Origin of the sequence: Chryseobacterium sp. UNC8MFCol, from assembly GCF_000482305.1 — a bacterium.
GTDB lineage: Bacteria > Bacteroidota > Bacteroidia > Flavobacteriales > Weeksellaceae > Chryseobacterium > Chryseobacterium indologenes.
The window spans coordinates 57672-115342 of record NZ_AXUZ01000012.1 but is presented as its reverse complement, the minus strand read 5'-3'; the positions used below and the strand labels follow the sequence as shown (position 1 = coordinate 115342).

The following is a 57671-nucleotide window of genomic DNA, read 5'->3' as shown; positions in this document are numbered from 1 at the left end:
AATTGAAGACGGTAGTTTTGAAATTGATAAAGAAGCTGAGGATATCCATTCTCAGATAGAAGCGATTCTCATTGAAGAACTGGGAGATACAGGAAAGAAAATTCATACCGCAAGATCAAGAAATGACCAGGTTTTATTGGATATTAAATTGTATCTTCTGGATGAGATTCGTGAAATAACAGCATTGACAGATGAGTTTTTCCAGATTTTAATCAAATTGGCAGATCAGCATAAAAATGTTCTGCTTCCGGGATATACGCATTTGCAGATTGCCATGCCTTCGTCTTTCGGATTGTGGTTTGGAGCGTATGCAGAAGCTTTGTTAGACGATGTTGAAATGTTGTTTTCCACAAAGAATATTATCAACAAAAATCCATTAGGTTCAGCGGCAGGGTATGGTTCTTCTTTCCCGATTAACCGTGAAAGTACGACATACAACTTAGGTTTCCAGTCGATGAATTATAATTCGGTATATGCACAGATGACGCGTGGAAAATCAGAGAAATTACTTTCAATGGCAATGGCAACATTGGCAGGAACTCTGGGCAAATTTGCATATGATGTTTGTCTGTATTTAAATCAGAATTTTGACTTCATCAGTTTCCCTAAAGAATTTACCACGGGAAGCAGCATCATGCCTCATAAGAAAAATCCTGATATTTTTGAGCTGGTTCGTGCACGGTGCAACAGAATCCAGGCTCTACCGAATGAGCTTATTTTGCTGACCAATAATCTTCCTTCAGGATATCACAGAGACGTACAGTTGACCAAAGAAATTCTTTTCCCTGCCATCGACTCCTTAAAAGAATGTCTGGAAATTGTAAGCTATACTTTACCGAATATCCAGGTTAAAGACGGAATTCTTGAGGACGAAAAATATAAATATCTTTTCAGTGTAGAGAAGATTAATCAGGAAGTGAAAAATGGAAGTTCGTTCCGTGACGCTTATGTAAAAGTAGGGCAGGAGATCGAAAACAATGAATTTGAATTCGAACCCGGAAATCTTGATCACACCCACCAGGGAAGTTTAGGGAACCTTTGCCTGGATAAAATAGAATATCAGTTTAATAAACTGAAAAATAAATTATTGGGTTAGAATCTAAACCATTAAGATTATAGACATACTTGAGCCGGATCAGTAGAAGCTTAAAAAGTTTTTTTTAGCCCGCTGTCTTTTTCGTTGTGAAATAAATCCTTAATCTTAATAAATCTTAACGGCTTAAGGTATCTTAATGGTTGGATTTTATTCCGCTCTTTGACTTCAATGGTTGATTTTTAATACTGACTAAGGTTGAAAATTGAGATTAAATACTGCTAAAATTTATCGGAGATAAATCCTTTTGCACCTTCATGTATAAGAACAAATGGTCTAAAATGAAAAAATTACTCCAGATCAATTTTGAATTTAGTAGATTTTTTAACCTCATGAAGCACGATTGAACTGTGGTATTGCCCGATATTGGGAAGGTTTGAAATAACGTTCACCGCAAATTCATTGTAAGAATTAATGTCTTTGGCAATAATCTTCAACATATAATCGTACTCTCCGGAAAGACTGATGATTTCCTGTACCTCGTCATACTTTCCGATGTGCTTCTCAAAAGTCTCCAATACTTTCTTGGATTGCTCCTTAAGACGCACATTACAATAGACGACAATATTCAGACCCAGTTTTTCACGGTTTAAAAGACCTACGTATTTTTCAATGATCCCCTGCTTCTCCAGTTGTTTGATCCTTTCATACGTTGGAGTAAAGGTAAGACCTATCTTTTCTGATATTTCCTTTACTGATAAGGTAGAGTCTTCCTGAATAATGCTGAGAATCATTTTGTCTTTTAAATCCATAGAACTGATTTGAGTTGTAACAAAAATATTAATTTTAAATGAGAATAAGGAAATCCCGAAGTTTTTAATTTATTTTAAACTTAATTTTTGCAGGTTCATAAATTTGTTGTATCTTTGCACCTAATGAATAAAAAAGCATTTATATCATTAGATTTACCGGGCGAAAGCGCCCTTTACGATATTTATTGTTATTAAGCGAAGATAGTTGTCTTCGCTTTTTTTATGCCCAAAAATAAGAATTATGTTTACGATTACAGAACTAAGCACCGAGAGAATCAACAGTATACTGACAGAAGCGCTGGCTTTTGCAAATGGTAAAACTGCCAAAATTGAAGGAGAAGTTTTTTGCTCAAACCTTTTCTTCGAAGACAGCACAAGAACGAAAACAAGTTTTGATCTTGCAGAAAGAAAACTGGGACTACAGGTTGTTCCTTTTGATGCCTCTCACAGTTCGGTAAACAAAGGAGAAAGCCTTTATGACACGGTGAAAACGATTGAAAGTATCGGAGTCAACTTAGTCGTGATCCGCGATAAGAAAGACAGATACTTTGAAGAATTAAAAAATATTAATATTCCCGTAATCAACGGAGGAGATGGAACGGGAAATCACCCTTCACAATGTATGCTGGATTTGCTGACCATCTATCAGGAATTCGGAACATTTGAAGGATTAAAGGTAGGAATTGTAGGAGACGTAAAACATAGCCGCGTAGCCAACTCTAATGCTGAAGCCTTAAGAAGACTGGGCGCTAAAGTATACTTCTCAGGACCGGAACAATGGTTTGATGAAGGGGCCCTGATCAACGGAACTTATATGTCAGTAGATGAATTGATCGGTGAAGTAGATGTTCTGATGCTGTTAAGAATCCAGCATGAAAGACATGATGCTGCCATGAGCTTTACCGCTTCAGAATATCATAAAAGATATGGCCTGACTAAAGAAAGGGAACACGTAATGAAAAAAGAAGCCATCATTATGCACCCGGCACCGATCAACAGAGGAGTGGAAATAGATTCAGACCTTGTAGAATGTGAAAGATCAAGAGTATTTAAACAAATGCAAAACGGAGTCTTCGCAAGAATGGCCATTTTAAAGGAGGCGTTAGAAAGCAAAGGTTATACTTTTAAATAAGATCCAAGTTAAAAGTAAAAAAGCAAAGAGCCTCGTAGAGGCGACCTGTTAATAGCCACAGGGTAAACCCCCTGGAAGATAATAATGACAATAGTTGTGTAAGCCTTGTAAGGGCGACCTATTAATAACCATGGGTGAAACCCTTGGGAAAAAGAAAAGCCTTGTAGAATCGACCTGTTAATAAAAAAATAGAAAATCTAAATAGAAAAAATGAAGAAAAAATTAATACTGGAGTCCGGTGAAGTGTTTCATGGAGAAGGTTTCGGAGCAGATTTGGAAACTGCAGGAGAAGTAGTTTTCAATACCGGAATGACAGGGTATCAGGAATTGATTTCTGACCCGTCTTACTGTGGTCAGATAGTTTGTATGACCTATCCGCTGATCGGAAATTATGGTATTAACCGTGATGATTATGAAAGTATCGAGCCGGCAATCAAAGGGCTTATCGTAAAAGAATTGTGCGATCTTCCTTCCAATTTCCGTACTCAGATCACTTTAGATGAATTGTTTAAAAAGAAAAACCTTTCAGGAATTTCAGGAATAGACACAAGAAGACTGACGAGAGTTCTTCGTAACCATGGAGTTGTGAAAGGAAAAATCGTGAATGCTGACGCTGATGAAGCAGCAGTTGCCACAGAACTGAAAGGAACAAGCTTCCCGACCAATCAGGTGGAAGAAGTTTCTACAAAAACACCTTATGCCAACCCAAACAGAGGTTTCAAAGTAGTGTTGGTAGACTTCGGGGCAAAACTGGGAATTATCAGAGAATTATCTCAAAGAAACTGTGATATCATCGTGGTTTCTCAGGATACTACAGCTGAAGAAATCTTATTGATGAACCCGGACGGAATCATGCTGTCAAACGGTCCTGGTGACCCGGAAGATGTACCACACGCTTTAGACATGATCAGAGGATTATTAGGAAAAGTTCCCATCTTCGGAATCTGTTTAGGGCACCAGTTAATCGGTCTTGCTTGTGGAGCAAAAACATTTAAACTGAAATTCGGACACAGAGGAGGAAACCATCCTGTACTGGATTTAGAGAAAAATACAGTAGCCATCACTTCCCAAAACCACGGATATGCAGTAGATCAGGAAAGTCTGAAAGGAACAGACCTTATCGAAACGCACATCGCTTTGAACGACAGAACCAACGAAGGATTAAAACACAAAATTCACCCTTGCTTCTCTGTTCAGTATCACCCGGAAGCGAGCCCTGGTCCTGAAGATGCAAACTACCTGTTTGATGAGTTCATTCAATTGATGGAGGATTTTAAAAAGTAAGATTCAAGAGTGGAGAACCAAGAATCAAGAGTCAAGACTTAAGATAAAAATATATGCACAACTTTGAAAATCTACTTTTCTGGCAGAAATCTATTGCATTGGCAAAAAATATATACATTATTTGTCAGGAGATCAGTAGTGATGAAAAGTATGGTTTAATCTCACAGATTAAAAGGTGTACTGTTTCTATTCCGTCTAATATTGCTGAAGGTTCTGGAAGAAATAGCAGTAAAGAGTTTAATCATTTTCTTGCTATTGCTTTAGGTTCTGCATTTGAACTACAAACTCAATTGATTTTGGTTAAAGAGTTAAATCTTTTACCAGAAGAAAAAGTAAACATCTTACTAAAGGAAGTTTCCGAAATTCAAAGAATGATTTATTCATTCAAAAATAAATTAAAATAAAGTCCGATAATCTTGGCTCCTGGCTCTAGAATCTTGACTCTAATAAAAAAAGAAAAATGGCAAAACGTACAGATATAAAAACAATTTTAGTAATCGGTTCAGGACCAATCATCATCGGTCAGGCAGCTGAATTTGATTACGCAGGAACGCAGGCTTGTCTGTCTTTGAAAGAAGAAGGCTACAAGGTAATTTTGATCAACTCAAACCCTGCAACAATCATGACAGATGTGGAAATCGCTGATAAAGTATATATCGAGCCGATTTCATTACAGTTTGTAAGCCACATCATCAGAAAAGAACGTCCGGATGCATTACTTCCAACGCTTGGAGGGCAGACGGGTCTGAATATGGCAGTTGAGTTGGAAAAATCAGGAATCCTTGAAGAATGCAAAGTAGAAGTATTGGGAACCAAGCTTTCTGCCATCAACAGAGCAGAAGACAGAGATCTTTTCCGTGAGTTGATGAGAGAACTGAACGAACCGGTTCCTGAATCTGATATCGTAAACACAGTAGAAGGAGCTCTTGCGTTTGCAGATAATATCGGATATCCGGTGATTGTTCGTCCTGCCTTTACCATGGGAGGTACAGGAGGAGGTATTGCCTCTACTGAAGCTGAATTGAAAGAAATTGCAGAATTGGGTCTTAAGCATAGCCCGGTGACACAGTGTCTTATCGAAAAATCAATTGCAGGTTTCAAAGAAATTGAATACGAAGTAATGCGTGATGCAAACGACAACGCCATTGTAGTTTGTAACATGGAAAATATAGACCCGGTAGGAGTTCACACCGGAGACTCTATCGTAGTAGCACCTTCTCAGACCCTTTCAGACAGAGAGTATCAGTTGTTGAGAAATGCTTCTTTAAAAATCATCAGAGCCTTAGGTATTGAGGGAGGATGTAACGTACAGTTGGCTTTGGATCCACACTCATTCGACTATTATATCATTGAGGTAAACCCAAGAGTTTCCCGTTCATCGGCACTAGCGAGTAAAGCAACAGGATATCCGATTGCAAAGATCGCTGCAAAAATTGCGGTAGGATTAACGCTTGATGAAATCATGAACCCGGTAACAGGAAAAACATATGCATGTTTTGAGCCGGCCCTTGATTACGTGGTAACAAAATTCCCAAGATTCCCATTCGATAAATTTGAAACGGCAGACAGAAGACTTTCTACTCAGATGAAGGCGACAGGAGAAGTAATGGCGATCGGAAGAAACCTTGAAGAATCTCTACAGAAAGCGATCCGTTCATTAGAAACAGGAATCAAGCATTTAGGATTAAAAACCAAGCAAGCTCAGGCTCTTACTGCTGAAGAAATCGAAAGAAGAATCAGAGTATGTGATGATGAGAGATTATTCATCATCGGAGATGCTTTAAGAAGAGGATACGACTGGGAACAGATTGTAGAATGGAGTAAAATCGACAAATTTTTTATCTGGAAACTTAAAAAACTGGTTGATTTCGAAAAAGTAATCGCTGAAAATAAATTTGATAAAGAAACATTAATTGAAGCGAAGAGACTAGGTTTCGCAGATATCAATATCGCAGTTCTTTGGGATGTAAAAGAACGTGAGGTGTTCAATTTCAGAAAAGAAAACGGAGTAATGCCTGTTTACAAAATGGTAGACACCTGCGCCGCAGAATTTGAAAGTGAAACTCCATACTTCTACGGTACTTACGAAGAAGAAAATGAAAGTGTGGTTTCTGATAAAGAAAAGATCATCGTATTGGGTTCAGGACCTATCAGAATCGGACAAGGGGTGGAATTCGACTACGCTACTGTTCACTCTGTTTGGGCAATTAAAGAAATGGGGTACGAAGCGATCATCATCAACAACAACCCTGAAACAGTTTCTACAGACTTCTCAATCTCTGATAAACTATACTTCGAGCCTTTGACAGAAGAAGATGTAATGAACATTATCGAGCTTGAAAAACCAAAAGGAGTAGTCGTACAGTTTGGAGGACAGACTGCGATCAACCTTGCAGATAAATTAGCCTCTCACGGAGTACAGATCTTAGGAACTTCATTAGAAGACCTTGACAGAGCTGAAAACAGAGATAAATTTGAAAAAGCACTTCAGGAAATGGGAATTCCTCAACCAAAAGGAAGAACATCCACTTCAAAAGAAGAAGCCATTAAAATTGCCAACGAAATCGGATACCCGGTATTGGTACGTCCGAGTTACGTTCTGGGAGGTAGAGCAATGGAAATTGTATATGCAGAAGCAGAACTGGCTTACTATATGGAGCATGCAGTAGACGCAAGCCCTGAACACCCTGTTTTGGTTGACAAATACATGGTAGGAAAAGAAATCGAAGTAGATGCGATATGCGACGGTGAAACAGTGGTAATTCCAGGAATTATGGAACATATCGAAAGAGCGGGAGTTCACTCCGGAGACTCTATCGCGGTATATCCGCCACAGAATATCTCCCAAAGCGAAATCGACACTTTGGTAGACTATACAAAGAGATTGGCAAAAGGGCTGAATGTAATCGGATTGATGAACATCCAGTACGTTCTTTTCGAAGGAAATGTATATGTCATCGAAGTAAACCCACGTTCTTCAAGAACAGTTCCTTTCTTATCTAAAATCACTGAAGTTCCTATGGCTAACCTTGCTACAAAAGCAATTTTAGGACAAAAGCTGAAAGATCTTGGATACGAACACGGACTGGTACCCAACAAAGAAGGCGTATTTGTGAAAGTTCCTGTGTTCTCTTTCTCTAAACTAACGAAGGTTGACATCTCTTTAGGCCCAGAAATGAAATCTACAGGAGAGGTTATGGGGAAAGATACAACACTTGAAAAGGCCCTTTACAAAGGATTGGTAGCAGCAGGAAGAAAAGTTCCGATGCACGGATCGATCTTGTTCACAGTGGCAGACAAACATAAAGAAGAAGCAGCTGATCTGGCAGCAAGATTCCATGAAGTAGGATTCAGAATCTGGGCAACGGAAGGAACAGCAAAATTCTTCGAAGAAAAAGGAATTCCTTGCAAAATAGGATACAAAATCGGAGAAGAAGATGTAAATCTTATCGACCTGATCCAGAAAGGGAAAGTTCAGTACGTTGTAAATACTACCACAAAAGGTAAACAAGCTGAAAGAGACGGATTCCAGATCAGAAGAATGAGTGTGGAAAACGGTGTTCCTTGTTTAACATCAATGGATACAGTAGAAGCCATCCTGAAAGTAATCGAAAGCATGAGCTTCAAAATGGAGACGATGTAATTTCGAAAAATAAAAATTCCAAATCCCGTAAGTTTTTCTTGCGGGATTTTTTTATGTAAATAATTGAGATCTAAAGATTTTGTTTTGCTTAAAAGTTTTTAAATTAGTCAGGGAAATTCATTCAGGTTAACGAATGTTGAATTTAGTGTGTAGATTGATTTTCAGATTTAACAATACCATATCCAGGTTAAAACCTTTGAAAACAAAATATGCTTTCAGCCAAACTGAAAGTCGAGTTGATTGCTCACCTATCGAATAATTGTTGGTGTAATTCTCAATTACTTCTTTAAAGTAAAGTAATATGAACTTCAAAATGGAGACGATCTAAATGGACATTTTGGAAAATGCCGTTTCTAAATAAATTTCCAACTTAAACCTAACGGGTTTCGAAAATCTGTTAGGTTTAAGTCAATAAATACCACAAAAGGGTGATTGACCGGTAATCTTTTATCTAGTATTTTTGAACAGTTAAAGTTGCAATATATTTTAATAAACAGTGTCCTAATTACAATCGGAAGAGCCGAACACCGTATCAAAAAGTAGGCATCCAAAAAATAATTTTATGTGTAGTTGCGAAGTTGTATCTCAAAGTGGCAATTATTTTAATGTGAATTGTCAAGGCCCCAATGGAAACCGGTTTTATTCGGTTCAGGCATCTAATAAAATAGAAGCTTTACAGATTGCTCGGGATCTTTGTACCAATGAAGTTTCTGCAGAGCAGGTTACTGAAAGGATTTCTGATGTTGAGTCTGAAGGATTAAAAAAATACTCGGAAGATTTAAGTAACTTAACTGATGAATATAAACCATTATTTACCAATTGTATCATAAATAAAGAAGGTAAATGCGGGGATTATGGTTTTGGTAGTGTAGATTATCTCGTAAATTCCAGTGGAACACAAAAATATAGAGTTTTGGTACGAACAGTTGGTAACTATGGAAGTGTAGTACCCAAAGACGATGTCTATATTGTTGATCCATGGAGCCGAATTAAACTTGGTTGTGATCAAGTTCCTGGCTCAACTCCTACAATACGGCTAACCCGAATGATTGTCGGAGAAGTAGCTATATAAACTGTTGAGTAGTAAACATGCTAAGAGATTATCCAAACTAAGTTTTGATAAGAAGTCCCGTAAGTAAGATTTATGGGATTTTTTATTTGATTAAAAACAGTATTATTTTTTTGCTGAATTATTTATAAATTAGAGCGTTATAAACCAGCCCGGTAAAACTACTTAAAAACTGATAAAATTTCACCAAATTAAAAACAACCATGGCAGAATATTATGCAAAATCAAAAAACACTTTATCTTTTGAAGTCACGCGCAGCGAGCAATTAGTCGGCAAATTGTCTTACGAAAGCTGGTTTACATTCAATGCTGTTATAGAAATTGCAAATTCACAGTATCAGGTTGAGCCGAAGGGATTTTGGGGAACAACAATTGAATTAAAGGAAGGAGAAAAAGTTCTTTTAAAGTTCAGGATGAACTGGAACGGGGAAATTGTGGTCCAGACTTATTTTAACGGAATAAAGCAGGGCTATCTTTTTAAACACCGTGGTATTTTTAAAGACTCCTTTGTTCTTACCGATCAGGAAGGAATTGAATTGATGGTCATCAAGCCTCATCTTCAATGGAATATTATGAATTATGAGTATAACTTCACAACTTCCGATGCTTTTGAAACCTTTCCGGATAAAGAAATCGTATTGATCAACGCTTTGCATTGTGCCAATTATTATATGTCGATGATGATGCCTGCGGTTATTTAATCATGTTGGTCAGCAGAAACTAAAATAGACCTCAATCATATAAATTCCGGAAAAGAACTTGCTTAAGTTTGGGCTAAAGCCGATGAATGTTTACAAATTAAAAAACGGGCTAAAGCCCGTTCCAATTGATATTATTTGAGTGATGCACAAAGATGTTCTTTTAATGTACCCTTCTTTCTATCTTAGTGCCTGTTATCACAATTAACTGTGAAATCTTTCTCATTCCTATTTAAAAAACTGATGCTGGGGCAGCCGAAATAAGGAGCAATAAAACCAAAGAATACAGGTGGTTTTCCCTTAAAGAGATAACCTGTCCATTGAAGGGTATTGGCACCATCGGTATCGATTCCGTTAAGAGGAGCTAGTTCTGCATCCATGCCTGCTGTTGTAATGGTTTTTTCAAATATTTTTTCGTTACGATCATTCACAACTACCAGTTGGCGTTCACCGACCATACCATCTATCAGATAGTTTCGCAGATAATAGGTGAAATTCTCATAGGTTGCCTGGTAGCTTTGGGCTACCTTAAGTTTCGAATGGCTAAAGTATTTTTCGGAAGCAGCCGCATCTGTTTTTTTCCATTTGATGGCTTGCATCTTATTTTCGATGAAAGGGTTTTTATTCCCGAAATAAGCTATTGCATTCTCATATTTGCTTCCGATGTCCTGTGGTTTTTGAGCTTCAATCTGAAATCCGACCATGTACGAGCTCGGATCCGCTTCTTCTCCCTCCATCGAATAAAAATCTAAATAGGCAACCGCCTTCAGTTTGTTTAATGGGACCTTCTGCAATGTATTGAACTGATAATTATAAAGATATAGAGAGTCGTTCTCAGTAAGCTTGAGACCGTCTAACATTTTTTTCCTGTGCTGAGGATCAAGTTCAATATAACGCATCTCATCAGGAGAAACATTTTTTTTGTTTTTAAAGGCTTCTTCCTGTATCGGCTGTGGATCTTTGTAGATGTCTGATACGGAAACAAATACATCTAATAATACATCCTTTTGCCCCGAAGAACTGATTGTGATATTATAAATAGTAAAATCTTTATAATCAAATTTTTCTTCCGCAGCTTTTGTAGTCTTTACCGAATCATTTGAAGTGGTAACTACTGTTTCCGCCGTTTTTTTCTCATCCTTTTTGCAGCTGATAACCGCTAGTTGCGAAAATAAAAGCGCAAAACCAATCGTAATTTTCTTCTTCATAAGTTGTATTCCTAATGTTTAATTTATTTTGTAATATGGTTCTGAATAGTATCTGCTGGGTTTAATATAAGCCGTTTTTCTCTCTGCATCAAAGATCCAGACGAATCGACGAAGCATGTCGGCCCCGAAGTAGCTTACATTTTGGGTTTTGAGTTCTCCCGCAAAAAAACCGACCGATATATTTTTGAAGACAAAATCTCCCAGCTTAAAGAAGGGAAGAATGGCCTGTTTGGTAATAATACTTTGTCCGGCAGAGTTTTTCAAAGTTTTTTCCCCGATCACTTTCAGTTTTTTGTCAAGCTCTTTTTCCTCTGCAAAATCATTGCTGTAGAGTATTCCTCCTGAATATCCTGATTGCAGTGCAAAATATCCTTCCTGTTGTTGATGCCCGTCAACAACATTATCTGCCACGATATAGAACGCATCATGATCATAAAAAACAGGAACCGGCTGATATCCTTTCACATCAGGTAACGTATCATAAACCACAAATTGGTTATTATCGTAATCAATTTTAAAAGATTTTCCCTCAAAAAGGGCTGTTCCTATCTTTCCGTCTGCCCCTTGTCCTGCCAATTGATTATCAGTAAAACGAATGTTTTGTACAGATAATTTTCCAAGTTCAACCGTATTTCCATCACTGATTTCATCTTTGTTGAAAATGATGTGATCCGTTTTTCGTTGTTTTTCAGGAGAGATTGCTCCATCTTTCATGGCAATCTGAAACATCAGATCCAGTGAATCCTTTTTATTGACCAGGGTTTTTAGAATGATATTGTTACTTTTTGTGATCCTGAAGGGGATCGTCTGCTGGGCATTTATACCGAGAAATGCGGCCGAAAGTAAAACTAGGAGACTTGTTTTTTTGAGCATTATTGGGTGATTAGTGTATTAAAACCTTAAAATTACCCATTATCTTTGGAAAAGCAAATAATATAACAAAATGGTTGAAAAAAACGTTGAAAATTACTTCGGAAACTATTTTTATAAAAATCGTAGCTGATGCTTCGGATTGCTGGTCTATCATAATAAATGGTATACTGTACAGGCAAAAAAGTTATAAAAACTGTTTAAAGCGGAAAATGATTTTCAAAAATTGACTACTTTTAAACTAATGAAAATCATCCATCAAAAAACGATACAAACTCCGCTGGGAGATATGATTGCCTGTGCAGTTGATGAGGGAATATGCCTGCTTGAGTTTACGGACAGGAAGAATATTGAAAAGCAGTTAAAATCTCTTTCAAAAACTTTACAGGCCGACATTACAGAAAAAGATCACCCTCATTTTGTACAGCTGGAAGAAGAACTGAAAGAATATTTCGATGGGAAAAGGAATCGTTTTGAAGTTCCTCTACATACTACCGGAACCGAATTTCAGGAGAAAGTCTGGCAGCTGCTCCGGGAAATTCCTATGGGAGAGATAAGAACCTATAAACAGCAATCTGAGTTTTTGGGTAACCCAAAAGCAATCCGTGCTGTCGGAACGGCCAACGGAATCAATAAAATTGCTATTTTGATCCCATGTCACCGCGTGATAGGGTCTAATGGCGAGCTGATAGGATATGCAGGAGGAATCTGGAGAAAGCAAAAATTATTGGAACTAGAGAAAGCTATTTTATTTTGATTTTTGTAATTTTAAGCAAAAATTTACACGTGAAAAAGTTATTAGCAGCAATTTGCATATCAGTTTCAGCATTCAGCTTTGCACAGGATTACTCCGTACCTGCAGCAAGTCCACGCCAGAAAGTGGAACAGCAGTTTTCGATGTCTAAAATCTCTATCGACTACGGTAGACCCGGAGTGAAAGGACGTAAAATATTTGGAGACCTTGTTCCTTATGGTCAGGTTTGGAGAGCAGGAGCTAACTCTTCCACAAAAATCACATTTGGCCAGGCCGTGAATTTTGGCGGAAAGACAGTTCCGGCAGGAACTTACGGATTATTCATCGTTCCTACAGAAAAAGAATGGAAAGTGATCTTGAATAAAGATTTCCAGCAATGGGGAGCGTATACCTATGACCCTAAACAGGATGTTGTAGATGTTACCGTACCGGTGAGCAAATTAGCCGACAAACAGGAATGGTTTGAAATTACCCTGAATCCTACAGACGAAAATTCCGGAAACCTAGTGATCAAATGGGATATGGCACAGGCAGAAGTTCCATTGAAGCCAAATAAATTGGATACCGTTATTAAGATTTCTGATAAACTGAAAGAAATCAAGAAAATAGAATCAGATTCTACTAAAAAAAGCTAAATAATGAATTTTTCTATTCAGCCTGTTTTAGAGAATGATAAATTTCAATTAATCCCCTTACAGCAAGGGGATTTTGAATCATTATACGAAGTAGCTTCCGATCCGAAAGTCTGGGAACAGCATCCCAATAAAGATCGGTATAAAAGAGAGGTCTTTGAAAGTTTTTTTCAGGGAGCGATGGAAAGTAAAGGGGCTTTTAAGATTATTGATAAAGCAACCGGAGACGTATTGGGAAGCAGTCGCTACTATAACTTCGATGAAAATGACAGCCATATTTTTATAGGATATACTTTTTATGGAACAAAATCCTGGGGAAAAGGAATCAATCCGCAGGTGAAAAAACTGATGCTGGATTATATCTTTCAGTTTGTCGATAAAGTTCATTTTCACATCGGGAAAGAAAATTTCCGCTCGCAAACAGCCCTGGAAAGGTTGGGAGGAAAAAAAATTGCCGAAGAAGAAGTCGCTTATTTTGCAGAACCTACCCGGACTAATTTTGTCTACGAAATAAAAAAGGAAGATTGGAATGAAAAAATATAAAATTCAGCAATCTCCATTTATAGTTCCCACCACCGATGGAAAACTGATTGAAGAGCACTGGGGGAATTCCACCGGAAATGCTAATGTTTCTATTGCCCATATGGTAGCACCTCCCGATTGGAGCGAGCCTCACCAGACTCCTGAGTTTGATGAATTCACTTATATTATTTCAGGAAAAAAGCAATTTGAAATAGACGGAGAAATAGTTGTTCTTGAAAAAGGCCAAAGTATATGGATTGAAAAAGGAACAAGAATAAGGTACAGTAACCCGTTTGCAGAACCCTGTGAATACCTTGCCATCTGTCTTCCTGCCTTTTCTATGGAGTTGGTTAACAGGGAAGTGGAAGGAGTAGATTAACTAAAAGAATACAAAAGATCGGATCTGAAAACCGGTAAAACCCGTCTTTTATAAAAAATAGCCATCAGCAGTGAAATGATGGAATGATAAAAAGCAATCTCAAAGCTGAGGTTGCTTTTTTATTTGAATGCCGATAAATACTATGTTTTTTAGCAAAATTAGTGCATGTGGTATATAATTATTTTGTAAGTTCGCGCACTTAAAATTTAGCTTAAAAAAATTTATGAAAAACAATCTATCAATTGTGTTATTACTTGGGATTTCGCTTTCTGCAACTTCATGCGCAACCATTTTTACAGGCTCTAAAGATGCTATATCTTTTTCTTCTGCTCCCGAAGGCGCAAAAGTGATTCATAAGGGAATCGAAAAGTGTGTGACACCATGTACTGCTGATATCTCCAGATCATTGAGCAGGCAAACGGTCACCTTTGAAAAAGAAGGCTTTGTTACCAAAGAGGTAAAGCTTACAAAGACCTTTAATCCGGTAACGCTATTAAATATTCTTTTTGGTGGGGCAATAGGAGTCGGAATTGATGCAGCCACAGGCTCGCTTACCAAATATTCACCTAAAAAATATAATGTTGAGATGGAGGCTCAGCCGGCATCTATTCAGTAAAAATAAAAGAAGGCAAATTCGCTGGGTGCTGAATTTGCCTTTTTACATTTTGAGTGCGGTTATTTCAGGGTGTTTACCTTCGAGGCATCATTGCTTATTTCAGGATTTCCTTTAAAAATAATAAAGTATGATTCCATGCTCTTTTAGCCATAACTTCATTATAGTCGGGAGATTTAGGATCTGTAAAAGTATGTTTTGAATGGGCATACGTAATGATCTGCCAGTCGGCATTACCTTCATTCATTTCTTTGATGAGGTTGTCGTAATCCTGCTATGAGACACTTTTGTCATCGGCTGGATTTTCCACTAAAATTTTAGCGTTCAGTTTCTCGTTTTTCCTTGTCTGGTCTTTCCCCAGGCTACCGTGGATGGAAACAACGCCTACAACGGGAAGTCCGCCTCTGGCAGATTCCAGAGCTCCTGTACCACCAAAACAATATCCGATGACTGCTGTCTTGTCAGCTATTGCTCCGTTTTTCTTTAGCTGCTCCAATGCCAGGGAGATCCTTTTCTGGTATTCCTGATAATTTTGCTTGTAATACCCTGAAGTTTTCGCGGCAGAATCATTGTCGGCAGGGATTTTTCCTTCCCCGTAAATGTCAGCAATAAAGGCAATGTATCCTTGTTTTTCGAGCTCTACAGCTGCCGTTTTTGCTTCCTCATCAATTCCTTTCCAGGCCGGAAGAATCAACACTCCCGGAAGCTTTTTGCCTGCATTGGAAGTGATTAAACCATTTAATTTTTGTGCGCCGTCCTGATAGGAAACGGTCTTAAGTTTTTGACCGAAAACTGTTCCTGAGGCCATAAGAATTGCGGTTAATAAAATTGAACGTATCATATTTTTTATTTTGTGTTGGGTTTTGCAACTTTCTTTAGTATCTGGATCAAGTTGAGCGGTATTGTTTTTTTATTGCGGAGCTTATTAATTGACTTCACAGTAACGGAAAAAAAATATCTGATCAACAAAAAATCCTCAACTAAATTAATGAAAAATAATGTAATTGAGGATCTTACTATTTTGCGAAAAATACATTAAATTTTTATCCCAAGATCTGTCAGTTCCTTTTCCAGATCAGTATCGGGCAGAACATGAATGGTATTAAAACCTAATGACTCTGCCATCTCGATATTTTTTTGATTGTCGTCTATAAATACCGATTCTTCAGCTTTTATCTGGTATCTTTCCAATAAGACATGCCAGATTTTCGGATCAGGTTTAATGAGTTTTTCTGTTCCTGAAACCACTATCTTTCCGTCAAACAATTGAAAAAAATCATAATTTTCCAGAGCATAGGGAAACGTTTCTTCAGACCAGTTGGTTAATCCGAATAAGTGATAATCTGTTTTTCTGAGTTTCCTCAGGACTTCCACATTTTGAGGGATATCACTTTTTAGCATCACGGTCCAGTTGTCATAGAAAGCTCTGATCTCTTTTTCCCACTCAGGAAATTTCTTTACCTGGATTTCGGTTCCTTCCGCTAGGCTTCTTCCCCGGTCCTGTTCGATATTCCATTCGTCCTGGGCAATATTTTCCAGGAAATATTCCATTTTTTCATCATCATTAAAGTAGTCTTTAAAGAAATATCTGGGGTTCCAATCCATCAGAACGCCTCCGAAATCGAAAATGATGTTTTTTATATTCATAATAATTAATATTGTTGTGAGTTACTGCTATTTTTTATGAACCACCCCGTCAAAAATTTTGTAAATTTTCGCCACCCCTCCAGAGGAGGGGAATGATCACGTCTTCAGTTGTAATCGTTGTGAAAACGGAAGTGATTTTATTTTTTATTTATTCCGGTCTGTAAAACTGATACTGTCCGTCTTCATAATAAGCATTGATATGCTGAAGTCCATTGGTAAGAATAATTTCCTTTGCTCCGATGATGGAGTTGTACCGGGCGGTCTGTTCAAATGTTTTCTCTGTCAGTTTGATATGGGGAGCTTTGCATTCAATCAGAATGACAGGTTCGGCTTTCTCCGTGATCAGAAGGTCAACTCTCTTTGTCAGTCCGTTTAAAACAATTTTTTTTTCGGTGATCAGTGCCGATGCAGAGTAGGATTTTACCGTAAGATAATAGTGTATCCAGTGTTGTCTTACCCATTCTTCAGGCGTGAGCAGAAGATAAGTTTTACGAACCAAATCATAAATAAAAAACTTATCTTTGTCTTTCTTGAATTTAAAATCAAAAGTTTCCTGAAAATTCAGTTTTGGAAGTTCCATTAATAAGATGAAAGAATTAGATTTAATCCTCAAAAATATTAAAAATAAAGAAGTTTTACCGATTTATTTTTTTCACGGAGATGAACCTTACTTTATTGATATCGCTGTAAAAGCCCTTGAGCACAACTTTCTGGAAGAAGATGAAAAAGCCTTCAACCAGACCGTTACCTATGGAAAAGATACCTCATACCAGGAGGTTCTTTCACTGGCAAGGCAGTTTCCGATGATGGGGGATAAGCAGGTGATCATTGTGAAAGAAGCACAGGATCTTAAGTTCAATGAAGAGGAAAACAGGATTCTGGAATCTTATGTAGAAAACCCTGTACCTTCCACGGTACTTGTTTTTGCCCATAAACATAAAAAACTGGACAGCAGAAAAAAAGCCGCCAAATCTCTGGATAAAGCCAAAGCATTATTTCTTAGCGAATCTGTAAAGGATAATAACCTGCCGAAATGGATTGCTGATGAATGTACTAAACTTGGCATCAAAACGGCACCTAATATTTCCCATCTTTTAGCAGAATACCTTGGCAATGATCTTTCCAGAATTGCTAATGAACTGAATAAGCTGAAAATTATTCTTAAAGAAGGGGAGGTTCTTGACGGTGCCATTGTAGAAAATCATATAGGAATCAGTAAAGAATACAATGTTTTTGAACTTCAAAAAGCATTGGGAACAAAAAATGCCAATGCCGCCTTTAAAATTGCCCATTTTATGGGTAAGAACCCCAAAAACAATCCGTTTGTGATGATGTTGGCAAGCCTTTACAATTACTTTTCAAATGTTATTATTTATCAGACCATGGCCGGGCAGCCGCCACAGGTTATTGCTTCCCAAATGGGCTTGAATCCTTATTTTATAAAGGATTATGCAGAAAGTGCCAGATTATATCCTTTAAAACATGCGACAAGGGTCATTTCTATCTTACGGGAGTTTGATATGAAAGGAAAAGGACTTGGCGCAGTGAATATGAGCGAAGCAGAATTGATTAAAGAGCTGGTATATAAGATCATTAATGTGGACAAGATTAAAATGAAAGTTTAATTGAAGTGGAAAATGGAGAATTGAAAGTTGAAAATGACTAGGAGATGGGATAGAGTATAGGGCTGTGTAAACAACATTTTGATCTCTTATACTTTGAGCGCTAGGCTTTTAATTTTCGCATATAAAACTCAATTGAGAATTCGCATATCTCTTATTGACAAGTATCATTAAAATAACTTTAAAAAGCAATTAAAAATTACGAAATTAGCAGTCTTAATTTAATTAAATCTTTTTTCGAACAAGTACATTATGGAGCAAAACATTTTAGATTGTGTGATCGTTGGATCTGGGCCTTCTGGTTTCACAGCTGCCATCTATGCAGCAAGAGCAGACTTAAAACCTGAGCTATATACAGGTTTGGAGCCGGGCGGACAATTAACTACCACTACTGAAGTAGATAACTTCCCAGGATATCCGGCAGGAATTACAGGTCCAGAAATGATGATGGATCTGCAAAAACAAGCAGAAAGATTTGATACCAAAGTTCATTACGAGATGATCACTAAAGCCGAGTTTTCCAAAGAAGTCGGCGGTGTTCATAAACTATATGCAGGAAACAAAGAAATTTTAGCAAAATCTGTCATTATTTCTACGGGAGCTACAGCAAAGTATCTTGGGCTTGATGACGAAAAGAAATATGCAGGAGGAGGCGTTTCAGCCTGTGCGACATGCGACGGGTTTTTCTACAGAGGAAAAGATGTTGTCGTTGTAGGGGCAGGAGATACGGCAGCTGAAGAGGCTACTTATCTTGCAAAATTATGCAGAAAGGTAACGTTATTAGTAAGAAAAGATGTGTTCAGAGCTTCAAAAGCGATGGTACACAGGGTAGAAAATACTCCGAATATTGAAGTGAAATTCCACCACGAGTTAATTGCTATTGAAGGAGAAAACAGCTTGGTAGAAAGAGCCGTAGTGATCAACAACCAAACTCAGGAAACTTCTAAGATCGATGTTGAAGGGATTTTCATTGCTATCGGTCACAAACCGAATACAGATATCTTCGCAGGCCAGGTAGATCTTGACGAAAACGGATATATCTTGACTGAAAAAGGTTCTTCAAGAACGAATCTTCCGGGAGTTTTCGCGGCAGGAGATGTTCAGGATCATATCTACAGACAGGCTATTACCGCTGCAGGAAGCGGGTGTATGGCTGCAATGGATGCAGAAAAATATCTGGCTGAATTACACTAATATTCAGCTTCTAATCATACAAAGCGTACCATAGGGTACGCTTTTTTGTTTTCCTGTACTCACAATAAAGAAACGTGGAGACCGCTTTTTTTGCCACGAATGCACGAATAATTAAAAGGATTCGTGCATTCGTGGCCTTTTAAAATTATACCTTTAATAAGCAAAAGCAAAAACAGCTTCCATTGAAACTGTTTTTTATGTGTATCACGGCAAGATTATCCCCTTTTTATCTTTATACCTAAAGGAAAATCTCTAAATTTAGCACCCTAATCTAAAATAATATGGAAACAAAAATCATCAAAATAACACACGTTACCGGAACCTACATCATTGAAGCTCCCCAGGGGAAACTAAACGACCTGAAAACCCAACTGGACAAATGCCTGAACGATGAGCAGGGTGCTATTGTTGTAAAGGGAGATAATGGGGATCAGTTTGTGTATCCGTCTGATCTTTTAAAAAACAGCTTCATTAAAATAGTAGACCGCGAATAGGATAGGACCCTCAACAATACTTCTCTTTTCTGGACAGCAACAATTCATGGAATTTCTGATGGGTATTTTCCCACGAAATTCTTGTCCAAAATCACTCCGGCCTGTTATGAACGGTCGCCAGATACTTGCAATACCGTCTCTAATGGGTTTATGGACGGTCTACAGGCACTTCGGAGCAGGTAGTATGCCCTTGGTGAAGACGCTTTATTCCCTTGGGTAAGGGGGTATCGGGGCTTATAGTACGGCCTCCCGACCGTTGTGAAAGTGGCTGTAGAGGCTTTAGGATTCCTTAAAGGGGCTTTGGATGGGTATATAATAGAAAACGGCTTCCAACGGAAGCCGTTTCTGTATATTCTTGATATTCTTGAAAAGATTATTTCTTTTTAAGCTTAGCATTTTCTGCTTTTAAAATCTCAATTTGTTCTTTCAGAAGCTTAATATACTCTTGCTGGCTTTCCAGCAAATATTCAGGTATATTGCAATATTGATTATAATTACCAGACTGATTACTGGTGTTAGAGCTGCTATCATTGAAAGTCAGATTCTGTACAACTGTTGCTGCTCTTTCTTCTTTAATATCTTCTACAGAAACATCTAATGCATGAGCCAGTTTTTCCCACTCGTCATCGTATATTCTCACGTCACCACTTTCTTTTCTGCCGTAGTTGGAGACATCAGTTGCAATAATATCAGCAATCTGCTGCTGTGTAAGGCCTTTCTGCTTTCTTATAGTTCTTAGCTTTTCCATTGTCATAGGATACCTGTGTTTTTACAAATGTAGTGAAAAATATGTGTGTTTGTAAATACAGCCGGAAAGGTTTTGCATTACCGTAAACCTTAGTGTTTATGTAGAAATATTGTAGATATCTGTAAGTAAAACGATGGGTATTGATTTAAAATTTTAATCGATCTTGTAGGAAGTATATGGAAGTCGTGGAGTATTTTTTATCATTCATATCATTGGCAGTACTGCTTTAGCCTACGGCCAATACGGGGTTTAGCCTTTTTAAATGAAAAATAATTCCCTTGATTTCTAGTCTATTATTAAGTTTTGTTAAAATTTGTTCCGCAAAAGTTTTGCAGAAATTAAAAATCGTTCTATATTTGCACCACTGAAAACAACGATACAATCGGAGTTTAAGGAGAGTTGGCAGAGTGGTCGATTGCGGCAGTCTTGAAAACTGTTGACTGTAACAGGTCCGGGGGTTCGAATCCCTCACTCTCCGCTGAGAGGGTCTTCATCAAGAAGACCCTCTTTTTTTTCGTATATAAGAAATCCTTTTCGGATCAGATGCCAACTTGGAGGCTACGCAAAAAGCTTGGTTAATCTGGAAATAAAAAATGTTCTATCTTTTATCCTCTAAGAGGAAAAAGTTCTATCCTTTACTCCTATAAGTTACATTCTGAAGCTTCACAAAACGCAAAAGCAAGATGCGATTCCTTATTGAGAAGGGAGCTATGAAAGCGACAAAGTCGCTGATGAGGCTTTATGGATGTGCATGCGCTTGGAAAGGATCTATGAAGTTGGTTCCAATCTTTGCTTGCTCAAAATATCTATTTTAAATAATATAGTTATAAATATTCTACATTTCCCAGTTTTCGACACTGATCCATACCTGTAACACATCAAGAGTCTAAAAACGGTTCAGAATTATAAATTGGAACGCAGTTTTGTTTTTAAATGACTTGTTTTCATGTCGTTGTGGTGTTTTTGTTTAATAGGTTCACATTTATCATGTGGAACATTTCAGGCCTTCTCCAAGTATAATTTTGTATTATAAGTATTTCCATGACGAATGCAAAAAAAACTCTTGATGTATCAAAATCCATTTCGGGCCTTCGTTGTACATCGAAAGGAAAACTTATAAAGGAAGTTGTTAATTTTTTAAAAAAATAAGTTCAATGAAAACATGTATGATTTTGTTACTGACGCTGCCTGGCTATTTTCAACCCCATATTGCAACACCCACCGATAAAGAATATCTGCATTATTCTATTATAAAAGATGATAAAACCATCGGTAATATCCATGTGGAACGTTCTTTGAAAAACGGTATCACTGAATATGTTTTCGAATCGCGGGCTAAAGTAAGAATTCTCTACAATATTGAGATTTACGACAAAATGGGTGTCACTTTTAAACAAAATATTCTACAACAGGCAAAGCTTTACCGCACAATGAACGGGAGGCTAAAAGTGAACAATACCGCCACCCGGAATGGGCATTTTTATGATCTTTCGGATAAAAATGGCGCCAATGGCCTTCTAAAACAGTCTGTTTTCTGCACTACTGCAAGTCTCTATTTTAACGAGCCGGGAAATGTAAAATCTGTTTTTTCGGAAAGATTCCAGAAAATGATCCCTCTTCAGAAGATTGATTCCAGAAAATACAGAATCGATCTGCCGAACGGAAATACTACTACTTATACCTACAACAGCGGAATTTGCACTTTGGTTGAAGCTGATACGGACTTTGCAAAACTAAAATTTGTTTTAAATATGAATTCTAACAAAAACCCGTAGTATCAATCACAATCCACCTGGCTTTTTTAGTTGATTTTTTAAAATGCCCGGCAGTAATCCCTTTCAGTCTGCAAAAGAGCATTAGAATCCATCATACTGTACAAAATCTGGAAAACCAAATCAAAATATACAGCTATTTATTATTTATTTTTTTTCAGAATAATGAATTTTATGATTCCAACATGCTCCTAGGGCCAATCCTTTTTACTTCTCATTTGAAAAAATCTATTCTGTAAGGTTATTCAATAATCCTTCCTATATTTGTTCAAAATTACACAACATGAAAAAAAGGTGGTGCTCATTCAGGAGAATGAAGTGATCCTGGATATAATGGATGAAGTGCTTGAGGATGGGGGTTTTGATGTAACGCCGTCTTTGACGACTGAACCCATTGAAAATATCGAAGACATTGATCCCGATGTAGTCATCGTAGACGATCACATCAAAGGAGATAAAAAAGGATCAGAAGTCATCAGGGAGCTTAAATCTGATCCGGATACAGAAGATGTTTCTTCCGTTCTCACCTCTACGGCCCATAATATTGAGAAAACTGCAAAAGACTGTCTGGCCGACGATTTTATTCAAAAACCTTTTGATATAGACCATATGATTGATGTGGTAAAGAAAAATGCCGAATAAACACTTACAAAACAAGACCAAAGGGATTGTCTTTTGTGTACAATAGAAAAAATACTTCAGGCAGGTCTCTTATTTTTCGATGACAAAAGCTTCCAGTTCCACCATTTTATGATCCCTGAATCGCCATATATCACAATAAGAATAGTCCCTCATTTTTCCTCCAGTATCTTTCATACTTATCTGGCCTGTAGCGATTACATAATGCTTTTCAGCAACTATTTTGTTTACAAAAAACTTGGGGGGCTCCAAATAAGTCCGGGCCATATATTCTCGTACGGCTTCCTTTCCGGTGAGGGTCTGGTCTCCTACAAAAATCCATGTCACATCATCCGAACAAAAAGATAAAAAACCTTCGTAATCTCCTTTTGTAATGGCAGAATTTGCGCTTTCAAGAATTTCTTTATTTTGTGTACTCATGGCATCGGATAGTTTATGCAGGTAAGGGGTAGATGTATCGTGATCACAGATACAAAAAAGCCTTATAATCAGAGATCATAAGGCCCTAAAATTTTTAACTCAATATATCACACGGTGCTATACACAACACCCACGGACATCTTTTGATTCCCGGAGGAGGGCAACATGCTTCGGAGCAGCCTGCCGGTGCTCCACCATTGACCTTCTTCAGCTGGTCCCTGGAAATTTTCTTGTAATTTTTCATAAGGCAGCATGTAGATTAAGGCTGGTTTCCACCACCACATCCGTCGAATGGCATACATTGCCATTTGCCGCCGATCATACAAATCTGGCCACCAGGACAGTTGATTCCTCCTTTGATTGATTTTAACTCTTGTCTTTCGATTTTCTTTAAATTTTTCATAATATTTAGGTTTAGTACTTTTCGAAATTAATCAATTTTTCCTAACTAAAGTATAATTATTATAAAATATTTATTGTGAAATGATTTTATTATTTTGTATTCCTCTTTAAATACCTGAAATAAAGCAGAATGTAATAAATATGATCTCATCTTTGAATACTGTTGTAATGAAAGCTATAACACTTTCTTTTCTTTCTGTAAATCTTGTCCTGTGACAAGTTTATTTTTCTGAAAACCAGGTAATTTTGAATAAAAGTTTTAATAAACCAAATCTACACCCATTATGAAAAATATTCTGACAACAGCATTGCTGATCTTGATTGTCTTTTTTACAGGATCAGCATTCTACGCACAAAAACTGAAACCTTCTGAAAGCGGATATGCCGCTGTAAACGGAACCAAAACCTATTATGAGGTCTATGGACAAGGCCGGCCGGTTATTTTGCTGCACGGAGCCTTTATGACCATTGATATGAACTGGGGACAATTAATCCCGAAACTCTCAAAAAACAGAAAAGTCATTGCGCTGGAACTACAGGGGCACGGTCATTCACCATTTTCAGAGAGAAAACTTTCATACCCAACCCTGGCAGGTGATGTGGAAGCAGTTATGGATCAACTGAAAATTGAAACAGCTGATCTTGTAGGATATAGTTTTGGTGGTGCTATAGCTTATCAGTTTGCAGTTCAAAGTCCGAAACGGCTGAAAAATCTCGTTATCATCTCTGCCACGTATAAAAATACCGGATGGCTTCCTGAGGTGAACAATACTTTTAAATCAATGAAGCCCGAGATGTTCGATAAGAGTCCACTGCATGATGCCTATAATGCTGTTGCGCCGGATAAGACGAAATGGACAAAATTTTTGGAACAGATGATGGCTACTGTTAAAACACCATCTGATCTGGGTGATTCTAATATTGCTAAAATCTCCTCACCCGTATTAATCATATCCGGTGACAACGATGGCCTTGACAAAACCGAGCTGGCAAAAACCTATAAACTGCTGGGTGGGGATGTCTCTGCAGATCTTTCTCCTATGCCGAAATCCCAGCTGGCTATTGTTCCCGGACAAAGCCATGTAAGCCTTATGATGCAGACGGTAACCATTCTTACATACCTGAATAATTTTTTAAAATAACTCATCAAAATAATACTACCTGTCATGAGAAAGATAACAGTTTTATCAATGATTACAATGGATGGTGTCATGCAGGCACCCGGTGGTCCGGACGAGGATAGATCAGGAGGTTTTAAATACGGAGGCTGGACGTTTTCCTATAGTGATGATCTTCTGGGAAAGATCACGCGGGAAGAGCTGAAATCTTCTGATTATCTGTTGGGAAGAAAAACATTCGACATTTTTGCAGCTTACTGGCCCTCTCATGCTGATTTTTGGCCCTCCATCAATGAAGGAACAAAATATGTTTTGTCTCAAACTATAGAAATATCAGACTGGAAGCATAGTGTTTTCCTGAAAGACATAGAGGATATCAAGGCCCTCAAAGAATCAGAAGGTCCCGAGATTCAGGTCTGGGGAAGTAGTGAGCTCATTCACTTGTTGCTACTACATGATCTTGTGGATGAGATCCGGCTCAAAATTTTTCCACTCATCCTCGGTGAAGGGAAAAAATTATTCGATCAGAATGCTGTTCCCGGAGCCTTTGTTTTAAAGGAAAATCATATTACTTCCAAAGGCGTGATCATAGCGCGTTATCAGCGTGCAGGTGAAGTTGTAACCGGAGAAATTGAAATTTAAAAACAATGATATGGAGGTGAAATTTGAGGCCGGGATTAATATTGCCCTAAAAATTCCCAAAAACAAATATGAAAAGACGGTCGCTTTTTACAGAGATATTTTAAAGTTGCAGGTGGAAGAAAAACCTATTACTAATCCTACCGTTTCCAGAACTCATGAAGTGAAATTCGGACATAATATTATCTGGCTCGACTGTGTAGATAATTATACCCATTCTGAAACCTGGCTGCAGCTTACAGTACCCCATGTGGAAGAAGCTACAAAATACCTTGAATCAAATGGCGTGGAAACCTGTGACGAAATTGAAGAACTTCCCGAAAATATGCACTGGATTACCGATCCTGCGGGCACAGTGTTTAATCTACAAGAAAAAAAATAAAGAAAATACGAGGAAAAAAAAGCAGAAATCAACCGGTTTCTGCTTTTTTTATGGCTGCTGAATATGGAGCTGTTTCTTATCATGTTTTAGTCGCTTCATAAACAATATTAACAGTGCTTTTTCGAATGTCATATTGTACTTCTTAAAGTGGAGTTAAATCTCAGAAAAAGGAAATATTTATCAATTTTAATCTTACTTTTTAGAATATAATTAATTAAATGAACACGTTGAAGTAATTTTTTTTATAAAATGTCACTCAGATAAGAATTATTTTATTTAATTTTAGCCCACATCAAAAAACTGAAATCATGGATTATACCTTTCTTATTATGGGCATTTTCTTATTGATGACTGGTATCGCATTACGGTACTGGATCAACAGAAGAAGATTCAACAGACGTAATGCTGCAGGATTGGAAGGCTTTACTACCTATGAACATGCCACGGTCATTATGTTTATAGAAGGCATTGGAAAGTTGATCTCCTATACAGTAATCATGGTAGGGTTTTTATTTTTACTCATTCATTGGCAGGATAAAAAACGAATCGAAAGGGAGGCTCGGAATAAAGAATCAATATCTGCCCGTACTTTGTTTTTTAAAAAGACAGAGTAAAACTTTCCCTGGGAAAAGATAAAAGCTGATGTTGAATAAACTTCTTACGATCTTCCAATTTCCTGTACAAGAATAAAAGTAAATATAGAGTGCATTTTTTCAAGTGCTGCATTCTTTATTGTCCTTCTGTCTTTGATCATAGCTGTCTTTTCACTTACGGAATATATTGAGAATGACTGTAGCCGCTTTTTCAATAAAGCATACTTCAATATTGGTATTAAAGACCGTAGTAAACGAATCAAATCTGAAATCTCTTAAACTAATATCTAAAATGAGTACCATCCATTATCCATTACATCCCGCACAGCGAGATATTTTTATTGATCAGGTCATGAACCCGGCCAGCCTACGCTACAGCCAGGGTTGTTACGTACTATTAAAAGACACCGTGAATAAAAGTCTTTTTTTGTCATCTGTTAAGCAAATGCTGTTTGCCCATGATGTTTTCCGCTTACAGTTTGATGCTGATGAGCCGGATTTCCCGGCAGTGCTTGTATCTGAGCTTCCATCAACGATTTTTCTGGAAAAAGACTTTAGTGATAAGTCAGAGGAAGAAGCTTTGATATGGATGCATGAGCAGCTAAACACACCAATACTACTCAAGCCGGGAAATTTTCCCCACCAACATTATTTCCTGAAGTTGAGTGATGACACGTATTGTTATTTTATGCACTATCATCACATTATTTTAGATGGTTTAGGCTTATCCAATTGGTTTAAAGACGTGGCTGAATGCTATCAGGCGCTTGCCAATGATGTGTACTCACGCCAGGAAAAGCCATCCTATGTTTCGATAATGAAAACAGCAGACGAAGAGTACAATTCTTCTGTTTATGAACAGACTATGAACTACTGGAAACAAAAATTCACAAAACCCCTGCCGTCACTTCTTGAAAAGAAATATCCGATAACGGGTGAGGGTACCAGCGAATTATATACCGTAGCACTAAATAAGAAGCAGATTGATTGTTTAGCTTCTTTACAAAAGAATACCGGTGCCGGTTTATCTGCACTTTCCCTTGCTGTACTCAATATTTATTTTGGACATATAACCGGAGAATCTCAGTTTGCACTGGGAGTAACAGTTCATAAACGCAGAAGTAATTGGGAACGTTCCTCTGCAGGAATGTTTTCCGGTGTTTTACCATTTCCGGGTCAATATGATCCGGAGAAGACCGTTCGGGAATTGATGGCTGAGATCAGAGCAGCTCAGAAAGAAAGCTACCCGTATTATAAGTACTTGGTTTCCGACTTTAATGCTCTGTTTCCCGGTAAAGAAGATGGGGCACCACCTTTTGGGATTATTGTGAATCACGGCCGGCTTGATTTTAGGCTTGATTTTGGGCAAAATATATTTTCAGACCTGAAGCTGGTAAGAAATAATCATCAATCATTTCCGTTGGAAATATTCTGGCAGGAATTTGGTGAAAATCAACCGTTACAAATAGAATTTATTTATCATAAAGCCTATTTTTCTCCCGAAGAAATGCAGCTTTTTGCCGATCGTTTTTTACATATTCTGGTACAATGTTCATTGAAGCCTGAGACTCAACTGAAGAATTTCGAAATATTGCCGCCGGAGGAATTATCATTGCTGGAACAATTTTCCAATAGCAAGGAAATATATTCTTCAGATGACACCATTATTTCCATGTTTGCCAGACAGGTTAAGGAAAGCCCTGATTCAGTTGCCCTTATCTCTGATGATGAAAAAATAACCTACTCGAAACTGGCAATGCTTTCTGATGCTCTGGCTTTTCAGCTTCAGAAAAAAGGAGTGATTCAGGGTATGCCTGTACTGCTGAGTATGGAACGTACCCCTCAGCTGATGATTTCTATTCTAGGGATCCTTAAAGCAGGAGCCGCTTATGTACCTGTCGAACCGGATCTTCCTACTGACCGGTTGGCAGTATTAATGGAGGAAGTTGATGCTGAGATTGTAGTAACGACCAGTGTACATGCTTCCAGGTTTACTGATGCAGAAGTTGTATGTTTAGATACTTTAGAGCTTTTTTCGGAACAGGTAACCGATGTTTCTGTTAAAAGTACAGATTGTGCATATGTAATGTTTACATCAGGGTCTACGGGTAAGCCTAAAGGAGTAATGGTAACTCATCGTAATGTGGTAAGCCTGGTAAAAGCGGGAGATTATTTTCCGATTACATCCGATGATAAGATATTGGCTGCAGGTTCTTTTGCCTTTGATGCCAGTACTTTCGAATATTGGGGAGCTCTATTGAACGGAGGAACTTTGGTGATGGCTACCAAAGCAGAATTAATGGATACGGCAAAACTGAAATCCATTATCCGGACACAGAAAGTTACCAAAATGTTTTTTACAACAGGATGGTTTAACCTGCTGGCTGATACAGATGTTTCCGTATTTGAAACATTAAGTGCAGTAATTGTGGGAGGTGAACGTTTTTCGGCTCAGCATGGTAAAAAGGTGAGGAAGCATTATCCTGATATACACATTGTAAATGGCTACGGGCCAACTGAAAATACAACGTTCTCTTTAGCTTATTTAACTAATAATTCTTTGTCTGATGAGATTCCGGTGGGAGTGCCACTTAATTATCGAAGTGCATATATCCTCAACAAAGATCAGAAACAGGTCCCTATAGGTATTACAGGAGAATTATATGTAGGAGGAGCAGGATTGAGTGACGGCTATTATAAACAACAGGAGCTTACTGCTACTTCCTTTATTTCACATTTATTCAAAGAAAATGATATAGAAAAGCTTTACAAAACAGGTGACCTGGTCCGTTGGCTGCCTGATGGAAATATTGTTTTTGTGGGCCGTGCTGATGATCAGGTGAAAATAAGGGGTTTCCGTATAGAGCCCGCAGAAATAACGACCGTATTGCTACAGTCTCCGATGATACAACAGGCTATGGTTATCGCCCGGCCTGATCCTACCGGAGTTCTTCAGTTGATTGCGTACGTTGTCGATTCGGAAAATGCTTATGATAAAGATATTCTTCTGCAATGGCTTGAAACCAAATTACCGGGGTATATGATTCCTGCTCATATCATGTTGCTGAATGAGCTTCCTCTTAATGCCAATGGTAAAGTAGACCGAAATGCACTACCGGATCCGGAAAATACAGTGTGTGGGAAGATTGAGAATCCCCGTAACGAAATAGAAAATAAATTGGCAGAAGCATGGAAGGATCTTCTGCGGATACCTGAAGTGGGTATCAGAGATAATTTCTTTCATTTGGGAGGGCATTCCCTGATGGCAATGCGGGTAAGTGCTTTTATTAAAAATGAATGGAAACTTCGTGTAGCTCCTACCGTATTGTTTACCTGTAAAACCATTGAACGCCTTGCTGCCCGTATCATAGAATTGCAGAGACAGAATATTTCAGATCCTGAGATCATCTCTGATGACCATCATACAGGTAATCTGCCACTATCATTCGGGCAGGAAAGAATGTGGTTCCTTGATCGTCTGCATGGATCAGTGCAGTACCACATTATTTCAGCTTTCAGGCTCACCGGTGAGCTGGATGTAGTATCTCTGGAAAAAGCATTGGCTTATATTGTTGACCGCCACGAGCCGTTACATACCGTAATAAGGCAGGAAGACGGAGTTCCTTATCAACATCTACTGGAGGCGGGCACCTGGAAAATGGATACGTATGGAGAAGATTCTTTGGCACTTGATGATGAAAGTATTCAGTCGGCCATCGATGAGTTGGCCATAATGCCTTTTGATTTGTCTGCTGAGCATATGCTTCGTGCACATCTTATTCCATTATCTTCTCATGAACATATATTAGTGGTCAATATTCATCATATAGCAGCTGATGGATGGTCTTTGTCCGTTTTATCCAGAGAACTTGAAACCTGTTATGAAGCTTTTCTTAACGGTAAAGAACCGGCATTGCCGATGTTGACAATACAATATAAAGATTACTCTGTCTGGCAACGCCAAAGTGAATCACTTATTAGTAAAAAACTTGATTATTGGAAACATAAGCTGAATGGGATAGCTTCATTGAATATGCCTGCAGATTATGCCCGTTCGCCTAAACAGAGTGTACAGGGAGATTCCATGAAATTCAAAGTGAATAAGATATTGACAGAACAATTGAAGGCATTCTCTTTAAAGGAAGATGTGACACTGTATATGACTTTACTGACAGCGTTTAAAGTACTGCTGCATCGATATAGCTCTCAGGATGATATTTGCGTCGGAGGTGCTATTTCCGGACGTTTGCAGCAGGAGTTTGAACCTTTAATCGGATTTTTTGTGAATACCCTTGCTTTGCGCACGGACTTGGGAGGGCAGCCGGATTTCCGTGAAGCATTACACCGGGTCAAAGCAACACTTCTGGAAGCGTATGATCACCAGGAGGTTCCTTTTGAGAGAATTGTAGGGCAGGTGCAGGGAGATCGCGATACAAGCAAAAATCCTCTTTTCCAGATTGTATTTGTATTACAGAATGCACCGGATGTTGAGGTGAGTGTCCTTGGGGAGGTAAAGATTGAACCTATACCTCACCACTACCGCACGAGCCAGTTTGATCTGCATTTTTCAATCAACGAAACACCTGATGGTTTGCAGGCAGATGTAGTATATTGTACTGACCTTTTCAAAACGTCTACCATTGAAAGATTGGTTGGGCATTTTGAAACTCTCTTACATTCCGTAGTGTCTGCTGCAGATGTACCGATCAACAGAATGACCATGTTGAGTACAGCTGAAACAGAGGAATTATTATATTCATTCAGTGGAACCCCGGCTACTTATCCTACGGAACAAACGATTGTGGGCTTGTTTAGAGAACAGGCGATTCGTACCCCGGATAATATCGCAGTCAGTTTTGAGGGAGAACATCTATCCTACAGATCCCTTGACGAGCAATCCACAGCGTTAGCTATTCGCCTTAAAAAGGAAGGGGTTGAAAAAGGGAGTTTAGTGCCGATATGTACAGGACATTGCCTGGAAATGATGGTGGGAATTTTAGGGATTTTAAAAGCCGGCGGAGTATATATTCCTGTAGATCCGGAATATCCCGAAGACCGTATTCACTTTATCCTGACAGATATCAATGCTCCGATTGTGTTAGTCATGGAAAATACGTTTCCGGTTGTAAAGAAAATATATGAATCAAAACTAATAACCCTGGACGGTGACTGGACGATGACAGGAGAATCCGTTGAACTTCCTGCCTGTGATCCTGAGCAGCCTGCTTATATTATTTACACTTCCGGTTCTACCGGCCGCCCGAAAGGAGTAATTATTCCTCATCGTAATGTCGTCCGCTTGTTTATAACTTCCGATCCGTTATTTGATTTTAATGAAAATGATGTATGGACAATGTTCCATTCCTATTGTTTTGATTTTTCTGTTTGGGAAATGTATGGTGCTCTTTTTTACGGAGGACGTGTGGTGATCGTTCCACGTTCAATAGCACGCGATACTATTGCTTTTACAACATTATTGGTGAATGAGGGAGTCACTGTTCTGAATCAGACGCCTTCAGCATTTTATGTTTTACAGGAGTATATTTCATTAAATCCGGTTTCGCTACAGGTTCGTTATATAATTTTTGGAGGAGAGGCATTGCATCCGATGCGTCTGAAAGCATGGCATAAAATATTCCCATCCTGCAAGCTGATCAATATGTACGGAATCACAGAAACCACGGTACATGTAACTTATCAGGAAATTACAGAAAAAGAAATGAATGGCAGTGGGAGTATTATCGGTAAACCCATTCCTACGTTACGTGCTTACATTTTAGATAAAGATTTACAGCCGGTCCCGGTCGGGGTACCCGGAGAATTGTGTATTGCAGGGGAAGGGGTCGCTACCGGGTATTTAAATAGAGAAGAACTCACAGCAGAACGGTTTGTAAAAGATCCGTTCAGTAAAAACGAATACGAAAAGCTGTACAGGGCCGGTGACCTGGGTAAATGGCTGGAAGACGGAACAATTGAATATCTTGGCCGTATTGATCACCAGGTGAAAATAAGAGGGTATCGCATTGAGCTTGGTGAGATTGAACACGCAGTAAATACATTAGCCGAGGTAGCAGAAAATTGTGTGGTTGTAAAAAATTCAAAAGATCAGTCAGATAAAAAACTCGTGTGTTATTATGTTCCTGAAACAAGTTCGGTACAACATCTTGAAAAGTCTCTTTATGCTGATCAGGTGAATCACCTTAATAACCGGAATGATGAGGTTATGGTGATGATGGAAAAACAGATCCGTAAGGCGCTGGCCAATATTATTCCCGAATATATGATACCTACGGATATCATTGCTCTGGAACAAATGCCTGTGACCTCAAACGGAAAAACAGACCGTGGACTTCTTTCAAAGCTTGAAGACCAGGAAAGAAAAAGAAGCACCGGATATGAAGCACCCGTTTCTGAAATGGAAGTTGCAATTACCGGTATATGGCAGGAATTACTTGGTATAGAACGCATCGGTGTTATGGATAATTTCTTTGAAATTGGCGGGGATTCTATCCGTGTCGTAAAAGTAGCTGCCCGTATCAAGAATAGGCTAGGAGTAGAAATTGGGGTAGCTGATATTTACGGAGCTCGTACAGTGCGTGATTTAGCATCATTATTAGAAAACAGCACCCGGGATAACGGAAATGAAATACATTCTGAAATTATCAGAGAGCTCGTTGAGCTGGAACAAAAATACTTACCATTGCTGAATACCCATAATCAGCTGGAATCTGTTTATCCTATGACCAGCATTCAGAACGGGATGATCTATGCGTCATTGCGTGATCCGGATTCTGCAGTGTATCATGACCAATTCCTTTATCCGGTTAACCGAAAGATAGATAAGCTGGTTTTTGAAAAAGCTTTAAAGCTAATGGTTGATAAACATGAGACCTTCAGGACTACTTTCCATCTTGGACTACATGAAACAGGATTACAGGCTGTATCACGTCATATACCCGTGATGGTTGAAGAATTTGATTTGTCTGATCAGGATATAAATGGGGTAAAGCAATACCTAAAGGCCTATCTGGAAAAAGAGCGTATCATTTCTTTTGATATTCAGGAGGGGCCGTTGTGGCGGGCTGCTCTCCTACACTGGAATGAGGGTACTGTTTTTATTTTGCAATTTCATCATGCTATCCTGGATGGCTGGAGTGTAGCTGCTTTTAATACGGAATTATTTAACCTTTATCTTCAATTGGAAAAAAAAGCAGATTATCAGTTGCTTCCACGATTAAATAGGCACTATCGTGACTTTGTAAAAGAAGAATTGACAAGAAAAAAACAGGGATCGGATCATGCTTTCTGGAAGGCTGAAATGGAAGATCATCAGAGGCTTGATATTTTTACATCCGAAGAAATCTATGAAAATACTGTGGTAGGATATAATGTCGAGGTCCTTCATCATCTGAAAGATGTGGCTAAAGATTATGGATTGTCATTAAAGTCTGTATTTCTCGGTATTAGCCTGTATGTTACAAGTATGCTCAGCTACCGACGCAAGATTACCATCGGGCTGGTTGCTAATAACCGGCCAATTGTAGAAGACGGAGATAAGTTGCTGGGATGTTTTCTCAACACTATTCCGTTTGTATTCGATATGCCAGAGCCGGGTGAATCCTGGATCAATTATTTTAAAAAAATAGACGAAAAATTAAAGCAGCTGGAAATTCATGACCGTACACCTTTGGCGGAGATTGCCCGGATCAACGGAGAATCTTCACCTAAGGAAAATCCTTTTTTTGATGTTTTGTTTAATTTTATCAATTTCCATATTTATGACGAACTCGAAAAAGATCTTGTCAATGTACAGCTCGGAAAAGAATCGCTTACCGATACAAGCTTTGGAGTTGCCAATACTTTTCTAAACTTTTCCATCAGCCTTACCGGAGATGATATGAAAGTTGTCTTTTCTCTTTCCAGAATGCTTCAAAGTGGGAAGACAACTAAAGATCTGCAATATTATTTCGATTATATATTAAATTGTTTCCGCTATCGGGCAGAGCAAGAAGTAGATAAACAATTACTTTTACCGGCTACAGAACAAGAATACCTGATCAAAAAGCTCAATGATACTGATGCTTGCTTTTCAAAAGAAGCTACCCTTACCTCTTGTTTTGATAAAACCGCAGAAGCATATCCTGATAAAATTGCTTTGGTAGCACTGGATAAGGAGTATTCTTATTATACATTACAAAGATGGGTAGACCGGATAGCAACCTTATTAAGTAATGCCGGTGTCAGTCCGGGGATGTATGTTCCGCTGATGGCGGATCGTACGGCAAATACGGTTGCAAGTATTTTAGCGATTATGAAACTAGGGGCCGCTTACGTTCCTATTGATCCTAAGATGCCTGAAAACAGGGTTGCCATGATTTTGAATGATACTGGTGCGACGATCGTTGTTGGTCATCAATTGCCCGTGTTTGAGTTTTCTTCTGAAATTATATTTGTCAATACCACTGAAGCTTCCCATGTTACGGTAATTGAGGAATTTCCTGTGTGGTCTTCTTCTTCCTGTGCTTATGTAATCTATACTTCCGGCTCTACAGGAGTGCCAAAAGGAGTGCCTGTAAAACACAGGTCCGTTCTTAATCTTATTGAAGGGTGCAGTCAACAGCTTGGTTTCACAGCAGATGAGCGAGCATTACAGTTTACCAATTTTACTTTTGACGCGTCAGTAGAAGTCATGTTTTTATCCCTATTGAACGGATCAACTTTGGTATTGCCGGAAGATGAAGTATTGCATGATCCGGATCTTTTCTCCCGGCTTATAAAGACGGAACAGATCAGTCATCTGGTTCTCACTCCGGGCTTCCTGCAGAGTCTTGGGCATATCAGATTGTCTTCTTCCCTGAAAAGGATTGTTGTTGGTGGGGAAGAGTGTCCACCTGCTTTGGCCTCTTACTGGTCTCAGTATGTGGATTTTTATAATGAATATGGCCCTACCGAAACTACAGTTACAGCCACAAGGTATAAGTATACCCAACCTTTAAAGAAGACGCCAATAGGAAAACCAATACAGAATGTTTCTATATTTGTTTTAGATGAACTACAGCAATTACTTCCTGCAGGAGTACAGGGTGAAATTTGCATTAGTGGAGAAGGAGTGACGGATGGATATCTGCACCGCCCGGACCTGACGGCACACAGATTTATACCAAACGAATTCAATACTGTTTCAGGTTCTGTTATGTATAGAACCGGAGATATAGGAAGATGGCTTCCGGATGGTAATCTGGAATACGAACACCGAGCAGATAACCAGGTAAAAGTGCGTGGTTACCGCATAGAGCCGGGTGAAATTGAATCTGTTTTGCTTCAACATCCCGACATAAAACAGGCTGCAGTCCTGGTGCAAAAAGACAAGCATCATGATAATCGTCTGATCGCTTATGTCTCAGTAACCGACGAGTTGCCGGAAGAACAAATTATTTCTTATCTCAGAACGCAGCTGCCTTATTATATGATACCGGCTTATGTGCAGGTGTTGCCACAAATTCCCCTTACTATTTCAGGCAAAGTAGACCGAAATGCCTTGAGTATTGATTCTCCCAAAGAGTCAGAATCTCACAGGATTATTCTTCCTGTGAATGCCATGGAAAAAATGCTTAAAGATATATGGGTAGAGCTGCTCGGTACCAATGAAATAAGTACCGACGATGACTTTTTTGCGTTGGGAGGCCACTCTCTCACTACGTTACAACTGCTAAGCCGTATCCGCTCGGAAGGATATGAGGTGCAGTTGAAGGAGATCCTTTCTCATACCACAATTGCCGGACAGGCAACTTTTCTTATGAATGACCATAAAGATCTTATAAAACCTGAAAAAATAGTACATAATGAGCATATCAGGTTGCTTAACAGGAGCAGTCAATCACAAAAAATATTCTTATTGCCGGGATCTAATGGAAATTGTGATGGATATGACGAGCTGGCTGATGCTTTGTCTCCTATAGGAGCGGTATATGGCATTCAGATGATGGGGGTACTGGAGGGTGAAAGACCACTGGATAATATGAGGGAAATTGCAGAAATTCAACTGAATTGGATCAAGGAAATACAGCCCACCGGACCTTATCAGTTTATTGCTCACTCTTTTGGAGGACATGCATTGTTTGAAATGATTAAACAACTGGAGCAAGCCGGAGAAAAAGTAGAAATGGCCGCAATACTTGATATTTCGACAACTTTACCAGAATCTTTTTATGATGCGGCGTATGTCATGAATTTTGTAATCGGCTCATTGATTAAATATAGATTGTTAACCACTTCAGAGCCGGAATGGAAAGATGACTTTCAGCATGAATTGTCAACCTTGATAGCTCAAAAAAAAATCCCGAATATTTCAGAAATGATGCAGAGCCGAACACTTGAAAACCTTGAAACTAAAGGATTAATACTCCGCATTATCGATTTGAATATTGCTAATATGATGCTTCATTATACCATCGAAGGCCGTGTTGATGCTCCTTTCATCTTAATAAAAGCAATGCAGGAGCGCGTTCCTCATGAGTTTCCGGCATTGGGATGGGAAAATCACACCAGATCGTTACAGGTGGAAGAGATTGACGGAGGACATTTTACTATGCTGTACAAAAATTTCGCAACAGAAATAGCTGTATTATTGCAGCAATTTATTGTTGAATTAACCGAGTAAATATAGTATCACTTCCCAAAAGTTCCTAAAGCCTGCAGTTTTTAATTGCAGGCTTTTTTTAAATCATCAGACAATTTGGTCAATGTATCAGAGTTATAAGGAAATTTGTAATTTGGTGTTCCGAAAATGTAGAGAGATCATCCATCGGTATGTTTGAGTTGCAGGTGTTCGGAAAATATAATAGCAGAGGTAGCGCTTCAGTTTTTACATTCACATTCATACAGTGTTAGGTATTGTCAATCAGTGGTTTTTGGCCAGTGGTGCAGAGACGTTAATCAGGGTAATAGAAAAAGAATGTACAGCATTAAACTGCCTGCTAAAAATTTAAATTTAACATTCAGGGAATGGAGGACTTCAATGACTTTCAGGTTTGTGAAGTTTTAAAAGAATTATCAGAAAAATAAACGGTATGGAAAATATGAAAAAATGGTTAAGAGCAAACTGGTCTACCGCTCTTTTAATGGGAGTGTTTATTATTCTTCTGGTCAATAAAGATGCAAAAGCGTGGCTGATGAGACAGGTAGCCTCTACAGGACTTCTCAATTCTTCATTTTCAGGTTCTAAAGATAAAAATCGGAAGATTACCTCTGTCGAAAACATGAATTTATCTCTTAAAAAAGACAATGGTTCTGTGATCAATACTGCCGGTTTGAAAGGGAAGGTAGTCTTTATCAATTTCTGGGCTTCCTGGTGCCCTCCATGTCGGGCTGAATTTCCTTCGATACAGGAATTTTACGACCAATATAAATCCAATCCGGACATGGTATTTCTGACGGTAAATCTTGATGATGATCCGGAATTGGGCAAAGTGTATATGAAACAGAAGAATTTTACACTTCCTTTTGTAATTCCCGCAGGTCATATTCCAACCCCATATTTCAGTGGATCTCTTCCCACTACCGTTGTACTTGATAAAAAAGGAAGGGTTCAGCTTCATCATCAGGGGCTGGCCGATTACAGTAAAGAATCATTTTATCATGAGATTGATGCCTTATTATCGGAAACTAACTAAAGCTTAAGTTACCGGAATTTTTCTGTAAACGGCAAACCCTGCCAGAATAGGCAGGGTTTGCCGGGCATTATCTTATTTTGGTTGCTGTTGTGTTACACAATGTACCATTCCGCCGTTGGCAAATAAATTTCGGCAATCAATTCCTACGACCTTTTTATCCGGATACAGGTTTTGGATCATCTGGTTGGCCATTGCATCATTAGGATCATTGTAGTTGGGAACCAATACACGATTATTAGCAATATAATAATTGATGTATGAGGCCTTGCCTACATTTTTTCCATAGGTAGTAATAACGTCTTTTTGAGTTAAAGGAATCTTTACCAACTGATATGGAGCACCATTTTTTCTGGTGGCACTGTACAACCGGTCAATATCAGCATCCGGTACCTGCCAGTAGGCAAGGTTATCAGGATTCATCGTAATAATTGTTGATGAATTGGCAAATCTTGCAAAACCGTCAATGTGCATGTCGGTAATATCCAGTCCGGCTTTTCCGTCAAGCCAGATAAATTTGGTAACGCCCAGATTTTTGGTAAATATTGCTTCTGCCTGCTGTTGCGTCATTCCGGGGTTTCTGTTGTTGTTCAGGACAGAACTTTTACAGGCCATCAAAACTCCGTCTCCGTCAATTTCCACACTGCCACCTTCGTTGATCATTACAGAATTGAGATCGATTTTGGGCGTATTAGTAGCCGTGGCAATTTTGGAAGGTACGGCGTTACAATGATTAAAAGCTGCCTTATTTCCCCAGCCATTAAATCCCCAATCCTGAATAAACAATTTTCCACTTTGATCCTTTACATAAATAGGTCCGTTATCTCTTACCCAAAAGTCATCAGTCTCATAAAGCTTAAAATCAATATTATTCAAAGAAACACCTGCGTTGTTCAGTAGATCGGTTATACGATCTTTTTCGTAGCGGTCGTAAGCGATGATGTGAACTTTTTCACTTTGTACAAGTTCTTTGGTCATCGCCACCCATGTAGGGTCAAGCCGATTGCGGTACGTTGTGCCATACTGATATTCGTGAGGCCATTGAAGCCAGGTTCCTTCGTGCGGAGCGGATTCTTCGGGCATGGTATACACCACAGATCCCGGTGTAGGATTCGGGTTACCTGATGGATCTGATATATCTCCCTGACTACAGGAGAGCAGAATAGCTGGTAATAGTGAAAATAAGATTTTCTTTTTTTGCATAATGATCTATTTTGATAAGGGCAAAATTAGATTCATTTGTACATTGAAAGTTGTCCCAAATTGACAATCTACTTTAAGGGTAATAAAATATACGTGAGTTGTTCTTCTTCATTACCGGCAATGGCTGCATGTCTTTCATATTTTTCTATAATAGGGGAATGCGAAAATTCAAGACCGGAGTTGAAAATCCAGCGGGAATAAATTTTGGTATAGGTCTCATCAATCGTGTCATAGCTTCCCGTATGGATAAACCGGGCGTATTTGCCTCCTAAAATCGTTTTGGAAGGCAGTTTTTTATTACTTGCCTGCACACTCACACAGGCATCATACCGGCAGCTGATTTCAGTCTTGATCAGGGGTTCATCTGCAATAATTCCAAAGTAATCCGCATCAGAAGCCTCAAATTTATTTTCCAGAAAATTTTCCCATAGCAGTTCAATTTCTGCATTATTATAATGGGTATGCACGCTTTGATAAAAGACCTGGACCGGTTTCAGGTATATAATTTCGGGCTCCAGAAGGACACCTGAGGTTATCGGAACCAGCTCTGGGCCGCAAAGTAATCTTTCTTTACTGAGCTTGGCTTCCTTGGGAGAAATTCCAAAATGCTGTTTGAAAGCCTTGGAAAAAGATGCGATATTGGCAAATCCTACTTCAATACCGATGCTTGTAAGATTTTCTGTGGTATAGAGGATCCGTTTATAAGCGTTTTCCAACTTCAGCCTTTGCTGGAAAGCACCAATGGTCTCACCGCAACTGTATTTAAAAATACGCTGGATATTCCTGTATGAATAATGTGAAACGTCTTCCAGATCCTTTACTGAGATCTTTTGATCATAATTTTTCTCTATAAAATGAATGACTTTATAAATGCAGTTCAGGTTATCTTCCATAAACGGGTTACTTTCAGAGACAAACGATCCGGAGTAGACTGCAAATGTAAATAAAAAGGTCTACTTATTTTGGGTAGACCTTTTGTTTTCTGTTAAATTAGAATAGCATTTAGTTTCTTAAAAACTGTCCTATTCCTGTTGCATCAAAGGTAAATGCCGATTGATTCTCAGATTTATCGATTTTGCTGCTGATGGTTAATGCCCATAATACCAGTTCTTTGCAGAAGTTTTGATCTTCTGTGCCCAGTTCAGATGCATTTTCTTGAACGAGAGTCACTAAAGGAGAAATTTTATTCAGTTTCGCGTAAAATTCCTCATCCGTGTCATTGTAGTTGAGTTGAAGGTGGTTTTTATTAAACCATCTGATCAGATCGGTATAGGGTGTCTTAATATCTTCTTTTTCCAGTTTAGGAATGCGGGGAAACAGGCTTTCAAACTGTATCATCACAGCCTTATCAATTAAAATTTTTGCTACATAGTCGGCACCTTCCTGTTCACCTTCATATACCAGTTCAATTTTTCCTGTAATAGAAGGGATAATTGACATAAAATCTAGCAAGCGAACGGTAGTTTTTTCCGAGCCGGATTCGATAAGCCGTAATTTTGCTGCTGCAACCAGGTTTTCCATGGCGCTGATCGTTAAACGGGCACTCACCCCGCTTTTGGCATCCACGTATTCGCTGTCACGGGCCACGAAAGCCACTTCTTCCAGAAGATCTTTAGCCAGGTCAGGGATTTGAATCTGAGATCTGTCTTCCGCTGAAATCATGGCTTCCTGCTCAGTAATCTGGCGGGCCAAAGCAATGGTTTTAGGGTAGTGTGTGAAAATCTGAGATCCGATTCTGTCTTTCAAAGGAGTTACAATACTGCCACGGTTGGTATAGTCTTCAGGATTTGCAGTAAAGATAAATTGAATATCCAGCGGCATTCTCAATTGGAACCCGCGGATCTGAACGTCTCCTTCCTGTAAAATATTAAACAATGAAACCTGAATTCTGGCCTGCAGATCGGGTAATTCATTCAGTACAAATATAGAACGATTCGCGCGGGGAATCATTCCGTAATGCAGAACCCGTTCATCAGAATAGGGTAATTTAAGCGTAGCCGCTTTGATAGGGTCTATATCACCGATAAGATCGGCAACATTGACATCAGGAGTCGCCAGTTTTTCAAAGAAGCGGTTGGAACGATGTACCCAGGAGATCGGAGTTTCATCACCCAATTCGGCAATGAGATCTCTGGCATATTTTGAAATAGGATGAAATGGGCTGTCGTTGATCTCAGATCCTTTTACCACGGGCATATATTCATCAAGCAGGTCAACCATGCTTCTGGCAATTCTGGTTTTTGCCTGTCCGCGAAGACCCAATAAATTGATGTGGTGACCGGCAAGAATTGCTTTTTTCAACTGAGGAATAACAGTGTCTTCGTAGCCCCAGAGACCTTCAAATACGGGTTCTTTAGCCTTAATTCTTGAAATTAAATTGGCCTGAATTTCCTCGCTGATCGTTTTATCAGTATAGCCTGAGTCTTTTAATTCTTTATATGTAATATCGTTTTTCATTTTCTTTTAAATACTAATTATCTGGATGAGATGTTTTTAGAGAGATGCTTTAGGGCAAATCTCACTATATTCTCTTTATTCTGTTTTTTTCGTAATCTTCAAAAATCATTTGTCCTAGACCTGAAAGGCCTGTCAGAAAGGCTTTTCCTTTATTCTGTGCGGTAAATGCTTCCACAAACTGACGCAGATAAGGATCCTGTGCGATCATAAACGTAGTAATCGGAATCTTTAGCTTCCGGGCCTGTGCGGCTCTGTTGAGACATTGGTTGACAATCATCTCATCCAGACCATAGCTGTTCATGTAAAATTCACCTGTTGGCAGCTGGATGCAGCTCGGTTTTCCATCGGTAATCATAAAAATCTGCTTATTGGTATTCCTTTTTCTGCGGAGAATATCCATGGCAAGTTCCAGGCCTGCAACCGTGTTGGTATGGTAGGGCCCTACTTTCAGATAAGGAAGGTCTTTGATTTTAATGGGCCATGCCTCATTTCCGAAAACAATAATATCGATGGAATCTTTTGGATATTTTCTCTTAATTAATTCCACTAAAGCCATCGCAACTTTTTTAGCCGGAGTAATGCGGTCTTCACCATATAAAATCATGGAATGGCTGATGTCTATCATCAGTACAGTACTCATCTGGGCCTTGTGTCTGGTTTCCTCTATGATAAGGTCATCCTCTGTCAGTCGTAAATCTGAGATACCGTTGTTGACCTGAGCGTTCTTTAGACTTTCCGTCATATTGACTGTTGAGATATCATCTCCATATTGGAAAGACCGGTTTTCACCCTCACGTTCATCACCAATACCCGTTTTGGTTGTACGATGATTTCCTATACCGCTTTTTTTCAGTTTTCCGAAAATCTGTTCCAAGGCGTATTCGCGTAATGCGGCTTCCAGTTTAGGAGTCAGTATATTTTTACCTTTTCCTGCTCCGGAATTACCATCTTCAGGGTCTTCTTCCTTGATATATCCTCTTTTCTTCAGATCCTCTTCAAAGTCGTGAATGGTATATTCATCATCAAAAATATCATATTCCTTATCCAGCATGTCAAGCCATTCGAAGGCCTCTTCAAGATCTCCGGAGGTATGGGTAAGTAAATCTCTGAAAATATCAAAAACCCTGTCAAAATTTGATAATTCTTCCGGAATATGTTTACTGAATGTAAAGCCATTCTGAAAATTAAGATTTTTATTTTTCATAAAAAATGAAGCTGTTTGCTGTTATCTGATTTTGAATACCTGGTCATCCTTCCATCAGAAGTTTTCTGATCACATTCATCAAAGTATTCAGAATTTTTTACTTTTTTAAATGATACAAGTTAGGAAATAATCATATCAAGATCCCGGATGATAAATAGAAAATACTAATGACTGCGATACGAAATGAATATATAAGGGGTTATCCTGCTTTCATTAATTTCTGATTTTACTGGGAATAATATTATATTTTCTCTTGAAAGCGGTGGAAAAATGTCTCGGATTTTTATAACCCATTCTGTCAGAAATCTCATTGACATTTAATTCTCCACTGATAAGTAGTTTTTTCGCTTCTTCCATTTTGAGATCATTCCAGAAATTAAAGACGGTTGTTCCAAATAATTCTTTGAAGCCCTTTTTTAGGGTAAATTCATTGGTTCCTACCTGATGGGCAAGATCCGTGAGCGTACAATTTTTACTGAGATTAGCCATGATATAATCGCGGACTGCATGTATTTTTTCTTCATTCCGTTTGGAAACAGTTGATATTGAATCTTTAGTGCTGAAAAACTGTTCAAGCTGCAAAAGGAGCAGTTCTGTTATTTTGGCTTCGAGATAGATGCGTTTGAAAGTCCCTTTCCTGTTACAATGCATAATGTCAGTAAGGATCTGGTACATTTCTATACTTATCCGTCGGTGTTCAGGAGCAATCAGGCACGAATTCCGGTCTTCAATAGCAGTTCTGAATGCCTCAAACAAACCAGAGTTTTCAGGAAGAAATTTTTTGAAAAAACCGGGAGCCAGGTTAATTTCCAGGATTTGCATATCATGTCCGTCGAACTCCATCTTGCCACACATCTGATGAGCATAGATAATATTGTGCTGATCGTTTTCAAAACAAATGATTTTCTGGAAATTTTCCGACTGCGCTTCGCTCTTACCACTGATCGTAAAATGCATTTCAACGCTGTCAAAATCACTTTCTACATACAGCATAAGCCGGCGGGCCAGAGAAACGTTTCCAAAACCAATATGAACATTCTCAAAACAAATCTCATGATAAAAACCATTTCCGATAGGAGGTTTTATATGAATAACTGATTCCCGGATCTGCCCGTCATTTTGGAAGAACGCGTCCGGGTATTCCTTTTCAATCAATGTCTGTTCCGTCTTTGCATCGTATAATCTTAATGTCATTGTTCTGGTGTTGGGTTAAAGTTTCCGTTTCGCGGACTTTTTATTCCGTTTCACATCCTCTCATATCCGGATTTACCTGATACTTTTGCACAAAGATAATTTTATTTAGAATTATTCTTAATAATAGAATTGCTTTTTATGAAAATTCATATAACGTGAAAAGAATATTGAGATAAAAAATAAGTGTAATACCAGATACGGATGATCATTGTTTGTAACAAACGTTATCGTATCATGCTTGGAAATTAAAGTATCAATGACTATCAAAACAAATAATTAATACATAAAATACATAATATGAAATATTCACAAAAAATAAACTGGTCTTTTGCCGCTGCCATTATCGTATCTCTTTGCTGGCTGATAGGCGATATATTTGTAGCAGGATTTGATCCTGATCCTGCTGATTATCCCTTATTTTCAAAAACGTATGCCGATCAGGCGGATGTAGAATTTGCCACTTTAATGTTGGAGGGTTCGGCATCACGGCTGATGTTTGGAGCTCTGATCGGAGCGCTTACAGGTCCGTTACTGTTGCCGGCAACCTGGCTGGTATATCAGTTTTTTAAGGACACTAAAAAATGGTATGCCGTCTTTGTCTATTGGGTTTTATTGGTAGGAGCGGTTTTATCTCCTTTAGGGCATGCAGGATTCTTTTATGTGGGAGAAATCTATAAAGCAGTATACCATACCGATCCCGTGGCGCATTCTTATCTTTTGGAAACGGGAAGAAACTTTATGAAAATGCTGAACATAGCCTGGGGAGCTGCGATTGGTGTCCTTGCTATCGGCTGGATTTCATTTGCAGTGTGTATTTTACTGAATAAAACCCTGCTTCCGAGATGGATGGCATTACTGACTCCTTTTATTCTGACTTTAATGATTATTCCGTTAAAAGGACTGTTACCACTTCCTTACTCAGGATGGGTGGGAGGAGCGATTTTCAATATCGCTTACACGATTTTCTTCAGTACATTGCTGTTTCTGTTCAGAAAAAGATTGGTTCATCGGTAGAACCTTTTCAAAAAATATTTGCTGAGAATGCAGGGTTTAAACATCTGATTGTCTCATTGTTATTGTTTTTTTTTGTTATCGCATTGACTTTGATCTGATGAAAATGATACTTACAATATGGATAAAAAAGTTGTTAGTTTTGAGGAAGTAGGTCGTTGTAAAATGACGGGGATAAGCGTGCAGCAGGATAAAGTTCCTGATAAAAAATAGTGACATTGTCAAATATTTGATAAGCCCCAACTTTTGCCATCAATCTAAAAATATACCTATACACTAGGAAATTTTAAAACTTTAATTGAATTTTAATGTAAAAAAGAATTAAAATTTGTAAGTTTTATCTCATATTTACTATTATGACAAGACAAAAATTACTTTAACTTTGCTAATTAAATGATATACATTGATTAATGCAATTTAATTAATGATATTATATTATTTGGAATTAATAATAAACGAACTGAAGTAATTAAGAAATTAATTTAGCATATAAGTAAATATGGCCTACAAATTCTTAAATTTTAAATTGAGAAAGATTGTTCATTACTCATTAATTTTCTGTATTTTATTGATACAGGGGATTATTGCAATATTTTTTTATAACGAGTTTGTCAATGAAAAGAAACTGAAGTTTATTAAGACCCAGCTGGAGGAAAGCCGTGCGTTAGGCGGATTGACAGACAATTCGAGGAAAGATTTCATGGATGCGCAGGATCACCTCCAAAAATACATGATCAATCAGGATAATAAAGAGCTTGATCTGTATTTTCAATCACTCAGAAAACTTAAGAATAATTTTGACAAAATCGGGGAATATGAAAAGGCAAGTCCAAGGCTAAAAAATACTCTGGCTAAGCAGAAAATAGATACCCTGAAAGTGACCAGACTTAAAAGTCTCATGGATTCTGTGTACAAAACTTCTCTGAAGCCGCCGGTAAAGATGGATGAAAAGCCTTATGAACCTGAAAAATACAAAAATAATTTTGAAAACCTCAATATCCAGACCCGTACGTATGCAGATACGATAAAAAAGAAAGGATTCATGGGGCGTTTGAAAGATGCTATCACCGGTAAAGTAAATGTTCAGAAGGAAAGTACTGTGGTTACTTTAACGAATAATAAAACGGTTGACCTGTCTAATCTTAAATCGGAAGTGAGCAATGTGATGAAATCTATGGACAAGCATTATGCTGCCGAAGTGAAGAAAGTACAGCTATACGCGGCCAGGAACCAGAGAAATAATATTCAGTTTTATAGTAATTTCAGCAAATTGCTGGTCTACAGTAACGGGCTTATTGATGTATACGAAAATGCAATCAGGGATTTCAAATCGGAACTGGAAAAGGAATACAGCAAGCAGAGCTCTGCCAATAATAAAATAAGAACGTATCTCGTATTCGGGCTTATGGTCTTAATGTTTATCGTCTCTATTCTGATCATGTACTTCACCAGAGTTGCCTTTATCTATGAACGTAAGCTTAATGCTGCGAACGAAGAGATTAAAAATAACCTGAGTTTTAAAAACAGAATACTGGGAATGCTGAGCCATGATCTAAGGTCTCCGTTGAAAATCATCAATATCTTTATTGACAAAATTTACCGGACTACAGATGATGAGACCATAAAAGACTACCTGAAGTCGATCAAATTTACCAACAGTACGTTACTTCTGCAGTCTAATCAGATTCTGGAGTATACAAAGAACCAGGATGCAGAAAAAAAACTTATTAATACAGTTTTTAATCTTAAAGATGAAATCAGTTCTATTGTAAAGGTAATTACGCCGTATATAGAAACAAGGAATAATAAATTTGTTGTGACAGACAGAATTCCGGAAGGAACTATGGTCAATTCCGACAGTATCAGGATGAATCAGATCTTTATGAATATTCTGGGAAATGCTAATAAGTTTACAGAAAACGGACAGATTGATCTTACCATGATTACAGAAACCATTGGCGAGCACAAGATTGCTTTTACAACAACAGTGGCCGACACGGGAATCGGGATATCGGAGTCTGATCTGAAGAAAATCTTTGAACCCTATTATCAGGGAACAGTATCTGATGAGGTAGATAATCTCGGGGCAGGTCTGGGACTTAATCTTTGCAAGGAAATTGTAGAGCTTTTCGATGGTGATATATCCATCTCCAGTAAGCTGCACAAAGGAACGAAGATAACATTCAAGTTAATTTTAAATACTAATAATAATGGAGTTACCAATTGAAAATAGAGAAATAATTTTTCTTTTAGCAGATGATCATAGTATTGTGCGACAGGGAATGGAGATTGTAATCAGCGATATAGCTCCCAATGCGAAGGTGTACCATACATCATCGTTACAGCAGATCACAGAACTGGTGGAGTCTAAAGATATTGAAATGGCTGTCATTGATGCCCATTTTCCGGATGGGAACAGCCTGCATATTATTCCTGAAATCAAAAAAGTAAATCCGGCTATTAAAATTTTGATTTTTACCGGACTTGAAGAGGATCTGTATGCCTTAAAATTTATCAAAGCCGGAGCTAATGGGTATCTCAGTAAATTAAGCGAAGAAGAAGAGGTGAGGGAAGGTCTCACACAGTTTATCAAAAAAGGAGAATATTTCTCTGACACAGTCCGAAAATTGTTGGTACAATTTATCTACAATCCTGATCTGATAAGTCCGCTGAGTCCTTTAACCAAACGGGAACTGGAAATTGCAGAAATGTATGCCGATGGATACGGAAACCTTGAGATCGCCAATCAACTGAATATAAAGCAGAATACCGTAAGTACCATTAAGAAAAATATATTTGAGAAATTAAAAATAGAAAACCTGGTGGAGCTCATAGACCTCATTAAAACACATCATAAAATATAAATTTCCACGTCTTTTATCAGACTTTTTTTTTCGTCAAAATTTCAGCATCGATAAATATCTATAAGGTGTCCGACATGTATCGAGTGGTATTATAGGGGATCATATGCTCTAATGTCGTTACTTTGTATTATAAAATTTACCAAATGAGAAAAACGCAAAATTAAAAGTATATTTTACTTATTTGCAATCAGGTAAATCATTATGACTATACAAATAATAAACTATAGTAATATACGACTACAAATGATGAAAAAAAATAAATAAAAGCGTATACGGCCTTATTGACTTCTTGAAAAACACAAAAAAAACACAAAAAACATATAAAACACAAAAAGAAGTTAAAAAAACAGGCCTTATAAGTCAAGTTCCTAAAAAAGGAGGCGGGAGAGGCCTCCTTTTTTGTGTCTATATTTTTGCTCATCCGATTCTCTTTTTTATCAAATGATAAACAATATTGAAACATATCTCTTTAGCTTTGCAACAAAAAAATGGCTGGAGAAACAGATTTGGCGGTATTGCTTCAACATATGGAACCCGTATTGAATCCGGGAGAGTATGTGTTCTGCAACATGGAGAACCTGGACAGAATTCCCGGTATGGATGAGATATTATTTTTCTTTCGGGAAAAGGAGGCGGTTACAGTTGTGTTGAAAAAAGAAACTGCCGACCAATGGAATCTTCAATATAGCTATATTTCCTCATGGATAACTTTAAGTATTCATTCTTCGCTAGAAGCTGTAGGGCTAACGGCAGCTTTTGCCAACGCTCTGAAACATCAAAACATTAGTTGTAATGTTGTGGCAGCGTATTTCCATGATCATATTTTTGTTGCGAAAGCAGATGCTGAAAAGGCGATGGAGGCTTTACATAAGCTGAGCAAACCATAATGTTATTCAACGTTGCTACAGAAAATTCAAATCATAAGATTGGAAATTGTATCCACTCGGCATTTAATTTTTTCAAAATAATTTTCAGCTTTCCTAATGTCTGATTAAATCCCGGATATGTCCTGTTTAACCTGTTTGTAGATGTTTTGCCTGTTGGCAGAGACTATGTTTGCACCATCAATTAAAAATAAACAACAATGAAAGCAATCAGAAAAATCTCCGTCGCAAGCATGTTATGTTTAACTCTTTTCACGGTAGTGACAATGTCCTGCAGGGAAGAAAATGAACCTCCCACGATTCAGGAGGTACAGGGTGACAGCCATCAAACCGCCAAAACCAGATATGTAGAGGTAAAGGGAAATGCATTTGCCTACCGTATTCTGGGGAAAGATCAGGGAATTCCCATCGTTTTATTACCGGGGCTGGGAGGATCCATGGACGACTGGGATCCTGCCGTAACAGACGGCCTGGCCAAAGAGTACAAAGTCATTTTGTTTGATAATAAAGGAGTCGCGGCTTCAAAGGGAGTTACCCCGAATACAATTCAGGGAATGGCAGATGATGCTATCGATTTTATGAAAGCTCTGAATTTGGCTAAAGTAAATATCATGGGCTTTTCAATGGGGGGATTTGTGGCACAGAGAATTGTTTTAACTGAACCTTCGCTTATCAATAAGGTAATTTTAACAGGTACCGGCCCAAAAGGTGCTATAGGACTAGCCAATTTACCGAATATTATCGCCGGAACAGCAGGATTAAGTGCTGAAGAATCGTTCCTGAAATTCGGATTCACAGAATCTGCGCAGAGTATTGCAGCCGGGAAAGCTGCTTTTGCAAGGGTTCAGCGTCGTATGATTGACAGGGATCTTCCTTTAAGTGATGCCACATCCAATTCTCAGTTTGCCGCTGTTTTAAATTGGGCACAACCTGACGCCAATGCACTGAATGAAATAAAAAACATCAAGCAACCTGTATTGATTGCTCACGGTGAAAATGACCTTCCCATATCGGTGCAAAATGCTAAAAATATGAATCAGAATTTAGAACATTCGGAGCTTGTGATATTTCCGGATTCCGGACATGCTTCTTTCTTTCAGAACCATGAGGCGTTTGTAGCGAAAGTGAACACATTTTTAAGTAAATAATCGATTACAAATTATAATTACATACAAACAGCCCTCCACTAGGATAGGCTGTTTGTATGGTTTTAAGCTCCTTGTTATGATTGAGCAGAGGACTTTTCTTCCTATTTTCGAAGGTAGGTATTTTAGTTCAAATTAATAGACAAATCTTCGCAGGACCTTCTTACTCACTTTCTCCTGTTACCTTTCAAGTATTTCTTATTTATCCTCACAAAGTTGCAGCCCCTCAGTTATAAAATCAGTATAGTAAAGTTTCAGCCCGGCATGTTCAGGATCATCAAGCCATATTTCTTCAATTTTACTGATCGATGGGTCATTTTGTGAAATACCTTTTGCTGTGCCATTTAATGCATAGGTTTTTCCATTATTGGCTTTGCAGTAAACTCCTTTGTAGCCTGTGCAATACACTTCAATTTCATCAACTGCAAACGGCCAGATACCCATGTAGTCTTGTTTTTTAAATGTTAGGCTGTTTTTTTGAGTGTTACCACTGCAAGATATTATTAAAAGAATGATTGATAGGCTGTGTAATATTTTCATAGATTAGATTTCCTTTCGCAAATGTACTATTGATGATTTTATAGGTATTATGGGTTTCCGTAAAGAGCAATTATTGTATGTACTTCAAAAACATTTCATCGTTTCCGTGTTTCTACTCAATTCACCATTTGGTTATTTATACGCTAGAATTTCTTTTGGTTTCTTTGTTACTTTGGGGTATTCAAGGATTGAAAACTAAAACCCGATATCATGAAAACAATCACCATTACCTTGCCTGTATCTCCGGATTATCACAATGAATCTGCAGAGCTGCAAAAAACAGAGTATACCTTAACTTTTGACCTTCAAAACGGAACACATCGTGTGGAAACCACTCCTGTACCGGTCGGAAAACTAATATATCTTGAGAATACCAACCTCATGGCACAGCTTTCTTTTACCTATACGTATGAAGAAGAAAATAATATGATTACGATCAGCGGCCCGGACTACACCGCAGAAGATGCTGTGTGCCTCACCACTTTTCCCGAAGGTACTGCAGAATATGCTTACCAGAGAGGGTCAGAAATCAAAATCAGTACTGAAAAAGCACTGTATAATCCCAACTGGAACTACAATACGCCAATGACGCCCCAATTAGAGCAGGTTTTTACAAATACTGTGAAGGATGCAAGCCAGGTTTTGATCGATGCTTTTGTAAAGGAAGATCTGACTGTTCAGGTGAAGACACAACCGCCTCTTCTGACTTCCGAGGAACACGAAGACCTTAAAATCGTGTATCAAAATGGTGTATTTGCCGGTTTTTACAACCCACAGGAGCAGTACGGTGATGAGTTTGTTGTAAAATCTATTTATTCCGTATGGGGTGGGGAAGTAACGTTCAGTAAAAATGAAAATTTTGCCAATGTCATCGGAAGTACCAATGATCCCAAGATTGCCAGTAAATCCTGGCTTCAGCTCTGGGCAGACCAGTACGGCTATCCTTCCTGCTGCACTTCCTTAAATTACAGTCCCGTTACCTGTACAAGCAGTCTCGTTGGTGGCCATGTTATTCTTGGTAGGAAAGCGCAGAAAGTGGCGACAGGTTCCAACAGTGTATACATTATGCCGATTTGCAAAGCTCATAATAACAATGATAATGTATATATGGCGGCAATTATTTACCAGAAAGGAGTCTGGTTAAAAAATTATATGAATTAACTACTTATTTCAGAAACAACCAAAAACATCAAAATATGGTACATTTAACTTTGCAGTCCGTCGAACAATGTATTACGGCTGCGTACAACAAATTCCTGACAGGACAGGGTGGAAACATTACCTGTGCAACTACAGATAATGGAAACGTAGTCATTCAGACCGTCATCAGAGGCGATCAGTTTGATTGTGGTTTTGCCGGTTATGATATGAATAGAAATGATAAAGCAGGCCTTAGGAACTGGTGCACCACGCATCCGGGAGGAGGCTGGGTTTTCGGATTCAGAGATACAGATCCTGCCCATCCGGATAATGTGAATGTTATTCTGAGAACTCCGGCTCTTTTTTTCAATTTTCACGTTTATCTTTATTAAAAAGATCGGCGTAAGTTTTTTTACAAAAAATACTGCCTCATTGAAGCAGTATTTTTTTTGAAAATAAATATCTTACTTAAATTTTTGAATCGCTTCAACACTTACAGGTGTGAAAAAATTAATCAGATTACCATCAGGATCACGGAACAGCAATGACCTGTTTCCCCAGGGCATTGTAGTCGGTTCCTGAACAACATGGTCGGTAAGGCCTTTAATTTTCTCGTATTCCCTATCAACATCGGCCACCAGAAACTCTATAATTGTGCTTTGATATCCCTCAGATCCGGTAATATTTTCGCCAAACATTTTCATCGTACGTGTACTTCCGATGGCAATGGTAATAGTGCTGGTTGAGAGTTCTGCAAAATCTTCTGTGTACCATTGAGGAGTTACACCAATTGCCTTTTCATAAAATTGGACGCACTGTTTGATGTTTTTGCTGATAATTCTTAGAGAAGTAAGTTTCATATTGTTAAAATTTTATTGTTGAATAATTTTAAACAAAGGTAACAGGGAGTAGCGACAGCAGTATGTCAGTAGGGTTTAACAATTTAGTCTGTGACTTTTTTGCGGAATATTCTTGTAAATTTGTCCGTAACGATAATCGCTCCAACTTGTATGAAAGAAAATGCTTTACTCAAGAATATTTCCAGATATATTACCTTAACAGAGGAAGAGGTTGAAATTTTTAAAAGTTTCTGGACGGAAAAAACATTGGAGAAAGGAGAGTACCTTTTAAGGAACGGGAATGTCTGCCGCTATGATAATTATGTGGTTTCAGGTTTATTAAAGGCATTTTACATCAATGCTGAAAACGGAAACGAAGAAATTCTTTATTTCTCAATAGATGACTGGTGGGCCAGTGATATCGATAGTTTTTCTAAACAGAGAGTTTCTGTTTATAATATTCAAGCTCTTGAGAAAACAACTGTATTACAAATTAGCTATCATTCATTTCAAAAGCTTTTGCTCAGAATTCCGCGATTGGAACGCTATTTTCGCCTTATTCTCGAAGGTTATCTCGGAGTACTGCAGAAAAGGATCATTTACAACAATATCTATGATGCGGAATACAGGTATTTTGATTTTCTGAAAAAATATCCGGATATCGCTGCCAGAGTTCCTCAATATCTGATCGCTTCCTACCTTGGAGTGTCTGCCGAGTTGATCAGCAGATTGAGAAAAAAAAATAAATCCTCTTGAACTAGATCAATTTTTTAGCCTTAAATAATTAGGAATTTTGCTTCATCATAATAACGAAGCATATGAAAAAAGTATTGATCATCAACGCAAGTGTCAGAAATGAGAGATCTTACAGCCGAAAGTTGTCACAGCTTTTTGTAGAGAACCGGAAATCAAAACATCCAACAGATGTATTTACCTATCGCGAAGTAGGAACTCAGCCCATTCCCGGTATTGATGAATCCTGGATCGCCGGCGCTTTCATTAAACCGGCAGACAGAAATGAAGCCAGTCGCAAAGCATTGAAATTAAGTGATGAACTTGTTGCCGAGCTGCACGAACATGACATCTATGTAATTGCAACACCCATGTATAACTGGTCTCTTCCCAGCGGATTAAAGGCATATATTGATCAGATAATGAGATTTAATAAAACCTGGAAATTCAGGTCGGGAGTTCCCGATGGCGACTATGTCGGTCTGCTCGAAAATAAAAAACTTTTTGTATTATCAAGCAGGGGAGATACAGGCTATGGAGAAGGAGAGAAAAATGAACACATGAATTTTCAGACCACTTATCTGAAGTTTATTTTTGGGATCATGGGAGTAAAGGATATCAGTTTGTTTTCTCTGGATAATGAAGAATTTGGAGGCGAAATATTTGAAAGATCCAAGAAAGAAATCTTTGACAGAATAAGCTTAATAGAATAAAATGGAGACTTAAAATTGCAGCTGATTATTGAGTTATTCTAAAAACCATAACTCAAAGTTGCTTCCCTTTTCCCGGGCCTGATAATTGAGATAGCCGCCATGAGCTTCCATGATACTTTTTGTAAGTGTCAATCCTATTCCGGAGCCATTGGCCCTTGTCGTGAAAAAAGGAAGGAAAATTTTGTCTTTAATTTCGGAAGTGATACCGCTACCACTATCAATGATACTGATAATAATCCGTTTGTTATGCGATCTTACTATTGTTTTGATCACTTTATCCTCCGTTTCAGAGACGGCATATATGGCATTCAGATAAAGATTAATCAGGCTGCGTTCTATCATTTTCTCATCCGCAGATACCCTGAAATCGTCTATTTCTGTACTGACAAATATTTTTTGTTTTTCAAATTCAGGTTTTAAAAAAATAATTGCAGATTCAATCACCTTTTTCAATGAGACGGAAGCCAGTACAGGTTTGGGTAATTCGGCGACCTGCCGGTAATCATCCACAAAGCTCAGGAGCTGTTTTGATTTGGAATTAATGATCATCAGGCTTTCTTTCATTTCTTCCTGATCATCTTTGCTTACCGTTTCCTGGTTGCTGATGTATTCAAGGTTTTGAATCAGGCTGTTGACCGGAGTAAGTGTATTGAGAAGCTCGTGAGAAATCACCTTCATCAGGTTATGCCATGCGAGTTTCTCTTTTTGTTCAATGATTTTCTGCACAGATTCCAATGTGATGATATAAAAGCGATGCTGAGGGTTTTTCACCTGTTTGGTTCGTAATGAAAAAGACTGCTTGGAATTGCCCTGAACAGAAATATCGAAAAATTCCTGTGAACTGTTGTAACCGGTATTCTCAATAATATTATAAAACTCAGGTACTTTCGATGCATACAGGTCCCATTTGTTGTATTTGGGGATTCGTAAGCTGTTAAGAAAAGCTTCATTTACGTAGAACACTTCCCAGTTTTCATTTTCGTCCGAAAGGATCATGAGCCCTGTTTCCATATGGTCGAGGATGCTTTCGTAGAGAAGCTTATACGAAGATAAAGACAGCTGTTCATCCTTACATTGATAATAAAGCTCGATGCTGCTATTCAGAAGAGTTTTTCCTTCTTCTTTTCCAGGAAATAATGAAAAATCTTTTCTCCGGATAGAAGAGATTACTTTTTCTGTTTTAGAAGCCTGGGCATGTACTGACGAGTACATCAAAGCAATAAAAGCGATAGCCAGCCCGCTGAACACAAAGGCATTGAACCATTTCCCTTCTGAATAAAAATGATAAGCAGTTATTCCACTCACCATGGCAAGCAGATTGTACAGCAGCCACCTATATTTTCTGTTTTTCATGAGTCTTTTTTAGTATTGATAATGCTCCGTACAGCTTAAGCTCCATTTATAAACCAAATTTTTCCATTCTGCGATACAGTGCTGCCCGTGAAAGCCCCAGATCTTCTGCCGCTAAAGAAATATTTCCCGTATGTTTTTTTAAAGCCTTTCTGATCAGTACTTCTTCCATTTCTTCAATATTAAGATTGAAGACCGTATTTTCCATTTCTTCCAGTTGAGGGATAAGCAGCTGAAGCTTGCTGTCACCGGACAGAATAATGCTTCTTTCCAGGCAGTGATCAAGCTCCCGGATGTTTCCGGGCCATGGGAAGTGGGTAAGGCTGGCGACTGATTCATCGGTAAGTTGCAGATCTGGCTTATGATACTTGTGTTTGTACCTGTCCAGAAAGTATTGTGCCAGTAATCCGATATCTTCCTGCCTTTCCCTTAAGGCCGGTATCTGAATTTCCACCGTATTGATCCTGTAATATAAATCCTGACGGAAACGGTTTTCAGCAACGGCTTTTTTAAGATTTTCATTGGTCGCAAAAATAAACCGGACATCCAGCATCCGTTCTTTTGACTCTCCCAGTCTTGAGAGCTTTCTGTTTTGAATCAGGCTCAATAATTTGGTCTGGAGCTGAAGAGGCAGGTTTCCGATTTCATCAAGAAAGACGGTTCCATTCTGGGCATTTTCAATTTTACCGGCATAGTCCTGATACGCGTCTGTGAAGGCCCCTTTTTTATATCCGAACAATTCAGATTCAAAAAGACTTTCCGAAATACTTCCCAGGTCAATATGTACAAAAGGCTGGTTTTTCCTTTCCGATTGTTCATGAATAGATTCTGCCAGTACATATTTTCCCGTACCATTTTCTCCCAACAACAGGACATTGGCATCTGTAGGAGCTACCTTTTTAATTTGTTCAAGCACTTGCTGCATTCGTGGCGAATGGCTTTCCAGCTGGTATTGTTTGCTTTTCTGGCTCACATTTTCCCACTGGTTGAGCTTTCTGTTTTTCCGGGAGATATCTACAGCCAGATTCACGGAAGCATACAATTTTTCATTATTCCACGGTTTAAGGATAAAGTCTGAGGCTCCTGTCTTTAAGGCTTCCACTGCCAGTTCCACTTCGCCATAAGCCGTCATCAGAATAATGGGAAGTTGGGGCTCCAGTGTTTTGATTTCGTGCATCCAGTACAAGCCGTCCTGTCCGCTCTCAAACCCTTTTCTGAAGTTCATGTCCAAAACGACGGCGTCTACCTGATGTCTTGCCATGAATTGTAGTATTTCAGAAGGTTTGCTCAGGCAACTGACCTCCGTAAAGAACTTTTTCAGCCACACTCTTGCGGAGAACAAAATATCTTCATCATCATCAACAATCAGGATATGGGCTTCTTTTTTTCGCATGCTAGTCTATTGAATGTATTAAAAGTGTCCGTTTTCGTACAAAAAGTGTCCGATAATGAACAGTTACTTGCTTATTGATAAAAACATTATTCCAGATTTTCAAGGACTTACAGATTTATATTTTCCTGGTATCTGTCTTGTGTAATCTATTGTAACAAAATGAGTTATCTTTAATATGGATACGAAAATAGTAAAAAAGAAATCGAAATTAAAATTTGTTTTAGCCGGATTAATCCTATTGTTGGTTATATGGGTTTTCGGCCTGTATTTTACCCGACAGAAAAAAACGTATAATGTTTCTTCTGAGAGCATCCAGATTGATGAGGTGACGCAAGGAAAATTTGAAGATATGCTGATGGTGACGGCCCAGACTCAATCTCTTAATTCTTCACTGGTGAATGTTTTGGAAGGTGGAGTCGTCAAGGAGGTTTTTGCAGAAGACGGACAAATGCTCACTAAGGGAGTGCCCATCGCAAGGGTATACAATCCTAACACAGAGTTCAGCTATATGAATCAGGAAACAGGAATTATGCAACAGATCAGCCAGATGAGAACCACACTTCTGGAACTCAAAAACCAGGAACTGATCCAGGACAAGGATTTGCTGCAGGCGCAGAATGATTACAATACGGCACTTCAGAATTTTAATCTTCAAAAAAGACTTTATGATGCAGAGATCGGAAAAAAGACAGAGTATGATGTCAGTGTGCAGAACCTTGCCTATCAGAAACAGCGGAAATCCATCATCGAAAAAGGTTTTTCAACAGAAAAAAATTCACGCGCTTCCCAAATGTCAGTGATCAACAGTTCAATAGGGCAGATGGAGAAAAGTCTGCAGATTTTACGTTCCAACAAAAACAATTTCCTGATTATAGCGCCGGCTTCGGGAAGGCTTTCATCATTTGCCATTTCATTAGGTGAAAACCTGACGACCGGACAAAGTATTGGGAAAATAGATCTGATGGGCGGGTACAAACTGGTCGCAAAAGTAGATGAATATTATATCAATAAACT

51 protein-coding genes, 1 tRNA gene and 1 pseudogene (2 of these 53 cut by a window edge) are annotated in these 57671 nt (G+C 38.4%); 34 read left to right on the top strand and 19 right to left on the bottom strand.

The window, feature by feature from the left end; genetic code table 11:
• Nucleotides 1-1096 carry the 3' portion of an argininosuccinate lyase gene (argH, locus tag M030_RS0106325; RefSeq protein WP_027372720.1) on the top strand. Its footprint begins 209 nt before the window's first position, so only the last 1096 of its 1305 coding nucleotides appear in the window; the start codon falls outside the window, past its left edge; the stop codon is at nucleotides 1094-1096.
• A 287-nt stretch (nucleotides 1097-1383) separates the two neighbouring features.
• Here the strand turns inward: argH and M030_RS0106320 are convergent, their stop codons facing one another.
• A complete protein-coding gene (locus M030_RS0106320; protein ID WP_027372719.1) occupies nucleotides 1384-1845 on the bottom strand; it encodes an Lrp/AsnC family transcriptional regulator in 462 nt (153 codons plus the stop codon).
• 241 nt (nucleotides 1846-2086) lie between these two features.
• On the opposite strand from M030_RS0106320, the gene M030_RS0106315 reads away from it, so the two are divergent.
• The 6 genes from M030_RS0106315 (at nucleotide 2087) to M030_RS0106290 (ending at nucleotide 9674) form a co-directional block, all read left to right on the top strand.
• Nucleotides 2087-2977 (top strand): aspartate carbamoyltransferase catalytic subunit, encoded by an 891-nt coding sequence (locus tag M030_RS0106315; protein ID WP_027372718.1) that lies wholly within the window; start codon nucleotides 2087-2089, stop codon nucleotides 2975-2977.
• Between the two features lie 210 nt (nucleotides 2978-3187).
• On the top strand, nucleotides 3188-4261 hold the full coding sequence (locus M030_RS0106310) for a carbamoyl phosphate synthase small subunit (protein ID WP_027372717.1): 1074 nt from the start codon (nucleotides 3188-3190) through the stop codon (nucleotides 4259-4261).
• 53 nt (nucleotides 4262-4314) lie between these two features.
• A complete protein-coding gene (locus M030_RS0106305; RefSeq protein ID WP_027372716.1) occupies nucleotides 4315-4665 on the top strand; it encodes a four helix bundle protein in 351 nt (116 codons plus the stop codon).
• Nucleotides 4666-4721: 56 nt separating this feature from the next.
• Nucleotides 4722-7904 carry a carbamoyl-phosphate synthase large subunit gene (carB, locus tag M030_RS0106300; protein ID WP_027372715.1) on the top strand — a complete coding sequence of 1061 codons (3183 nt, stop codon included), beginning with the start codon at nucleotides 4722-4724 and terminating at the stop codon, nucleotides 7902-7904.
• 607 nt (nucleotides 7905-8511) lie between these two features.
• Entirely contained in the window at nucleotides 8512-8976 is a 465-nt protein-coding gene (locus M030_RS0106295) for a hypothetical protein (RefSeq protein ID WP_027372714.1), read from the top strand.
• A gap of 200 nt (nucleotides 8977-9176) precedes the next feature.
• Nucleotides 9177-9674, top strand: coding sequence for a hypothetical protein (locus M030_RS0106290; protein ID WP_027372713.1), 498 nt, complete (start codon nucleotides 9177-9179; stop codon nucleotides 9672-9674).
• A gap of 182 nt (nucleotides 9675-9856) precedes the next feature.
• Here M030_RS0106290 and M030_RS0106285 read toward each other — a convergent pair whose 3' ends face one another.
• Both M030_RS0106285 and M030_RS0106280 read right to left on the bottom strand, forming a co-directional pair.
• Nucleotides 9857-10879, bottom strand: coding sequence for a hypothetical protein (locus tag M030_RS0106285; RefSeq protein ID WP_027372712.1), 1023 nt, complete (start codon nucleotides 10877-10879; stop codon nucleotides 9857-9859).
• Nucleotides 10880-10897: 18 nt separating this feature from the next.
• Nucleotides 10898-11752 carry a hypothetical protein gene (locus M030_RS0106280; protein ID WP_027372711.1) on the bottom strand — a complete coding sequence of 285 codons (855 nt, stop codon included), beginning with the start codon at nucleotides 11750-11752 and terminating at the stop codon, nucleotides 10898-10900.
• A gap of 241 nt (nucleotides 11753-11993) precedes the next feature.
• On the opposite strand from M030_RS0106280, the gene M030_RS0106270 reads away from it, so the two are divergent.
• The 5 genes from M030_RS0106270 to M030_RS23810 all read left to right on the top strand — a co-directional run bounded on the left by M030_RS0106270 (nucleotide 11994) and on the right by M030_RS23810 (nucleotide 14652).
• Nucleotides 11994-12506, top strand: coding sequence for a methylated-DNA--[protein]-cysteine S-methyltransferase (locus tag M030_RS0106270; protein WP_027372710.1), 513 nt, complete (start codon nucleotides 11994-11996; stop codon nucleotides 12504-12506).
• Between the two features lie 29 nt (nucleotides 12507-12535).
• The gene (locus M030_RS0106265; protein ID WP_027372709.1) at nucleotides 12536-13138 is read left to right on the top strand and encodes a DUF2911 domain-containing protein; all 603 of its coding nucleotides are present in this window, start codon (nucleotides 12536-12538) and stop codon (nucleotides 13136-13138) included.
• A gap of 3 nt (nucleotides 13139-13141) precedes the next feature.
• Nucleotides 13142-13678, top strand: coding sequence for a GNAT family N-acetyltransferase (locus M030_RS0106260; RefSeq protein ID WP_027372708.1), 537 nt, complete (start codon nucleotides 13142-13144; stop codon nucleotides 13676-13678).
• On the top strand, nucleotides 13665-14036 hold the full coding sequence (locus M030_RS0106255) for a cupin domain-containing protein (protein ID WP_027372707.1): 372 nt from the start codon (nucleotides 13665-13667) through the stop codon (nucleotides 14034-14036). The genes M030_RS0106260 and M030_RS0106255 overlap by 14 nt, the downstream gene beginning before the upstream one ends.
• A 223-nt stretch (nucleotides 14037-14259) precedes the next feature.
• Entirely contained in the window at nucleotides 14260-14652 is a 393-nt protein-coding gene (locus tag M030_RS23810; RefSeq protein WP_051584918.1) for a PEGA domain-containing protein, read from the top strand.
• 94 nt (nucleotides 14653-14746) lie between these two features.
• Here the strand turns inward: M030_RS23810 and M030_RS23805 are convergent.
• The 3 genes and pseudogenes from M030_RS23805 to M030_RS0106235 form a co-directional block, all read right to left on the bottom strand.
• Nucleotides 14747-15457, bottom strand: a pseudogene (locus tag M030_RS23805) (dienelactone hydrolase family protein).
• 227 nt (nucleotides 15458-15684) lie between these two features.
• Complete coding sequence (locus M030_RS0106240) at nucleotides 15685-16296, bottom strand: HAD family hydrolase (protein ID WP_027372706.1); 612 nt, start codon at nucleotides 16294-16296, stop codon at nucleotides 15685-15687.
• Between the two features lie 148 nt (nucleotides 16297-16444).
• A complete protein-coding gene (locus M030_RS0106235; protein ID WP_027372705.1) occupies nucleotides 16445-16876 on the bottom strand; it encodes a type I restriction enzyme HsdR N-terminal domain-containing protein in 432 nt (143 codons plus the stop codon).
• A gap of 7 nt (nucleotides 16877-16883) precedes the next feature.
• On the opposite strand from M030_RS0106235, the gene holA reads away from it, so the two are divergent.
• From holA to M030_RS0106220, 3 genes are all read left to right on the top strand, one after another.
• Nucleotides 16884-17921 carry a DNA polymerase III subunit delta gene (gene holA / locus M030_RS0106230; protein WP_027372704.1) on the top strand — a complete coding sequence of 346 codons (1038 nt, stop codon included), beginning with the start codon at nucleotides 16884-16886 and terminating at the stop codon, nucleotides 17919-17921.
• A gap of 249 nt (nucleotides 17922-18170) precedes the next feature.
• Nucleotides 18171-19112 carry a thioredoxin-disulfide reductase gene (trxB, locus tag M030_RS0106225; RefSeq protein ID WP_034722197.1) on the top strand — a complete coding sequence of 314 codons (942 nt, stop codon included), beginning with the start codon at nucleotides 18171-18173 and terminating at the stop codon, nucleotides 19110-19112.
• A 281-nt stretch (nucleotides 19113-19393) separates the two neighbouring features.
• The gene (locus tag M030_RS0106220) at nucleotides 19394-19606 is read left to right on the top strand and encodes a hypothetical protein (RefSeq protein ID WP_027372702.1); all 213 of its coding nucleotides are present in this window, start codon (nucleotides 19394-19396) and stop codon (nucleotides 19604-19606) included.
• A 373-nt stretch (nucleotides 19607-19979) separates the two neighbouring features.
• Here M030_RS0106220 and M030_RS0106210 read toward each other — a convergent pair whose 3' ends face one another.
• Nucleotides 19980-20360: a helix-turn-helix domain-containing protein gene (locus tag M030_RS0106210; protein ID WP_027372701.1), complete on the bottom strand. Its 381-nt coding sequence runs from the start codon at nucleotides 20358-20360 to the stop codon at nucleotides 19980-19982.
• 387 nt (nucleotides 20361-20747) lie between these two features.
• On the opposite strand from M030_RS0106210, the gene M030_RS0106205 reads away from it, so the two are divergent.
• The 3 genes from M030_RS0106205 (at nucleotide 20748) to M030_RS0106190 (ending at nucleotide 22768) form a co-directional block, all read left to right on the top strand.
• Nucleotides 20748-20832 (top strand) — tRNA-Ser (locus tag M030_RS0106205).
• A 676-nt stretch (nucleotides 20833-21508) separates the two neighbouring features.
• Complete coding sequence (locus M030_RS0106195; RefSeq protein WP_123861231.1) at nucleotides 21509-22129, top strand: DUF6134 family protein; 621 nt, start codon at nucleotides 21509-21511, stop codon at nucleotides 22127-22129.
• A 261-nt stretch (nucleotides 22130-22390) separates the two neighbouring features.
• A complete protein-coding gene (locus M030_RS0106190) occupies nucleotides 22391-22768 on the top strand; it encodes a two-component system response regulator (RefSeq protein WP_027372699.1) in 378 nt (125 codons plus the stop codon).
• Between the two features lie 69 nt (nucleotides 22769-22837).
• On the opposite strand, the gene M030_RS0106185 is transcribed toward M030_RS0106190, so the two are convergent.
• The 3 genes from M030_RS0106185 to M030_RS25450 form a co-directional block, all read right to left on the bottom strand.
• Complete coding sequence (locus tag M030_RS0106185) at nucleotides 22838-23185, bottom strand: nuclear transport factor 2 family protein (RefSeq protein ID WP_027372698.1); 348 nt, start codon at nucleotides 23183-23185, stop codon at nucleotides 22838-22840.
• 94 nt (nucleotides 23186-23279) lie between these two features.
• Nucleotides 23280-23429 carry a bacteriocin-like protein gene (locus tag M030_RS25715; protein ID WP_164464821.1) on the bottom strand — a complete coding sequence of 50 codons (150 nt, stop codon included), beginning with the start codon at nucleotides 23427-23429 and terminating at the stop codon, nucleotides 23280-23282.
• A 15-nt stretch (nucleotides 23430-23444) separates the two neighbouring features.
• On the bottom strand, nucleotides 23445-23588 hold the full coding sequence (locus tag M030_RS25450; protein WP_155857857.1) for a bacteriocin-like protein: 144 nt from the start codon (nucleotides 23586-23588) through the stop codon (nucleotides 23445-23447).
• Nucleotides 23589-23871: 283 nt separating this feature from the next.
• Between M030_RS25450 and M030_RS0106175 the strand changes: the two genes are divergently transcribed.
• From M030_RS0106175 to M030_RS0106150, 6 genes are all read left to right on the top strand, one after another.
• Nucleotides 23872-24729: an alpha/beta fold hydrolase gene (locus tag M030_RS0106175; RefSeq protein WP_027372696.1), complete on the top strand. Its 858-nt coding sequence runs from the start codon at nucleotides 23872-23874 to the stop codon at nucleotides 24727-24729.
• A 24-nt stretch (nucleotides 24730-24753) separates the two neighbouring features.
• Nucleotides 24754-25347: a dihydrofolate reductase family protein gene (locus tag M030_RS0106170; protein ID WP_027372695.1), complete on the top strand. Its 594-nt coding sequence runs from the start codon at nucleotides 24754-24756 to the stop codon at nucleotides 25345-25347.
• A 10-nt stretch (nucleotides 25348-25357) separates the two neighbouring features.
• Nucleotides 25358-25726, top strand: coding sequence for a VOC family protein (locus tag M030_RS0106165; RefSeq protein ID WP_027372694.1), 369 nt, complete (start codon nucleotides 25358-25360; stop codon nucleotides 25724-25726).
• Between the two features lie 308 nt (nucleotides 25727-26034).
• Nucleotides 26035-26340, top strand: coding sequence for a hypothetical protein (locus M030_RS0106160; RefSeq protein WP_027372693.1), 306 nt, complete (start codon nucleotides 26035-26037; stop codon nucleotides 26338-26340).
• 271 nt (nucleotides 26341-26611) lie between these two features.
• Nucleotides 26612-36979, top strand: coding sequence for a non-ribosomal peptide synthetase (locus M030_RS0106155; RefSeq protein ID WP_185097383.1), 10368 nt, complete (start codon nucleotides 26612-26614; stop codon nucleotides 36977-36979).
• A gap of 409 nt (nucleotides 36980-37388) precedes the next feature.
• Nucleotides 37389-37991 (top strand): TlpA family protein disulfide reductase, encoded by a 603-nt coding sequence (locus M030_RS0106150; protein ID WP_027372691.1) that lies wholly within the window; start codon nucleotides 37389-37391, stop codon nucleotides 37989-37991.
• Nucleotides 37992-38063: 72 nt separating this feature from the next.
• Here the strand turns inward: M030_RS0106150 and M030_RS0106145 are convergent, their stop codons facing one another.
• The 5 genes from M030_RS0106145 to M030_RS0106125 all read right to left on the bottom strand — a co-directional run bounded on the left by M030_RS0106145 (nucleotide 38064) and on the right by M030_RS0106125 (nucleotide 44046).
• Entirely contained in the window at nucleotides 38064-39191 is a 1128-nt protein-coding gene (locus M030_RS0106145) for an agmatine/peptidylarginine deiminase (protein ID WP_027372690.1), read from the bottom strand.
• 68 nt (nucleotides 39192-39259) lie between these two features.
• The gene (locus M030_RS0106140) at nucleotides 39260-40084 is read right to left on the bottom strand and encodes a GyrI-like domain-containing protein (RefSeq protein WP_027372689.1); all 825 of its coding nucleotides are present in this window, start codon (nucleotides 40082-40084) and stop codon (nucleotides 39260-39262) included.
• 109 nt (nucleotides 40085-40193) lie between these two features.
• Nucleotides 40194-41648, bottom strand: a complete 1455-nt coding sequence (locus M030_RS0106135; RefSeq protein ID WP_027372688.1) for a sigma 54-interacting transcriptional regulator — start codon at nucleotides 41646-41648, stop codon at nucleotides 40194-40196.
• A 64-nt stretch (nucleotides 41649-41712) separates the two neighbouring features.
• Entirely contained in the window at nucleotides 41713-42852 is a 1140-nt protein-coding gene (locus M030_RS0106130) for a vWA domain-containing protein (RefSeq protein ID WP_027372687.1), read from the bottom strand.
• A 213-nt stretch (nucleotides 42853-43065) separates the two neighbouring features.
• The gene (locus M030_RS0106125) at nucleotides 43066-44046 is read right to left on the bottom strand and encodes a helix-turn-helix transcriptional regulator (RefSeq protein ID WP_027372686.1); all 981 of its coding nucleotides are present in this window, start codon (nucleotides 44044-44046) and stop codon (nucleotides 43066-43068) included.
• 297 nt (nucleotides 44047-44343) lie between these two features.
• On the opposite strand from M030_RS0106125, the gene M030_RS0106120 reads away from it, so the two are divergent.
• The 5 genes from M030_RS0106120 (at nucleotide 44344) to M030_RS0106085 (ending at nucleotide 49953) form a co-directional block, all read left to right on the top strand.
• Entirely contained in the window at nucleotides 44344-45060 is a 717-nt protein-coding gene (locus M030_RS0106120; RefSeq protein ID WP_027372685.1) for a DUF6796 family protein, read from the top strand.
• Between the two features lie 523 nt (nucleotides 45061-45583).
• Nucleotides 45584-47284, top strand: coding sequence for a sensor histidine kinase (locus M030_RS0106110; protein ID WP_228375189.1), 1701 nt, complete (start codon nucleotides 45584-45586; stop codon nucleotides 47282-47284).
• On the top strand, nucleotides 47268-47921 hold the full coding sequence (locus M030_RS0106105; RefSeq protein ID WP_034722193.1) for a response regulator transcription factor: 654 nt from the start codon (nucleotides 47268-47270) through the stop codon (nucleotides 47919-47921). Before M030_RS0106110 ends, M030_RS0106105 begins: the two co-directional genes overlap by 17 nt.
• A gap of 488 nt (nucleotides 47922-48409) precedes the next feature.
• On the top strand, nucleotides 48410-48808 hold the full coding sequence (locus tag M030_RS0106095) for an ACT domain-containing protein (RefSeq protein ID WP_027372682.1): 399 nt from the start codon (nucleotides 48410-48412) through the stop codon (nucleotides 48806-48808).
• A 197-nt stretch (nucleotides 48809-49005) separates the two neighbouring features.
• Nucleotides 49006-49953: an alpha/beta fold hydrolase gene (locus M030_RS0106085; protein WP_027372681.1), complete on the top strand. Its 948-nt coding sequence runs from the start codon at nucleotides 49006-49008 to the stop codon at nucleotides 49951-49953.
• Between the two features lie 195 nt (nucleotides 49954-50148).
• On the opposite strand, the gene M030_RS0106080 is transcribed toward M030_RS0106085, so the two are convergent.
• Nucleotides 50149-50490 (bottom strand): DUF2511 domain-containing protein, encoded by a 342-nt coding sequence (locus tag M030_RS0106080; RefSeq protein ID WP_027372680.1) that lies wholly within the window; start codon nucleotides 50488-50490, stop codon nucleotides 50149-50151.
• 210 nt (nucleotides 50491-50700) lie between these two features.
• Between M030_RS0106080 and M030_RS0106075 the strand changes: the two genes are divergently transcribed.
• Together M030_RS0106075 and M030_RS0106070 are read left to right on the top strand one after the other, a co-directional pair.
• Nucleotides 50701-51651: a hypothetical protein gene (locus M030_RS0106075; protein ID WP_027372679.1), complete on the top strand. Its 951-nt coding sequence runs from the start codon at nucleotides 50701-50703 to the stop codon at nucleotides 51649-51651.
• Nucleotides 51652-51686: 35 nt separating this feature from the next.
• Nucleotides 51687-52022 carry a hypothetical protein gene (locus M030_RS0106070; RefSeq protein WP_027372678.1) on the top strand — a complete coding sequence of 112 codons (336 nt, stop codon included), beginning with the start codon at nucleotides 51687-51689 and terminating at the stop codon, nucleotides 52020-52022.
• A 72-nt stretch (nucleotides 52023-52094) separates the two neighbouring features.
• Here M030_RS0106070 and M030_RS0106065 read toward each other — a convergent pair whose 3' ends face one another.
• Nucleotides 52095-52490 (bottom strand): VOC family protein, encoded by a 396-nt coding sequence (locus M030_RS0106065; protein ID WP_027372677.1) that lies wholly within the window; start codon nucleotides 52488-52490, stop codon nucleotides 52095-52097.
• A gap of 150 nt (nucleotides 52491-52640) precedes the next feature.
• Between M030_RS0106065 and M030_RS0106060 the strand changes: the two genes are divergently transcribed.
• Together M030_RS0106060 and M030_RS0106055 are read left to right on the top strand one after the other, a co-directional pair.
• The gene (locus M030_RS0106060) at nucleotides 52641-53225 is read left to right on the top strand and encodes a Crp/Fnr family transcriptional regulator (RefSeq protein WP_027372676.1); all 585 of its coding nucleotides are present in this window, start codon (nucleotides 52641-52643) and stop codon (nucleotides 53223-53225) included.
• A gap of 62 nt (nucleotides 53226-53287) precedes the next feature.
• Nucleotides 53288-53914 (top strand): FMN-dependent NADH-azoreductase, encoded by a 627-nt coding sequence (locus M030_RS0106055; RefSeq protein WP_027372675.1) that lies wholly within the window; start codon nucleotides 53288-53290, stop codon nucleotides 53912-53914.
• Between the two features lie 33 nt (nucleotides 53915-53947).
• On the opposite strand, the gene M030_RS0106050 is transcribed toward M030_RS0106055, so the two are convergent.
• Nucleotides 53948-55267 carry a sensor histidine kinase gene (locus M030_RS0106050; protein ID WP_027372674.1) on the bottom strand — a complete coding sequence of 440 codons (1320 nt, stop codon included), beginning with the start codon at nucleotides 55265-55267 and terminating at the stop codon, nucleotides 53948-53950.
• A gap of 46 nt (nucleotides 55268-55313) precedes the next feature.
• Nucleotides 55314-56657, bottom strand: a complete 1344-nt coding sequence (locus tag M030_RS0106045) for a sigma-54-dependent transcriptional regulator (RefSeq protein ID WP_027372673.1) — start codon at nucleotides 56655-56657, stop codon at nucleotides 55314-55316.
• A gap of 175 nt (nucleotides 56658-56832) precedes the next feature.
• On the opposite strand from M030_RS0106045, the gene M030_RS0106040 reads away from it, so the two are divergent.
• Nucleotides 56833-57671 carry the 5' portion of an efflux RND transporter periplasmic adaptor subunit gene (locus tag M030_RS0106040; RefSeq protein WP_027372672.1) on the top strand. The gene runs 403 nt beyond the window's last position, so the window shows 839 of its 1242 coding nt (coding positions 1-839); the start codon lies at nucleotides 56833-56835; its stop codon lies off the right edge, out of view.

Coding starts and splice junctions, on each gene's coding strand:
- M030_RS0106255 (WP_027372707.1), top strand. CDS start 13,665: ATGAAAAAATATAAAATTCAGCAATCTCCATTTATAGTTCCCACCACC.
- M030_RS0106085 (WP_027372681.1), top strand. CDS start 49,006: ATGAAAGCAATCAGAAAAATCTCCGTCGCAAGCATGTTATGTTTAACT.
- M030_RS0106290 (WP_027372713.1), top strand. CDS start 9,177: ATGGCAGAATATTATGCAAAATCAAAAAACACTTTATCTTTTGAAGTC.
- M030_RS0106210 (WP_027372701.1), bottom strand. CDS start 20,360: ATGACAATGGAAAAGCTAAGAACTATAAGAAAGCAGAAAGGCCTTACA.
- M030_RS0106070 (WP_027372678.1), top strand. CDS start 51,687: ATGGTACATTTAACTTTGCAGTCCGTCGAACAATGTATTACGGCTGCG.
- M030_RS0106045 (WP_027372673.1), bottom strand. CDS start 56,657: ATGCGAAAAAAAGAAGCCCATATCCTGATTGTTGATGATGATGAAGAT.
- M030_RS25715 (WP_164464821.1), bottom strand. CDS start 23,429: ATGAAAAATTACAAGAAAATTTCCAGGGACCAGCTGAAGAAGGTCAAT.
- M030_RS0106285 (WP_027372712.1), bottom strand. CDS start 10,879: ATGAAGAAGAAAATTACGATTGGTTTTGCGCTTTTATTTTCGCAACTA.
- M030_RS0106260 (WP_027372708.1), top strand. CDS start 13,142: ATGAATTTTTCTATTCAGCCTGTTTTAGAGAATGATAAATTTCAATTA.
- M030_RS0106305 (WP_027372716.1), top strand. CDS start 4,315: ATGCACAACTTTGAAAATCTACTTTTCTGGCAGAAATCTATTGCATTG.
- M030_RS0106235 (WP_027372705.1), bottom strand. CDS start 16,876: ATGGAACTTCCAAAACTGAATTTTCAGGAAACTTTTGATTTTAAATTC.
- M030_RS0106135 (WP_027372688.1), bottom strand. CDS start 41,648: ATGAAAAACGATATTACATATAAAGAATTAAAAGACTCAGGCTATACT.
- M030_RS0106175 (WP_027372696.1), top strand. CDS start 23,872: ATGAAAAATATTCTGACAACAGCATTGCTGATCTTGATTGTCTTTTTT.
- M030_RS0106095 (WP_027372682.1), top strand. CDS start 48,410: ATGGCTGGAGAAACAGATTTGGCGGTATTGCTTCAACATATGGAACCC.
- M030_RS0106315 (WP_027372718.1), top strand. CDS start 2,087: ATGTTTACGATTACAGAACTAAGCACCGAGAGAATCAACAGTATACTG.
- M030_RS0106060 (WP_027372676.1), top strand. CDS start 52,641: ATGAAAGAAAATGCTTTACTCAAGAATATTTCCAGATATATTACCTTA.
- M030_RS0106055 (WP_027372675.1), top strand. CDS start 53,288: ATGAAAAAAGTATTGATCATCAACGCAAGTGTCAGAAATGAGAGATCT.
- M030_RS0106220 (WP_027372702.1), top strand. CDS start 19,394: ATGGAAACAAAAATCATCAAAATAACACACGTTACCGGAACCTACATC.
- M030_RS0106120 (WP_027372685.1), top strand. CDS start 44,344: ATGAAATATTCACAAAAAATAAACTGGTCTTTTGCCGCTGCCATTATC.
- M030_RS0106185 (WP_027372698.1), bottom strand. CDS start 23,185: ATGAGTACACAAAATAAAGAAATTCTTGAAAGCGCAAATTCTGCCATT.
- M030_RS0106145 (WP_027372690.1), bottom strand. CDS start 39,191: ATGCAAAAAAAGAAAATCTTATTTTCACTATTACCAGCTATTCTGCTC.
- M030_RS0106270 (WP_027372710.1), top strand. CDS start 11,994: ATGAAAATCATCCATCAAAAAACGATACAAACTCCGCTGGGAGATATG.
- M030_RS0106125 (WP_027372686.1), bottom strand. CDS start 44,046: ATGACATTAAGATTATACGATGCAAAGACGGAACAGACATTGATTGAA.
- M030_RS0106240 (WP_027372706.1), bottom strand. CDS start 16,296: ATGAATATAAAAAACATCATTTTCGATTTCGGAGGCGTTCTGATGGAT.
- M030_RS0106170 (WP_027372695.1), top strand. CDS start 24,754: ATGAGAAAGATAACAGTTTTATCAATGATTACAATGGATGGTGTCATG.
- M030_RS0106320 (WP_027372719.1), bottom strand. CDS start 1,845: ATGGATTTAAAAGACAAAATGATTCTCAGCATTATTCAGGAAGACTCT.
- M030_RS0106130 (WP_027372687.1), bottom strand. CDS start 42,852: ATGAAAAATAAAAATCTTAATTTTCAGAATGGCTTTACATTCAGTAAA.
- M030_RS0106195 (WP_123861231.1), top strand. CDS start 21,509: ATGAAAACATGTATGATTTTGTTACTGACGCTGCCTGGCTATTTTCAA.
- carB (WP_027372715.1), top strand. CDS start 4,722: ATGGCAAAACGTACAGATATAAAAACAATTTTAGTAATCGGTTCAGGA.
- M030_RS0106160 (WP_027372693.1), top strand. CDS start 26,035: ATGGATTATACCTTTCTTATTATGGGCATTTTCTTATTGATGACTGGT.
- M030_RS25450 (WP_155857857.1), bottom strand. CDS start 23,588: ATGAAAAATTTAAAGAAAATCGAAAGACAAGAGTTAAAATCAATCAAA.
- M030_RS0106050 (WP_027372674.1), bottom strand. CDS start 55,267: ATGAAAAACAGAAAATATAGGTGGCTGCTGTACAATCTGCTTGCCATG.
- M030_RS0106165 (WP_027372694.1), top strand. CDS start 25,358: ATGGAGGTGAAATTTGAGGCCGGGATTAATATTGCCCTAAAAATTCCC.
- M030_RS23810 (WP_051584918.1), top strand. CDS start 14,260: ATGAAAAACAATCTATCAATTGTGTTATTACTTGGGATTTCGCTTTCT.
- M030_RS0106280 (WP_027372711.1), bottom strand. CDS start 11,752: ATGCTCAAAAAAACAAGTCTCCTAGTTTTACTTTCGGCCGCATTTCTC.
- holA (WP_027372704.1), top strand. CDS start 16,884: ATGAAAGAATTAGATTTAATCCTCAAAAATATTAAAAATAAAGAAGTT.
- M030_RS0106105 (WP_034722193.1), top strand. CDS start 47,268: ATGGAGTTACCAATTGAAAATAGAGAAATAATTTTTCTTTTAGCAGAT.
- M030_RS0106080 (WP_027372680.1), bottom strand. CDS start 50,490: ATGAAAATATTACACAGCCTATCAATCATTCTTTTAATAATATCTTGC.
- trxB (WP_034722197.1), top strand. CDS start 18,171: ATGGAGCAAAACATTTTAGATTGTGTGATCGTTGGATCTGGGCCTTCT.
- M030_RS0106310 (WP_027372717.1), top strand. CDS start 3,188: ATGAAGAAAAAATTAATACTGGAGTCCGGTGAAGTGTTTCATGGAGAA.
- M030_RS0106075 (WP_027372679.1), top strand. CDS start 50,701: ATGAAAACAATCACCATTACCTTGCCTGTATCTCCGGATTATCACAAT.
- M030_RS0106065 (WP_027372677.1), bottom strand. CDS start 52,490: ATGAAACTTACTTCTCTAAGAATTATCAGCAAAAACATCAAACAGTGC.
- M030_RS0106140 (WP_027372689.1), bottom strand. CDS start 40,084: ATGGAAGATAACCTGAACTGCATTTATAAAGTCATTCATTTTATAGAG.
- M030_RS0106155 (WP_185097383.1), top strand. CDS start 26,612: ATGAGTACCATCCATTATCCATTACATCCCGCACAGCGAGATATTTTT.
- M030_RS0106150 (WP_027372691.1), top strand. CDS start 37,389: ATGGAAAATATGAAAAAATGGTTAAGAGCAAACTGGTCTACCGCTCTT.